Origin of the sequence: Rhodococcus xishaensis (genome assembly GCF_004011825.1) — a bacterium.
GTDB lineage: Bacteria > Actinomycetota > Actinomycetes > Mycobacteriales > Mycobacteriaceae > Prescottella > Prescottella xishaensis.
In genome coordinates this window covers 54,730-111,996 of record NZ_RKLO01000001.1, presented here as the reverse complement: position 1 = coordinate 111,996, position 57,267 = coordinate 54,730, and the positions used below count along the sequence as shown (strand labels likewise).

54 protein-coding genes and 1 pseudogene (1 of these 55 only partly in view) are annotated in these 57,267 nt (G+C 67.0%); 21 read left to right on the top strand and 34 right to left on the bottom strand.

Features of this window, described 5'->3' with window-relative positions; translation table 11 throughout:
- Positions 1-29: 29 nt before the first annotated feature.
- Both EGT50_RS00600 and metX read left to right on the top strand, forming a co-directional pair.
- Positions 30-1,337 (top strand): bifunctional o-acetylhomoserine/o-acetylserine sulfhydrylase, encoded by a 1,308-nt coding sequence (locus EGT50_RS00600; RefSeq protein WP_127950687.1) that lies wholly within the window; start codon positions 30-32, stop codon positions 1,335-1,337.
- Positions 1,334-2,494: a homoserine O-acetyltransferase MetX gene (gene metX, locus EGT50_RS00595; RefSeq protein WP_164873316.1), complete on the top strand. Its 1,161-nt coding sequence runs from the start codon at positions 1,334-1,336 to the stop codon at positions 2,492-2,494. Before EGT50_RS00600 ends, metX begins: the two co-directional genes overlap by 4 nt.
- 24 nt (positions 2,495-2,518) lie before the next feature.
- Here the strand turns inward: metX and EGT50_RS00590 are convergent, their stop codons facing one another.
- From EGT50_RS00590 to EGT50_RS00580, 3 genes are all read right to left on the bottom strand, one after another.
- The gene (locus EGT50_RS00590; protein ID WP_164873340.1) at positions 2,519-2,764 is read right to left on the bottom strand and encodes a DUF3017 domain-containing protein; all 246 of its coding nucleotides are present in this window, start codon (positions 2,762-2,764) and stop codon (positions 2,519-2,521) included.
- 50 nt (positions 2,765-2,814) lie between these two features.
- Positions 2,815-3,684 carry a bifunctional methylenetetrahydrofolate dehydrogenase/methenyltetrahydrofolate cyclohydrolase gene (locus tag EGT50_RS00585; RefSeq protein ID WP_206615724.1) on the bottom strand — a complete coding sequence of 290 codons (870 nt, stop codon included), beginning with the start codon at positions 3,682-3,684 and terminating at the stop codon, positions 2,815-2,817.
- A 101-nt stretch (positions 3,685-3,785) separates the two neighbouring features.
- A complete protein-coding gene (locus tag EGT50_RS00580; protein ID WP_127950685.1) occupies positions 3,786-4,421 on the bottom strand; it encodes a pentapeptide repeat-containing protein in 636 nt (211 codons plus the stop codon).
- Positions 4,422-4,655: 234 nt separating this feature from the next.
- Between EGT50_RS00580 and EGT50_RS00575 the strand changes: the two genes are divergently transcribed.
- Both EGT50_RS00575 and EGT50_RS00570 read left to right on the top strand, forming a co-directional pair.
- Positions 4,656-5,012, top strand: coding sequence for an ArsR/SmtB family transcription factor (locus tag EGT50_RS00575; protein ID WP_127950684.1), 357 nt, complete (start codon positions 4,656-4,658; stop codon positions 5,010-5,012).
- Positions 5,012-5,461, top strand: a complete 450-nt coding sequence (locus tag EGT50_RS00570; RefSeq protein ID WP_127950683.1) for an SRPBCC domain-containing protein — start codon at positions 5,012-5,014, stop codon at positions 5,459-5,461. Before EGT50_RS00575 ends, EGT50_RS00570 begins: the two co-directional genes overlap by 1 nt.
- 127 nt (positions 5,462-5,588) lie before the next feature.
- Here the strand turns inward: EGT50_RS00570 and EGT50_RS00565 are convergent, their stop codons facing one another.
- On the bottom strand, positions 5,589-6,785 hold the full coding sequence (locus EGT50_RS00565; protein ID WP_127950682.1) for an FAD-dependent monooxygenase: 1,197 nt from the start codon (positions 6,783-6,785) through the stop codon (positions 5,589-5,591).
- 127 nt (positions 6,786-6,912) lie between these two features.
- On the opposite strand from EGT50_RS00565, the gene EGT50_RS00560 reads away from it, so the two are divergent.
- Positions 6,913-7,377, top strand: a complete 465-nt coding sequence (locus tag EGT50_RS00560) for a tRNA (cytidine(34)-2'-O)-methyltransferase (protein ID WP_127950681.1) — start codon at positions 6,913-6,915, stop codon at positions 7,375-7,377.
- On the opposite strand, the gene EGT50_RS00555 is transcribed toward EGT50_RS00560, so the two are convergent.
- Positions 7,374-8,267, bottom strand: a complete 894-nt coding sequence (locus tag EGT50_RS00555) for a LysR family transcriptional regulator (RefSeq protein WP_127950680.1) — start codon at positions 8,265-8,267, stop codon at positions 7,374-7,376. The genes EGT50_RS00560 and EGT50_RS00555 overlap by 4 nt on opposite strands.
- A 90-nt stretch (positions 8,268-8,357) precedes the next feature.
- Between EGT50_RS00555 and EGT50_RS00550 the strand changes: the two genes are divergently transcribed.
- On the top strand, positions 8,358-9,422 hold the full coding sequence (locus EGT50_RS00550; RefSeq protein ID WP_127950679.1) for a TDT family transporter: 1,065 nt from the start codon (positions 8,358-8,360) through the stop codon (positions 9,420-9,422).
- Between the two features lie 16 nt (positions 9,423-9,438).
- Here EGT50_RS00550 and EGT50_RS00545 read toward each other — a convergent pair whose 3' ends face one another.
- From EGT50_RS00545 to EGT50_RS00515, 7 genes are all read right to left on the bottom strand, one after another.
- Positions 9,439-9,825, bottom strand: coding sequence for a DUF302 domain-containing protein (locus EGT50_RS00545; protein ID WP_127950678.1), 387 nt, complete (start codon positions 9,823-9,825; stop codon positions 9,439-9,441).
- A 51-nt stretch (positions 9,826-9,876) separates the two neighbouring features.
- Complete coding sequence (locus tag EGT50_RS00540; protein ID WP_127950677.1) at positions 9,877-10,143, bottom strand: metal-sensitive transcriptional regulator; 267 nt, start codon at positions 10,141-10,143, stop codon at positions 9,877-9,879.
- Between the two features lie 89 nt (positions 10,144-10,232).
- On the bottom strand, positions 10,233-12,398 hold the full coding sequence (locus EGT50_RS00535; protein WP_127950676.1) for an MMPL family transporter: 2,166 nt from the start codon (positions 12,396-12,398) through the stop codon (positions 10,233-10,235).
- 103 nt (positions 12,399-12,501) lie between these two features.
- The gene (locus EGT50_RS00530; RefSeq protein ID WP_127950675.1) at positions 12,502-14,148 is read right to left on the bottom strand and encodes an FAD-dependent oxidoreductase; all 1,647 of its coding nucleotides are present in this window, start codon (positions 14,146-14,148) and stop codon (positions 12,502-12,504) included.
- Between the two features lie 66 nt (positions 14,149-14,214).
- Entirely contained in the window at positions 14,215-17,499 is a 3,285-nt protein-coding gene (locus EGT50_RS00525; RefSeq protein WP_127951316.1) for an error-prone DNA polymerase, read from the bottom strand.
- Between the two features lie 143 nt (positions 17,500-17,642).
- Complete coding sequence (locus EGT50_RS00520; RefSeq protein WP_127950674.1) at positions 17,643-18,119, bottom strand: hypothetical protein; 477 nt, start codon at positions 18,117-18,119, stop codon at positions 17,643-17,645.
- Positions 18,120-18,345: 226 nt separating this feature from the next.
- Positions 18,346-18,825: a hypothetical protein gene (locus EGT50_RS00515; protein ID WP_127950673.1), complete on the bottom strand. Its 480-nt coding sequence runs from the start codon at positions 18,823-18,825 to the stop codon at positions 18,346-18,348.
- Between the two features lie 469 nt (positions 18,826-19,294).
- Here EGT50_RS00515 and EGT50_RS00510 point away from each other — a divergent pair, with 469 nt between their 5' ends.
- Entirely contained in the window at positions 19,295-19,498 is a 204-nt protein-coding gene (locus EGT50_RS00510) for a hypothetical protein (protein ID WP_127950672.1), read from the top strand.
- Positions 19,499-19,532: 34 nt separating this feature from the next.
- On the top strand, positions 19,533-21,530 hold the full coding sequence (locus tag EGT50_RS00505; RefSeq protein WP_127950671.1) for an SDR family oxidoreductase: 1,998 nt from the start codon (positions 19,533-19,535) through the stop codon (positions 21,528-21,530).
- Positions 21,531-21,565: 35 nt separating this feature from the next.
- On the opposite strand, the gene EGT50_RS00500 is transcribed toward EGT50_RS00505, so the two are convergent.
- Genes EGT50_RS00500 through EGT50_RS00480 form a run of 5 tightly spaced genes read right to left on the bottom strand, consistent with a single transcriptional unit; the run spans position 21,566 to position 27,716 of the window.
- Entirely contained in the window at positions 21,566-22,483 is a 918-nt protein-coding gene (locus EGT50_RS00500; protein ID WP_235870499.1) for a sucrase ferredoxin, read from the bottom strand.
- Between the two features lie 49 nt (positions 22,484-22,532).
- On the bottom strand, positions 22,533-23,060 hold the full coding sequence (locus EGT50_RS00495; protein ID WP_127950670.1) for a hypothetical protein: 528 nt from the start codon (positions 23,058-23,060) through the stop codon (positions 22,533-22,535).
- Positions 23,061-23,105: 45 nt separating this feature from the next.
- Positions 23,106-25,292, bottom strand: a complete 2,187-nt coding sequence (locus EGT50_RS00490; protein WP_127950669.1) for a heavy metal translocating P-type ATPase — start codon at positions 25,290-25,292, stop codon at positions 23,106-23,108.
- Between the two features lie 46 nt (positions 25,293-25,338).
- A complete protein-coding gene (locus tag EGT50_RS00485) occupies positions 25,339-26,895 on the bottom strand; it encodes a DNA polymerase Y family protein (protein ID WP_127950668.1) in 1,557 nt (518 codons plus the stop codon).
- Positions 26,892-27,716, bottom strand: a complete 825-nt coding sequence (locus EGT50_RS00480; RefSeq protein ID WP_235870498.1) for a hypothetical protein — start codon at positions 27,714-27,716, stop codon at positions 26,892-26,894. Before EGT50_RS00480 ends, EGT50_RS00485 begins: the two co-directional genes overlap by 4 nt.
- A gap of 259 nt (positions 27,717-27,975) precedes the next feature.
- Between EGT50_RS00480 and EGT50_RS00475 the strand changes: the two genes are divergently transcribed.
- Complete coding sequence (locus EGT50_RS00475) at positions 27,976-29,139, top strand: serine/threonine-protein kinase (protein WP_235870548.1); 1,164 nt, start codon at positions 27,976-27,978, stop codon at positions 29,137-29,139.
- A 27-nt stretch (positions 29,140-29,166) separates the two neighbouring features.
- Here the strand turns inward: EGT50_RS00475 and EGT50_RS00470 are convergent, their stop codons facing one another.
- Positions 29,167-29,841, bottom strand: coding sequence for a LuxR C-terminal-related transcriptional regulator (locus EGT50_RS00470; protein WP_127950666.1), 675 nt, complete (start codon positions 29,839-29,841; stop codon positions 29,167-29,169).
- Between the two features lie 9 nt (positions 29,842-29,850).
- On the bottom strand, positions 29,851-31,155 hold the full coding sequence (locus EGT50_RS00465) for an ATP-binding protein (RefSeq protein ID WP_408014593.1): 1,305 nt from the start codon (positions 31,153-31,155) through the stop codon (positions 29,851-29,853).
- Positions 31,156-31,354: 199 nt separating this feature from the next.
- Between EGT50_RS00465 and EGT50_RS00460 the strand changes: the two genes are divergently transcribed.
- Positions 31,355-32,677 (top strand): PspC domain-containing protein, encoded by a 1,323-nt coding sequence (locus tag EGT50_RS00460; protein ID WP_127950665.1) that lies wholly within the window; start codon positions 31,355-31,357, stop codon positions 32,675-32,677.
- Positions 32,670-32,918, top strand: coding sequence for a hypothetical protein (locus EGT50_RS00455; protein ID WP_127950664.1), 249 nt, complete (start codon positions 32,670-32,672; stop codon positions 32,916-32,918). Before EGT50_RS00460 ends, EGT50_RS00455 begins: the two co-directional genes overlap by 8 nt.
- Before the next feature lie 65 nt (positions 32,919-32,983).
- Here the strand turns inward: EGT50_RS00455 and guaA are convergent, their stop codons facing one another.
- The 4 genes from guaA to guaB form a co-directional block, all read right to left on the bottom strand.
- On the bottom strand, positions 32,984-34,555 hold the full coding sequence (guaA, locus tag EGT50_RS00450; RefSeq protein WP_127950663.1) for a glutamine-hydrolyzing GMP synthase: 1,572 nt from the start codon (positions 34,553-34,555) through the stop codon (positions 32,984-32,986).
- Positions 34,556-34,597: 42 nt separating this feature from the next.
- A complete protein-coding gene (locus EGT50_RS00445) occupies positions 34,598-36,418 on the bottom strand; it encodes a GMC family oxidoreductase N-terminal domain-containing protein (protein ID WP_127950662.1) in 1,821 nt (606 codons plus the stop codon).
- Between the two features lie 185 nt (positions 36,419-36,603).
- Positions 36,604-37,743 (bottom strand): GuaB3 family IMP dehydrogenase-related protein, encoded by a 1,140-nt coding sequence (locus EGT50_RS00440; protein ID WP_127950661.1) that lies wholly within the window; start codon positions 37,741-37,743, stop codon positions 36,604-36,606.
- 56 nt (positions 37,744-37,799) lie between these two features.
- Positions 37,800-39,323, bottom strand: coding sequence for an IMP dehydrogenase (gene guaB / locus EGT50_RS00435; protein ID WP_127950660.1), 1,524 nt, complete (start codon positions 39,321-39,323; stop codon positions 37,800-37,802).
- Positions 39,324-39,528: 205 nt separating this feature from the next.
- On the opposite strand from guaB, the gene EGT50_RS00430 reads away from it, so the two are divergent.
- Positions 39,529-39,933 (top strand): DUF5319 domain-containing protein, encoded by a 405-nt coding sequence (locus EGT50_RS00430; protein ID WP_127950659.1) that lies wholly within the window; start codon positions 39,529-39,531, stop codon positions 39,931-39,933.
- Between the two features lie 75 nt (positions 39,934-40,008).
- Here EGT50_RS00430 and EGT50_RS00425 read toward each other — a convergent pair whose 3' ends face one another.
- The 3 genes from EGT50_RS00425 to EGT50_RS00415 all read right to left on the bottom strand — a co-directional run bounded on the left by EGT50_RS00425 (position 40,009) and on the right by EGT50_RS00415 (position 42,517).
- On the bottom strand, positions 40,009-41,013 hold the full coding sequence (locus tag EGT50_RS00425; RefSeq protein ID WP_127950658.1) for an anti-sigma-D factor RsdA: 1,005 nt from the start codon (positions 41,011-41,013) through the stop codon (positions 40,009-40,011).
- Positions 41,006-41,584, bottom strand: coding sequence for a sigma-70 family RNA polymerase sigma factor (locus EGT50_RS00420; RefSeq protein WP_127950657.1), 579 nt, complete (start codon positions 41,582-41,584; stop codon positions 41,006-41,008). The genes EGT50_RS00425 and EGT50_RS00420 overlap by 8 nt, the downstream gene beginning before the upstream one ends.
- Positions 41,585-41,713: 129 nt before the next feature.
- The gene (locus tag EGT50_RS00415) at positions 41,714-42,517 is read right to left on the bottom strand and encodes a hypothetical protein (RefSeq protein WP_127950656.1); all 804 of its coding nucleotides are present in this window, start codon (positions 42,515-42,517) and stop codon (positions 41,714-41,716) included.
- A gap of 474 nt (positions 42,518-42,991) precedes the next feature.
- On the opposite strand from EGT50_RS00415, the gene EGT50_RS00410 reads away from it, so the two are divergent.
- The 4 genes from EGT50_RS00410 to EGT50_RS00395 all read left to right on the top strand — a co-directional run bounded on the left by EGT50_RS00410 (position 42,992) and on the right by EGT50_RS00395 (position 45,563).
- Positions 42,992-43,282 carry a WhiB family transcriptional regulator gene (locus EGT50_RS00410; protein ID WP_127950655.1) on the top strand — a complete coding sequence of 97 codons (291 nt, stop codon included), beginning with the start codon at positions 42,992-42,994 and terminating at the stop codon, positions 43,280-43,282.
- 178 nt (positions 43,283-43,460) lie between these two features.
- Complete coding sequence (locus EGT50_RS00405) at positions 43,461-44,105, top strand: fasciclin domain-containing protein (protein ID WP_127950654.1); 645 nt, start codon at positions 43,461-43,463, stop codon at positions 44,103-44,105.
- A gap of 98 nt (positions 44,106-44,203) precedes the next feature.
- Positions 44,204-44,857 carry a sigma-70 family RNA polymerase sigma factor gene (locus EGT50_RS00400; protein WP_408014592.1) on the top strand — a complete coding sequence of 218 codons (654 nt, stop codon included), beginning with the start codon at positions 44,204-44,206 and terminating at the stop codon, positions 44,855-44,857.
- A 1-nt stretch (position 44,858) separates the two neighbouring features.
- On the top strand, positions 44,859-45,563 hold the full coding sequence (locus EGT50_RS00395; RefSeq protein WP_127950652.1) for an anti-sigma factor: 705 nt from the start codon (positions 44,859-44,861) through the stop codon (positions 45,561-45,563).
- A 63-nt stretch (positions 45,564-45,626) separates the two neighbouring features.
- On the opposite strand, the gene groL is transcribed toward EGT50_RS00395, so the two are convergent.
- Positions 45,627-47,240, bottom strand: a complete 1,614-nt coding sequence (gene groL / locus EGT50_RS00390; protein WP_127950651.1) for a chaperonin GroEL — start codon at positions 47,238-47,240, stop codon at positions 45,627-45,629.
- Positions 47,241-47,358: 118 nt separating this feature from the next.
- A complete protein-coding gene (groES, locus tag EGT50_RS00385) occupies positions 47,359-47,661 on the bottom strand; it encodes a co-chaperone GroES (RefSeq protein WP_127946165.1) in 303 nt (100 codons plus the stop codon).
- 528 nt (positions 47,662-48,189) lie between these two features.
- On the opposite strand from groES, the gene EGT50_RS00380 reads away from it, so the two are divergent.
- Entirely contained in the window at positions 48,190-48,498 is a 309-nt protein-coding gene (locus EGT50_RS00380) for a hypothetical protein (protein ID WP_127950650.1), read from the top strand.
- Between the two features lie 1,087 nt (positions 48,499-49,585).
- Positions 49,586-51,319 (top strand): TIGR03767 family metallophosphoesterase, encoded by a 1,734-nt coding sequence (locus EGT50_RS00375; protein ID WP_127950649.1) that lies wholly within the window; start codon positions 49,586-49,588, stop codon positions 51,317-51,319.
- A 10-nt stretch (positions 51,320-51,329) separates the two neighbouring features.
- Here EGT50_RS00375 and EGT50_RS00370 read toward each other — a convergent pair whose 3' ends face one another.
- Complete coding sequence (locus EGT50_RS00370; protein ID WP_127950648.1) at positions 51,330-51,881, bottom strand: potassium channel family protein; 552 nt, start codon at positions 51,879-51,881, stop codon at positions 51,330-51,332.
- A 223-nt stretch (positions 51,882-52,104) separates the two neighbouring features.
- Between EGT50_RS00370 and EGT50_RS00365 the strand changes: the two genes are divergently transcribed.
- Positions 52,105-53,346 carry an exopolyphosphatase gene (locus EGT50_RS00365; protein WP_127950647.1) on the top strand — a complete coding sequence of 414 codons (1,242 nt, stop codon included), beginning with the start codon at positions 52,105-52,107 and terminating at the stop codon, positions 53,344-53,346.
- On the opposite strand, the gene tsaD is transcribed toward EGT50_RS00365, so the two are convergent.
- Genes tsaD through tsaB form a run of 3 tightly spaced genes read right to left on the bottom strand, consistent with a single transcriptional unit; the run spans position 53,291 to position 55,460 of the window.
- Positions 53,291-54,331 carry a tRNA (adenosine(37)-N6)-threonylcarbamoyltransferase complex transferase subunit TsaD gene (gene tsaD, locus EGT50_RS00360; RefSeq protein ID WP_127950646.1) on the bottom strand — a complete coding sequence of 347 codons (1,041 nt, stop codon included), beginning with the start codon at positions 54,329-54,331 and terminating at the stop codon, positions 53,291-53,293. The genes EGT50_RS00365 and tsaD overlap by 56 nt on opposite strands.
- 5 nt (positions 54,332-54,336) lie before the next feature.
- The gene (gene rimI, locus EGT50_RS00355) at positions 54,337-54,807 is read right to left on the bottom strand and encodes a ribosomal protein S18-alanine N-acetyltransferase (RefSeq protein WP_127950645.1); all 471 of its coding nucleotides are present in this window, start codon (positions 54,805-54,807) and stop codon (positions 54,337-54,339) included.
- Positions 54,804-55,460: a tRNA (adenosine(37)-N6)-threonylcarbamoyltransferase complex dimerization subunit type 1 TsaB gene (tsaB, locus tag EGT50_RS00350; RefSeq protein WP_127950644.1), complete on the bottom strand. Its 657-nt coding sequence runs from the start codon at positions 55,458-55,460 to the stop codon at positions 54,804-54,806. Before tsaB ends, rimI begins: the two co-directional genes overlap by 4 nt.
- A 125-nt stretch (positions 55,461-55,585) precedes the next feature.
- On the opposite strand from tsaB, the gene EGT50_RS00345 reads away from it, so the two are divergent.
- Positions 55,586-56,287, top strand: a complete 702-nt coding sequence (locus tag EGT50_RS00345) for a hypothetical protein (RefSeq protein ID WP_127950643.1) — start codon at positions 55,586-55,588, stop codon at positions 56,285-56,287.
- A gap of 84 nt (positions 56,288-56,371) precedes the next feature.
- On the opposite strand, the pseudogene EGT50_RS00340 reads toward EGT50_RS00345, so the two are convergent.
- Positions 56,372-56,637, bottom strand: a pseudogene (locus EGT50_RS00340) (tRNA (adenosine(37)-N6)-threonylcarbamoyltransferase complex ATPase subunit type 1 TsaE); the annotation flags it as partial.
- A gap of 28 nt (positions 56,638-56,665) precedes the next feature.
- Positions 56,666-56,827 (bottom strand): hypothetical protein, encoded by a 162-nt coding sequence (locus EGT50_RS00335; RefSeq protein ID WP_235870584.1) that lies wholly within the window; start codon positions 56,825-56,827, stop codon positions 56,666-56,668.
- A gap of 169 nt (positions 56,828-56,996) precedes the next feature.
- Between EGT50_RS00335 and EGT50_RS00330 the strand changes: the two genes are divergently transcribed.
- A protein-coding gene (locus EGT50_RS00330; RefSeq protein WP_127950642.1) for a hypothetical protein crosses the window boundary here: on the top strand, positions 56,997-57,267 show its 5' end (the start). The gene runs 401 nt beyond the window's last position; the window shows 271 of its 672 coding nt (coding positions 1-271); it begins with the start codon at positions 56,997-56,999; the stop codon falls past the right edge of the window.

The window sequence follows — 57,267 nt, the reverse complement described above, 5'->3', positions numbered from 1 at the left end:
TCATCTCCCCAACCTGGAGTAGACGACTTATGACTGAAATCACGGATCCATCGGCGAACTGGAGTTTCGAGACCAAGCAGGTCCACGCAGGTCAGCTCCCCGATGGAACCACGAATGCGCGCGCGCTTCCGATCTACCAGACAACGTCGTACACGTTCGACAGCACTGATCACGCCGCCGCACTATTCGGTCTCGCCGAACCCGGCAACATCTACACCCGAATCATGAATCCGACGCAGGACGCCGTCGAGCAGCGGATCGCCGCTCTCGAGGGTGGCGTCGCCGCGCTGCTGCTCGCCTCCGGCCAGGCCGCCGAGACGTTCGCGATCCTCAACCTTGCGGAGGCTGGCGACCACATCGTTTCGAGCCCCCACCTGTATGGCGGCACGTACAACCTGTTCCACTACTCGCTGCCCAAACTGGGCATCGAGGTCTCGTTCGTCGAGGATCCCGACGACATCGAGCAGTGGCGCGCCGCGATCCGCCCGAACACCAAGGCGTTCTACGGCGAGTCGATCTCCAACCCGCACAACGACGTCCTCGACATCCCGGGCATTGCACAGGTCGCGCACGAGAACGGCATCCCGCTGATCGTCGACAACACCGTCGCGACCCCTTACCTGATCCGCCCGCTCGAGCACGGCGCCGACATCGTCGTACATTCGGCCACCAAGTACCTCGGGGGCCACGGCACCGCGGTCGCAGGGGTGATCGTCGACGGCGGCACGTTCGACTGGACGCAGGGTCGGCACACGAACTTCACGACGGCAGACCCGAGCTACCACGGTGTCGTCTACTCCGACTTGGGTGCTCCCGCATTTGCGCTCAAGGCGCGCGTTCAACTGCTGCGTGATCTCGGCTCCGCCGTCTCCCCGTTCAACGCGTTCCTCATCTCGCAGGGCATCGAGACCCTGAGCCTGCGCATGGAGCGCCATGTAGCAAACGCGACGGCCGTCGCCGAGTACCTCGAGGCCCGCAGCGACGTGATCTCGGTGTCGTACGCCGGACTGGAGTCCTCGCCGTGGTACGAGCGCGCGAAGACGCTGGCACCGCGTGGTGCCGGCGCGATCGTGGCGTTCGAGATCGCCGGCGGGGTCGATGCCGGTAAGCGGTTCGTCAACGCGCTCACGCTGCACAGCCACGTAGCCAACATCGGTGACGTGCGTTCGCTGGTGATCCACCCCGCATCGACGACGCACTCGCAGCTGACGCCCGAGGAGCAGCTCGCAGCCGGTGTCACGCCGGGCCTGGTGCGGCTCGCCGTCGGCATCGAGGGCGTCGACGACATCTTGGGTGACCTGGAAGCCGGGTTCGCAGCAGCGGCGGTGACATCTTGACGGTCAGCTCGATCACCAACGCCCCGCCGGCCGGATTTCCCTCGGCGGACGGGCAGCTGGGCTTCGTCCACATCGGCTCCATCCAGCTCGAGAGCGGTGTGGAACTACCCGATGTCACCCTCGCCCTCCAGCGTTGGGGTGAGCTCTCCCCCGCCCGGGACAACGTGGTCCTCATCCAACATGCCCTGACCGGGGATTCGCATGTAGTCGGCCCCGCCGACGACGAACACCCCTCCCCCGGTTGGTGGAACGGCATGATCGGACCCGGGGCACCGATCGACACCAACGAGTGGTGTGTCATCGCCACGAATGTGCTCGGTGGTTGCCGGGGGACGACCGGTCCCGGGTCGCTCGCCGCAGACGGGGCCTTCTGGGGCTCCCGCTTCCCCGAGATCTCCATCCGCGACCAGGTGACCGCCGAGGTCGCACTCGCGGACATACTGGGCATCGAGAGCTTCGCCGCCGTGGTCGGTGGGTCGATGGGCGGCATGCGGGCGCTGGAGTGGATCATCGGGCATCCACACCGCGTCGACGCGGCCCTCGTCCTGGCGGTCAGCGCACGCGCCACCGCTGACCAGATCGGCACCCAAACCACGCAGATCCAGATCATCAAGAACGATCCGGACTGGCAGGACGGCGACTACCACGGCACGGGGAGCCGCCCCACCACCGGGCTGGGGCTCGCCCGCCGGATTGCGCACATGTCCTACCGCTCGGAAATCGAACTGGACTCGCGTTTCGCCAACGACAACCAGACTGGCGAGAACCCTTGGGCCGGTGGACGCTACGCCGTTCAAAGCTACCTCGACTACCAAGCCGACAAGCTTGTCTCCCGATTCGACCCGGGCACCTACGTGCTGCTGACCGAGTCCCTCAACCGGCATGATGTGGGGCGGGGACGCGGTGGTGTCGCGGCCGCTCTCGGGTCGACCGACGTCCCAGTGATCGTCGGTGGCGTCGACTCGGACCGCCTGTACCCACTGCGGCTGCTGCAGGAACTCGCGGACGGACTGCCCGGCTGTGATGGGCTGCGTGTCCTCGAGTCGAAGGACGGCCACGACGGGTTCCTCACCGAGGCCGACGCCGTGGCCGAGCTGTTGAAAGAGACCGCGGAACTGGCACGCGAAGCGCGTCGGAACCGAGTGTCCCGCGGCTGAGGGTCCCTCGACCCGCCGGTCACCTCAGTCGGTGCCGAGCGGGTCGATCGATGCCGCCAGCGCCATGATCGCCGCGCCGACGGCAGTCATGGCGACCACATCGAACCCCTTGTCACGCACAGCGAGCAATCCCACCCGCTCCGGTGACAACACCGCACGCAGGAACGCCGCGAGGAGCATTGCGCCACCGAGGACGAAGGCGCCGCGCCGCCACCGGTCGGCGAGCACAAGCGCGAAGGCGGCCGCCACCACGAGGAGGACGGCCAGCATCGGCAGGTTTCGGCGCGCGAACTGGATCACGGGTTGGGTCACTGGCTGTCCTAGCTGTGAGTGCCGTCCAGGCCGGCTAGCTGCTCGGCCCGCTCGACGACGTTGGTGAGCAGGAACGCCCGGGTCAACGGTCCGACGCCACCGGGGTTCGGCGAGATGAATCCGGCTACCTCACGAACGTCGTCCGCGACGTCACCCGCCAGTCCGTCCTCGGTACGGCTGACGCCCACGTCGAGGACCGCGGCACCGGGCTTGACCATGTCGGCCGTGATCAGTCCGGGGACACCAGCCGCGGCGACGACGATGTCGGCCTGCCGCACCTGCGCGGCGAGATCCCGAGTTCCGGTGTGGCACAACGTGACCGTGGCGTTCTCGGTGCGGCGGGTCAGCAGCAGACCGATCGGGCGACCGACGGTGACCCCCCGTCCGATCACGGCCACGTGCGCCCCCGCGATCGGGACGTCGTATCGGCGCAACAGGTGAACGATGCCACGCGGGGTGCACGGCAGCGGCGCCTCCTTGCCGAGGACGAGGCGGCCCAGATTCACCGGGTGCAGGCCATCTGCGTCCTTGCCGGGGTCGATGCGCTCGAGCGCGGCATTCTCGTCGAGGTGCCCGGGCAGCGGGAGCTGGACGATGTAGCCGGTGCACTCGGGGTTGGAGTTGAGCTCGTCGATCGTTGCCTCGAGTTGGGCCTGAGTGATGTCAGCCGGCAGATCACGGCGGATCGAGGTGATCCCGACCTTGGCGCAGTCGCTGTGCTTGCCACGTACGTACGCCGCGGACCCTGGGTCGTCGCCAACGAGAATGGTGCCCAGACCAGGTGTGGTGCCCTTCCCCTTCAAGGCCGACACCCGGGCCTCGAGGTCCTTGAAAATCTCGTCGCGGGTTGCCTTGCCATCGAGGATCGTCGCAGTCACGGCGACCATTGTTCCAGGCTATGGTCGCCGAGTGACACCGGCTCCGGGTCCGCGGCCCTCGCGTAGTTGTGACCGCAGTCCGACGCCGGCACGGTCGCGTGCTACCGCGCGCTGAGGGTCGCCGCTGGTTCGACGACGAGTCCTCGCGCGGTTGCGTACGCCACCGCCTGAGTTTGTTCGACATGAGCGCCGTCGAGGCTGGCGGCCTTCCAGAGCCCCGGATCTACGTGCGCGCCGCGCAGATCGGCCCCGTCGAGTCGCAGACCCTCGACGCGTGCACCGAACAGATCTACGGACCGTAGGTTCGCGCCGCGCATGTCTGCCTGGACGAGGTTGGCGTCCCGGAGCCGCGAATCGATGAAGTCCACACCCCGCAGGTCGGCACCCACCATCGACACCAGAGTGAGGTCGGCCTCGTCGATCAGCAGCGGCCGAAACTGACAGTCGACGAATACCGACCCGAGCAGACTCGTTCCCCGGAACCGACTGTGTCCCAAGTCTGTCCGGGTGAACATGCAGGACCGGAAAGCGCTCGAGAAGTGGTGCGAATCAACGAGGTCGGCTCCCGTGAAATCGCACCCGCTGAACACCGTGAACTCGGTTCGCAACCCGTGCAGGTCGGCATCCCGGAACGAGCACTCGGTGTAGTGCTGCCGGCTCCAGGTTTGCCGAGGAAGGCCCGCGTCGGAGAAGTCCTCTCCGACGATCTCCAAGAGTTCTCCCGCCATGTTTCCCATCCTGCCCTCGAACAGCGGCAATTTCGACCGGCTGGAGGGCCGACCGCTGGGTAGGGTCCGGATGACGCCCGGCAAGCTGATCGACGGTGTGGCTCGCGGCGATAGACCGCGACGCTCCCCCGTCGTCAGGTGGCGCCAACGACGAGCGTGTTTCGGGCGGTTTCGACGACGTGGGCGGCGAATACTTAAGTGAATGCTTGACCGTCACCGGGTATCTGTGCCTACTGTTGTAGCGTGCCCGATGACATCGATGCAGTCTTCAAAGCGCTGGCGAATCCCGCCCGGCGCGACGTCATCACGCGTCTGTCCTACGGGCCCGCGACCACATCGGCGCTCGCGGGACCGCTTGATATGTCCTTGGCCGCAGTAGTTCAACACCTGCAGCACCTCGAGTCGGCCGATCTGGTCGTATCACGCAAGGTTGGACGGATCAGGGTGCACGAACTTCGCCATGACGGACTTTCGCGCCTCGAGCGGTGGTCGGCAAGCCGGCGAAACCGCTACGAGGCACGTTTGGACCGGCTCGACGAGGTGGTCGCTGCCCTGACGGCCGCCGACTCGACAGATCAGACCAACCAGAAAGGACCCTGATGAGCACTCCCACTCTGAGTCACAGCACAGTGGAGGTCGCCCGCAGTTATCCGGTGTCACCCGACAAGATCTTCGCGGCCTACGCCGACGTGGAGCGCCGTGCTTCCTGGACGGCACCCGAGGGGCATGAGGTGGTGTACGTAAACACCTCGTTCGATGTGGACGGAGTCGATGACTTCCGGTGCGGGCCTGTCGGTCAGGCAGAACTCACTGGCCGAGTCCGCTACCTCGATATCAAAGAGGGTGTTCGAGTGGTCTACAGCGAGACGATATCGCTGGACTCGGAACCACTGGCCATCTCGTTGGTGACCTGGAGCCTCGATCCGAATGACATCGGGACCGAGGTCACCGTGGTCTCGCAGATCTGCTCGTTCGTGGGTGACGACATGATCGCCGGCACTCGGGAAGGACTCTCGATGGCTCTCGACAATCTGGCCACCGCCCTCTGATCTTGCCCGGACTACTGACGGGGGCACTAGGCCCTGTTGTCGGCGGCGCGCAGCTCAGCCGCTGGGAGCCATAACGCCGACCGTATGGCTCTCAAACATCGCTTCCTGTCTCGAAATCCTCTGAGCGTCAGGGTCCCGCGGCGGTCGATTTGCTCCGCTGCAGGGTGGGGATCAGGTCGCTGGGTTTGGCGGCCAGAGCTGCTGCCGCGCTTACCACTCGGTCGATGATGGGCAGCTGCACCGCCCGCAACATCACACGCCGCGCCAGTAGCCATCGCTGTGATCCGGGCACGAAAAAGGCACCCGACCAGCGACCCTCCCGCTGAGTTCGTTCGACCACAGGCCGCCACAGCTTCTCGTAGCCGGACAGCGCCTGGTCGACGGATGGCGTGCGTGACAATCGATCGGCCAGCACGTAGGCGCCGCCCATGGCCATCGACGCGCCCTGGCCGGCGAGCACCGACACCGCGAAGCAGGCATCGCCCACGAGCACGACCCGGCCCTTGCACCAGTTCGGCATCAGAACCTGGGCAACCTGGTCGTAGTAGATCTCCGACGAGGGTGGAAGCTTGCTCAGTATCTTCGGCACCAGCCAGCCCATTCCGCTGTAGGTTTCACGAAGCGCCGCACGGGGATCGTCGGGAACGGTCGGATCCGGGCTGCGGTGGATGACGAAGACGGCAACCCGATTGTCGCGTAACGCGTACAGACCCAGCAGCCGGTCCACGGTGTCGGTCATCCAGAAGCGGCCGGCGAGTGCCTCATTGAGCTCGCCATCATGAAAGGTATACGCCGCTGTGTGAAAACCTAAGTAGCGCAGGTAGTCAGACTCATCGCCGAAGGTCAGCCGCCGCACGGTCGAGTGCAGTCCGTCGGCACCCACGAGAAGGTCGACATCGAACTCCGAGCTGTCGTCCAGGATGACCCGAACCGAACGGCCCCGGTCCTCGACCGCGATCGGGCTGGCGCCAAATCGTAGCTCCACCGAGGGCGGCAACGATTCGCGCAGCACATGCTCGAGGTCGGGCCGCATCACATCAAGCCGCGGGCCCGGGGCCAACAAAGCCATCGGCAGGCTCGCCCGGCGGCGCCCGCGCTCATCGACCATGGTGGCTTCCTCGAGGTAGTACGCCACTTCCCGAACGGCCGGGAGCAGGCCCATCGCCTCGGCCGTGTCGTAGCCAGGCCCCAAGAAATCGATCATGTAGCCCTGTGTCCGCGGCCCCGGCGAGCGCTCCAGCAGCACCACCTCGACGCCTACAACCGAAAGCCGGTGCGCCAGGGTCAGTCCGGCGAGGCCAGCTCCGCAGACCACTGCCTTCATCTACTTCGCCCCCTCCCACCGGGACGGGAAAGTACTAAACCTATACAAAATACCGCGGGCGGAGTGGGGTCTGTTCGTGTTGTAGTCGCAGCGCCAGTCTTCGATACCCGGGTTGTTACAGTTCGTTGTGTTCAAGGTGATGTTCCACGAGCCGCGCATCCCGCCCAACACCGGGAACGCGATCCGGTTGGTCGCGGGCACCGGGTGCGAGCTGCACCTGGTCGGGCCCCTCGGGTTCGACCTGTCCGAACCGAAGCTCCGCCGCGCAGGACTCGACTACCACGACCTGGCATCGGTGACGATCCACGAGAACCTCGACGCGGCGTGGGCGGCGCTGCAACCGGACCGGGTGTTCGCGTTCACGGCACACGGGTCGACGCCGTATGCGGAAATCTCCTACCAGCCTGGGGACGTGCTGCTGTTCGGGCCAGAACCCACCGGCTTGGCGCGGGAGGTGCTCGCCGATCCGCACGTCACCGCGCAGGTGCGGATCCCGATGGTCCCGGGACGACGGTCACTGAACCTGTCGAACGCGGCTGCGGTCGTGACCTACGAAGCGTGGCGGCAGCACGGGTTCGCCGGCGGCGTCTAGCCCGAAGCGCGTGCGATATCGAGGAAGTCGCGCGCCGCGCCCCGTAGTCCCCGGGACTCGTCCCATACCGCGAGCAGCCGACGCGGCATGCACAGCCCCTCGACCTCGACGGATGCGAGCCGGCCGTCGTTCAGATCGGCCTCTACCGCGAGTGACGAGACGACCGCGGGCGCGTTGCCGGCGACCACGGCAGCCTTCACCGCCGTGCACGACCCCAGTTCGAGAATCGGTTCGACGCAGCCGGGCACCGCGTGTTCGAGTGTGATGCGGGTGCCCGATCCGGGTTCACGTTGGATCAGCGGAGTCTCGGCGAGTTCGGTCACCGCGATCGGCGCCCGCTGAATCCACTTGTGGCCGGGCGGCACGATCACGACCAGTTCGTCCCGCGCGACCTCGACCGAGCGCAGCCCGTTCGGCACAACGGGGCCTTCGACGAACCCAAGGTCGGCGTCGCCCGCACGCACCTGGGCGGCAACCTCGGTGGAGTTCGACAGCCGTACCGAGGTCACGACGTTGGGGCACTTGCGGCGCATCGTGACGGTCCACCCGGGAACGAGGTATTCGGCGATCGTCATGCTGGCGGCGACGGTCAGGTTGGCGTCCAGTTCACCACGTATTGCCGCGACGCCAGAGGCCAGTTCCTCGGCGGTGTCGAGGATCGCTGAGGCCCATTCGAGGATCAGCGCTCCCTCGGCGGTGGGCTGGACGCCGCCGGCACCACGGTCGAACACCCGGATCCCGAGCTGACGTTCGGCGGAGCGCACGCGCGCGCTGACCGCCTGCTGGCTCAATCCGTGCTCGCGCCCGGCCGCGCCCATACTTCCGAGCCGACCCACCGCGACCAGCACTTCCAGCGCGGCGAGTTCGGGCACACGGTTCGAAAGCGGCATACCCCAAGGCTAGACCCACAAACCGCGGTTGTACCTCATCCACCCCGAGACCTCTACCGGGACCTGCGAGAGAACACAAGGGTCGTATTCATGCTTACCGCTTCACGTTTGGCTCACCTGACCCCGAATTGGTTCGCCGTGGTGATGGGCACCGGCATCGTCGCCGTCGCCACGGCATCGCTGCCGATGGACCTGCCCGGCCGAGGTGGGGTGGCGTTGACGTTCTGGATCCTTTCCGTGGTGCTGCTGGCGGTGCTCACGACCGCCTTCGCCCTCCATTGGGTCCGGCACACCGAGCACGCCCGCGGGTACGCACGCAGCGTCGCGATGTTCCCGTTCTACGGGGCTGTACCGATGGCGGTTCTGACCGTCGGGGCCGGCACAGCTGCGGTGGGATCGACCGCGATCACCAGTGGTGTCGCCTTCGCGGTCGCGGGGGCACTCTGGACGGCCGGCACCGTCGGGGGCCTGCTGACATGCGCGGTGATGGCGATGCGCCTTCGAGCGGGTGCCGATCGTGGGAACCCCGCCCCGGCGTGGCTGATGCCGGTGGTGCCGCCGATGGTCTCGGCTGCGACCGGCGCCGCGCTGGTGAACGGTCTGCCCGACGGATGGCCGCGGGCCGTGTTGCTCGCCAGCTGCTATGTGCTGTTCACGCTCGCGCTGGTCTTCGCCCTACCTATCGCAGCCATGGTCGGCCGCCGAATCAACGAGCGCGGGCTGCCGCCGCTGCAAGCCCTGCCGACCCTGTGGATCCCCGTCGGCGTCGTCGGTCAGTCGGTCGCTGCCTCGAATCTGCTCGGCACCGCCGCGGCACCTGTAGTCGGCGACCGCGGCGCGCACGCCCTGCACGTCTTCGGCCTCGGCTACGGCCTGGTGATGGGGACGATCATGATCGCCATGCTCACCGCGCTCGGCGTCCTGACTATGCGCGCCTTCCGTCAGGGGCTCACCTTCACGATGAGCTGGTGGAGCTTCACGTTCCCGGTCGGCGCCTGCGCGGTCGGGATGGGGGCATTCGGTACCGCGGGCGACCTCGAGATACCGCGTCTGCTGTCGGCGGGGCTGCTGTGCGCCCTAGTCGTCGCCTGGTGTGTGGTGGCCGTGCACACCGCCCACCGAGTTCGGACTCGGGCGCTACCGGCCCCGACGTGATCCGGATCGGTCGCGATCAGGTCAGCGCGTCGATCGCGGCCTCGAGACGGGTCGTCGCCTCGGCGGCGACGGCGTCGAGCTCGGGCTCCTCGGTCACCTCGACCATGATCGCCGGGTTCATGGCCTCGACGACGACGTCCTCACCGTCGTCGCGAACGACGACGTTGCACGGCAGCAGCAGACCGATCTGCCGGTTCACACCGACCGCCCGATGCGCGAGCTGGGGGTTACAGGCACCGAGGATGACGTAGCGCTCCATGTCGGCGCCGATCTTCTCCTTCAACGTCGCCTGCATGTCGATTTCGGTGAGGACACCGAAACCCTGCTCTTGCAGCGCGGCGCGCGTCTTGGCGATGGCGTCGTCGAATGTGGTGTTCAGGCGGGTTGAGATTCCCAGGTCCATATTGACTCCTTACGGTCGTTCGTTGGGCTGGTCGTCCGTTGGGCCCGGCGGTCAGGCGAGCGCCAGGAACAGCTTCTCCAGTTCGTCCTCGCTCAGTGGCTCAGATGCCTTGCCGTCCCCGGCGACGCACTCGCGCAGTCCCGTCGCGACGATCTTGAATCCGGCCCGATCGAGGGCACGAGAGACAGCCGCCAACTGCGTGACGACGTCCTTGCAATCGCGGCCGTTCTCGATCATCGAGATCACTCCGGCCAACTGTCCCTGCGCACGGCGCAGGCGGTTGAGCACCTGCGTGATGCTCTCTTCGTCCCCGGTCATGTGCTACCTCCTCTTTCCTCCTGAGATTACCCGCAGGGGTATCTGTCCAGGGGCTGCGACCGAGCTCCAGCGGTCACAGCCCGCCCGGATCAGCCGTGCGCGAAACTTATGTTCGGCAGTGCCTTCCGCAGCCAGTTCGGCGACCACCAGGCCGCGTCCCCGGTCAACCGCAGCAACGCCGGTAGCAGCACCAGGCGGACGAGCACCGCATCGAGCAGAACCGCGATGCCGAGCAAGATGCCCATCTCCTTCGGCGGTAGCGGTTCGGCCAGCGCGAAGCTGAAGAACACACCCACCATGACGGCGGCGGCCGCGAAGATGACCCGTCCGGAACGCGCCAGGCCGGCGATCTTGGCGTTGCGCGCGTCGCCGGTCGTCTCGTACTGCTCCTTGACGGTCGAGAGCAAGAACACCGTGTAGTCCATCGCGATCGCGAAGATCATCGCGAAGAAGAACACCGGCCCCCAACCGTCGAGGAATCCCTGCGGGGTGAAGCCGAGCAGATCGGACAGGTGCCCGTCCTGGAAGATCAGCTTGGACGCACCGAACGCGGCGGCAGTCGAGAGCAGGCTCACCACTGTGCCAATCAGCGAGACCAGCGGCGCCTGCAGCGCGACGAGCAGCAACAGGAAGCCGAGCACCAGGATCACGCCGATGACCAGCGGGAGATAGTCGTTCAGCGTCTGCTGCAGGTCCAGGTTCTCCGCCGGCGCGCCACCGACGAGTGCACTGTCGGGCAGTTCGGCCCGCAGGGTGCCGAGAGTGTCACCGAGCGCCGGATCCGACGGGTCGACGGTCGGAATCGCCTGCATCATAACGAGGTTCGAGTCGTCCATGGCCGGCATCGCGGGCGTCACCGCGGCCACGCCGTCGACCGTCGCGGCGGTATCGGCGACGGCCTGCGCATCGGAGGCCGGAACCACGATTTGCAGCGCACCCGGCGCACCGACGCCCATCTGCTCCTGCACCAGTTCGTAGCCCTGACGCACGGAGGCATCCTCGGGCACGACCTGGATCGACGGCATCGCGACCTTCAGCCCCGTGACCGGGATCGCCATGGCGGCGAGGATCGCGACCGCTGCGAGCGCGAACGGCCACGGGTGCCGGTCGAGGAGCTTGCCCCACCGGGTGAACAGCGGTGAACCGCCGGCCTGGTTCTGCTGCCTCTTGGCGTACGGCAACGATCCGGCGTTGACCTTGCGGCCCAGCTTGCCGAGCACCGCGGGCAGCAGGGTCAGCGTCGCGCCGAGCACGAACACGACCGCGAGCATGATGCCGACCGCCATCGTCCGGACCGCGGGCGCGGGCACCAGCAGCACAGCCGACAAGCTCACCAGCACCGTCAGACCGGACAGCAGCACGGCCTTGCCGGCGGTGTCCATCGTCTCGGCGACCGCCAGTCGCGCGTTCACGTTTTCGCGGAGCGCGTCCCGGAAGCGGACGACGAGGAACAGGGCGTAGTCGATACCGAGGGCAAGAGCGAACATCATGGCAAAGTTCATCGCCCACACCGAGATCGGCGTGATCTCGTTGAGTAGTACCAGGCCACCGGCCGATGCCACCAGTCCGGCGAGGGTCAGCAGCAGCGGGAGCCCCGCTGCGACGAGCGAGCCGAACGCGAGCAACATGATGCCGAGCGTGACCGGCCACGACATCATCTCCGCCTTGATCATCGCATCGTGGTTGGCGTAGTTGAAGTCGCTCCACAGCGCCGACGCACCGGTCGGGTAGACCTCGATGCCGTCGCCGGACAGCGCCTCGAGGTCACCGCCGAGATCGTCGACCGCACGCACCATGTCGTCGGTGTTCGCGTTGGCCCCCGCGACGAGGATGCCGGTGTGCCCGTCCGGGCTGATGGTCATCCCGGGCTGCGGCGGGATCACCTCGTCGATGCGCGCATCGGCGCTGAGGATCGCGGTCGCCTCGCCGAGCACCTGCTGGACGGCCGGGTCGTCGAGTGGCTTGGTGTCGGAGTGGACGACGACTTGGATGGCCGACGACGCGTTGCCGCCGAAGTGTTGCTGTGCGAGTTCACGCACCTGGACCGACTCGGAGCCGTTGGCCTGCCAGCCGGCGCCGGCGAGCGAGCCGAACACCGACGGTGCGGCGGCTCCCAGGGCGACGACGAGCACGAGCCACGCGGTGATCACCCAGCGGAAGTTGTCGGCCATTTTCACACCGAGCCGGGCCAGCGGCCCGCCGACCGACTCGGTGGATGGCAGCGATTTCTCTCGCTGCTGTCCGGTGATGGTCATAGAGTTACCTTTCCGTCCAATCGAAAATACGGGTGGGGGTATATAGGAGACCGAAAGAGAACCCCGCCGAGAACCGCTCGGTTTCGACCGAGTTCAGGTGGGATCAGCTACACGCCAAGACAATCGGCACGTTCGCACGCCGCCCTGCGTCCCACGTCTGGTAGCCGCCGTCGAGGTTCGCCGCGGGCCGCCCCAGCTGTCCGAGAAGGCACACCGCGGCGTGGGCACGCTGACCCACCTGGCAGTGCACGATCAGATCCCCGACCGGCAGTTCGCCGACTCGTTCCCTGAGCTCATCGAGCGGGAAGTTGACGGCACCGGGAATGGAGCCGTCCGCGAACTCGTCGGCGGTGCGAACGTCGACGAGCGAAGCACCGCCGGCAAGCAGGGCATCGAGCTCGTGCCACTGGACCGTACGGATGGAATCGGTGCGCAGGTTGTCGGCGATGTAGCCGAGCATGTTCACCGGGTCCTTCGCCGAACCGAACTGCGGCGCGTACGCCAGTTCCAGGTCGGCCAGCTCGGACGCGGTGACCCCTCCGGCCATTGCCGTTGCGATGACGTCGATCCGCTTGTCGACGCCTTCGCCGCCGACGGCCTGGGCGCCGAGGATGACGTCCGTCTCGGGATCGACGAGCAGCTTGATCGACATCTGCTGCGCCCCCGGGTAGTACCCGGCGTGGGACTGGGGATGGGTGTGGATGGCCCGGTGAGGTCGGCCCGACGCGCGCAGCCGCTTCTCGTTCCAGCCGGTCGCCGCGGCGATCAGCCCGAAGACACCGACCACTGCGGTGCCCGACGACGCCTTCACCCGCACCGGCCGGCCGGCGATGACGTCGGCCACCAGGCGCCCCTGCCGGTTGGCGGGGTTGGCGAGCGGGATCAGCGCGGCGTCACCACCGATCGCGTCGCGCTTCTCGATCGCATCACCGACCGCGAAGATATGCGGAACCGAGGTACGCATCTGGTCGTCGACCGCAATACCGCCGCGCTCCCCCGACACCAGGCCGGCCATCTCGGCGAGCACCGTCTCGGGCCGCACACCGATCGCCATGACGACGACGTCCGCCGGAACCGTACGCCCGTCGTCCAGCTCCGCCGTGGTTTCGTCGATGCGGGTCAGCTCGGTGCCGAGTTCGAGGCGTACCCCGTTCTCGCGCAGCCGGTCCGCGACCGGGACCGCCATCTCGGGGTCGAGTGGGGCGAGCACCTGATCGGCGAGTTCGACGACGGTGACGTCGAGTTCGCGGCGCCGCAGGTTCTCGGCCAGTTCGATACCGATGAACCCGGCACCGACGACTACGGCGCTGCGAGCCGACGCCATCTCCGCGACCAGGCGGTCGACGTCCTCGACGTCGCGCAGGCTCAGGGCGCGGTTGGCCCCCGGCAGGGGCGGCACAACGGGGCTCGCGCCGGTGCTCAGGATCAGCTCGTCGTAGCTCTCGACGTAGGGGTCGCCCGTCTCGAAGTCCTCGACCGTGACGGTGCGGGCGTCGGGATCGATCGCCACGACCTCGCTGCGCACGCGGACGTCCAGCCGGAAGCGGGCGCCGAGGCTCTCCGGGCTCTGCAGCAGCAGCTCGTCCCGGTCCTCGATGACCCCGCCGGCGTAGTACGGCAGACCGCAGTTCGCGAACGACACGTGTGCGCCGCGCTCGAACACGATGATCTCCGCTGACTCGTCCAGACGGCGCAGACGGGTGGCGGCGGACATCCCACCGGCGACACCTCCGACGATGACAACCTTCACGAGCTACCTCCTCGACGTTTCGCACAACCATACCCCAGGGGGTATCTGAAGGATGTGAGACTGCTCTCAGCGGAAGTCTCGCGACCTGCTCGACATCCGCAGGTCCATGAGTTGGAGGTGGTCCGCGACAACCGTCACAGCGCCCTCCGCATTCTGTACCCGCCCGCGCACCAGCAGCGCCGGAGCGCCGGTGGCGAGTCTGCGGTACCTCGCCCACAGCCCCACCGAACACACGACGTTGACCATTCCGGTCTCGTCCTCGAGGTTGATGAAGGTCACCCCGGAAGCAGTCGCCGGCCGCTGCCGGTGCGTGACCGCGCCCCCGACCAGCACCCGGTCCCCGTCCGGCACATCCAACAGCCGCGACGCCGGGATCACCCCCAGCGCGTCGAGTTGCGGACGCAGAAACTCCGTGGGGTAGCTGTCCGGCGAGATCCCGGTGGCCCACACGTCGGCGGCGGCGAGTTCGAGAGCGCTCATGCCGGGCAGGGTGGGCGCGTGGGTCGACGCACCCGTCCCCGGCAGCCGGTCCGGACGTTCCCCCGCCGCCGCGCCGGCCGCCCACAACGCCTCACGCCGGGAGAGCCCGAAGCACCCGAGCGCACCGGCCATCGCGAGGGACTCGACCTGCGCGGTGCTCAGTTCGACCCGGCCGGTCAGGTCCAGGATCGACGTGAACGGCCCGTCCCGATCCCGGTCCTCCACAATCCGTTCGGCGAGCGCGGTGCCGATGCCACGCACCTCCCCGAGCCCCAGCCGCACCTCGGTGCCGCACTCCTCGAGCGTCGCGTCCGCGAGGCTCGCGTTCACGTCCGCGCCGTGTACCCGCACCCCGTGCCTGCGGGCGTCGGCGACGAGCGACTGCGGCGAGTAGAAACCCATCGGCTGCGCCCGCAGCAGTCCGGCGCAGAAGGCCGCAGGGTGGTGCAGCTTGAACCATGCCGAGTAGAAGACCAGCGACGCGAAGGACTGCGAATGACTCTCGGGGAAGCCGAAATTCGCGAAGGCGTACAGCTTCTCGTAGATCCGGTCGGCGACCTCACCGGTGATGCCGTGCAACTCTCGCATGCCCTCGTAGAGGCGCCCGCGCAGCCGTTCCATCTTCTCGGGTGATCGCTTGGAGCCCATTGCGCGCCGCAACTGATCGGCCTCGGCGGCGGTGAACCCGGCCGCGTCGACGGCCATCTGCATGAGCTGTTCCTGGAACAACGGCACCCCGAGCGTGCGCTTCAACGCCTTCTCGAGGCACGGGTGGTCGTAGGTGACGGGTTCGCGGCCAGCACGGCGCCGAATGTAGGGGTGCACCGAGCCGCCCTGGATCGGGCCGGGCCGGATCAGCGCGACCTCCACCACCAGGTCGTAGAAGTTGCGAGGCTTCAGGCGCGGGAGCGTCGCCATCTGGGCCCGCGACTCCACCTGGAACACACCCACCGAGTCGGCCCGCTGCAGCATCTCGTAGACCGCCTGCTCGGACAGGTCCAGTTGCGCCAGGTCCACCTCGACGCCCTTGTGCTCGGCAACCAGGTCGATCATGTAGTGCAGGGCCGAGAGCATGCCGAGGCCCAGTAGATCGAACTTCACCAATCCCACTGCGGCACAGTCGTCCTTGTCCCACTGCAGGACGCTGCGATTCTCCATGCGTGCCCACTCGACCGGGCACACGTCGGCGATGGGGCGGTCGCAGATCACCATGCCACCGGAGTGGATGCCCAGATGCCGTGGGAAGCCCTCGATCTGGGCGGCCAACTCCAGGACGGCCGGGGGAATGTCCGTTCCCGTCTCGCCGCCGACGCCCGTCCAGCGGCTGACCTGTTTGCTCCACGCGTCCTGCTGCCCCTGCGAGAACCCGAGCGCCCGCGCCATGTCCCGCACCGACGACTTGCCGCGATAGGTGATGACGTTGGCGACCTGAGCGGCGTACTCACGGCCGTACTTGGTGTAGACGTGCTGGATGGCCTCCTCACGGCGGTCGGATTCGATGTCGACGTCGATGTCGGGAGGGCCGTCCCGCTCGGGTGAGAGGAACCGCTCGAACAGCAGCTCGTTGCGCACGGGGTCGACGTTGGTGATACCGATCGCGTAGCAGACCGCCGAGTTGGCGGCCGATCCCCTTCCCTGGCAGAGGATGTCGTTGTCCTTGCAGAACGAGACGATGTCGTGGACGACGAGGAAGTAGCCGGGGAAGTCCAGGCGTTCGATGATCCCGAGTTCGTGCTCGATCTGCTCGTACGCGGCCGGGTTCTCGGGCGGCGGACCGTAGCGCCGACGCGCCCCCTGCATGGTCAGCTCGCGTAGCCAACTCGCCTCGGTGTGGCCGGGTGGGACGTCGAACGGCGGCAGTTTCGGCGCGATGAGACGCAGGTCGAATGCGCACTCGAGCCCCAACTCGGCCGCCCCCGCGACGGCCTCCGGGTAGCGGGCGAACAGCCGCGCCATCTCAGCCCCGGACCGCAGGTGCGCGCCTCCGGTGGGCGCGAGCCAGCCCGCGGTCTCGTCGAGGCTCTGCCGGGCCCGCACCGCGGCCATCGCCATCGCGAGCCGTCGACGCGACGGACCGGCGAAGTGTGCAGCTGTGGAGGCGACGACGGAAAGACCCTGTCTCGCCGCGAGTTCCGCGAGCCGCGCATTGACCTCATCGTCCGCGGGCAACCCCCGGTGGGTGAGTTCGACGCTCACCCGGTCCGCACCGAACCGGTCGACGAGATCGCGCAGCGCCGCCTCGGCGGCGTCGAGTCCGCCCGCGGCGAGCGCACTACCCACGTGCCCCTTGCGGCAACCGGTGAGCACCTGCCAGTGCCCGCCGGCCGCCTCGGTGAGCGCGTCGTAGTCGTAACGGGGCTTGCCCTTCTCCCCGCCCGCGAGATGCGCGGCCGAGATCTGCCGGGACAGCCTCCGGTACCCCTCCTGTCCACGGGCCAGCACCAGCAGGTGCGTGCCGTCGGGGTCGGGGGCGCCGGTGCGCGGCGCGGCGTCTAGCGACAACTCGGCCCCGAACACCGTCCGCATGCCGAGTTCCTTGGCGGCCTCGGCGAACCGGACCACGCCGTACATTCCGTCGTGGTCGGTGAGGGCAATCGCGTCCAGGCCGAGCCGCACCGCCTCCTCCACCAACTCCTCGGGCGGGCTGGCGCCATCGAGGAAGCTGAAGGCGGAGTGGGTGTGCAGTTCCGCGTACGGGACGGTGGCACCAGCCGGCCGCGACACACCATCGGCCAGGTACGCGCCCCGCTTGCGGGACCAGGCCGGGCTGTCGCCTCCGTCGCCCGGGAACTGTCCCTCCCGTCGATCCGGGCGCCCGGACAGCACCCGCTCCATCTCCGACCACGTCGGCGGACCGTTGCCCCACCCCATCCGCCCCACCCCATCCGCCCCACCCCATCCAACTCTCGCAGCCTGCTTACCTGGGAAGATGCGGAGGGGAAGGCGCATCGTTCGAACTTGTGTTCGATTATGCCATACGGTGGGTCTCGAGCGGGGCTGGACGGCGAGAAGAACTAGAGACGCTGGTTTGCGAACGCCACGGAGATCGGTCCCGGAGCCCCTGGGATGGCGAACGGACCCACGGAAGTCACCTCCGTGCCGGTGCTATCCATGCCGACCATTTGGGCATTCCGTCCGGGGCCAGGGTTTATCCGCGCGAACTTGCTTCCCGTCTTTCCATCGAGGTAGAACGTGTCCGGGAGTGCATCACCCCAGATCACGTACTTCACCGTCGTGGGCTGACCCGCTCGCGCGTTCGGCACACGATCCAGCTTCAGCCATAGGTCCGATGAGGCGTGCGCCCTGGTCCCCACCTCCCAGTTCTCCACCGCGGTGACCTCGTAGACCTGCGCCCCCGTATCGAACAGCGCCTCATACCCCACAGACCCAACAGCCGGCTCCGCCGACGCCGTCGCAGGAACCGCAACAGCCACCCCCATCGCTACCGCAGCAGCAGCCATCCCGCCGGCCGACTTCCTCAACGTACCCACTCGTCCTCCCAAAATCGTCACACGATGGTGTGCCTCGAGACACATCTACCATTTCTCGAAATCGCCGAACTTCGTTACCGGACAGTGCAACACGGTCCGGAGCGGGACCGTCTCTCCGCTCAACTCTTGCGCCACCCGGGGTAGTCCCTCGAAGGAGCTGCCGATGATCCGACGCCCTCCAACCCGCGCGGCAGATAGATCTTCGCAGGCCAGGGAGCGAGAAGAACTACGAGCGGTCGTATGCGAAGGCCACGGCGATCGGTCCTGGAACCCCAGGGATGGCGAACGGACCCACGGAAGTCACCTCCGTGCCAGTGCTGTCCATTCTGGTCATCTGCGGCGTCCGGCCGGGGCCAGGATTGGTCCGGACGCTCGTATCTCCGGCCTTCCCATCGAGGTAGAACGTGTCCGGGAGCGCCTCACCCCAGATCACGTACTTCACGGTCGAGGGCTGACCCGCCCGAGCATCCGGCACCCGATCCAGCTGCAGCCACACGTCCGACATCCTGTGTGCACCGCCGATCGACACCGCCCAGTTCTCCACCGCGCTGACTTCGTAGACCTGCGCCCCCGCATCGAACAGTGCCTCATAGCCCACAGACCCGGTGGCCGGCTCCGCCGACGCCGTGGCAGGAATCCCAACAACCACCCCCACCGCCACCGCAGCACCAGCCATCCCGCTGGCCGACTTCTTCAACGTACGCACTCGTCCTCCCCAAATCGTCACTCGATCCTGTGCCTCACGACCGCGAAGCACACCTACTGCTTCTCAGAATCACCGGAATTCGTTACTGGACAGTGCAACACGGCCTCGCCATCCTGTCGCCCAAGCCATAGGGCAGGTCTCAACCGAGGCCGGGTGGCGAGAAGAACTAGAGGCGCTGGTTCGCGAACGCCACGGAGATCGGTCCCGGAACCCCAGGAATAGCAATCGGACCCACGGAAGTCACCTCCGTGCCGGTGTTATCCATTCTGACGATCTGCGCGTTCCGGCCGGGGCCAGGGTTGGTTCGGGCCCACTTACTTCCGGCCTCCCCATCGAGGTAGAACGTGTCCGGGAGTGCCTCACCCCAGATCGCATACTTCACAGTCGAGGACTGACCCGCCTGAGCATCGGGAACTCGATCCAGCTTCAGCCATACGTCCGATGAGGCGTGTGCCCCGGTCGCCACACCGTGGCAGGAACCCCAACGGCCACCCCCACCGCAACCGCAGCAGCAGCCATCCCGCTGACCGACTTCCTCAACGAACGCACTCGTCCTCCCCAGATCGACGTGCGCCTCGCGACCGCGAAGCACACCTACCACTTCTCGGTATCGCCGTACTTCGTTACCGGACAGTGGCGAAACGGCGATCGAGATCGTGTCCGACCCCTCTAGTAATGCAACTTACTTTCCAGTAAGTTCCGGAGGTATGGCCACTTACATCGTCACGGGCGGCACGGGATTCCTGGGCAGGCACACGATCGAGCGACTGCTCGAGCGCGACCCGTCCGCCCAGGTCCACGTGTTGGTCCGGCCGGGCTCGCTCTCGAAGTTCGAGCGCATGGCGGACCACTGGACGGGCGGCGACCGGGTACACGCCCTCGTCGGCGATCTCACCGAGCCGGACCTGGGGTTAAAGGCTGCACCACCGGCCGCGGAACACGTCGTGCACCTCGGCGCGATCTACGATCTGACCGCCGGTGAGGAGCAGGCGAGAACGAACGTCGACGGGACACGGGCCGTGATCGACCTCGCGTCCCGACTCGGCGCAACCCTGCACCACGTTTCGTCGATCGCGGTGGCGGGCGATCACCGCGGTCGATTCACCGAGGACGACTTCGACCTGGGCCAGCACTTTCCGACGCCGTACCACCGCACCAAGTTCGAGGCCGAGCGCCTGGTTCGCAGGTCGGACGCGCCGTGGCGGATCTACCGCCCCTCGACGGTGGTCGGCAGTTCGATCACCGGCGAGATGGACAAGGTCGACGGACCCTACCTGTTCTTCCCCCTGCTCGCCGCGCTGGCGAAGCTGCCCGCCGTGCTGCCGGTCGCCGTCCCGAAGCTCGGCTACACCAACATCGTTCCGGTGGACTTCGTCGCGGCCGCTCTGGTGGAGTTGATACTGCGTCCCGACTTCGACGCGCAGACTTTTCACCTCGTCTCCCCCGAGCCTCAGCCGGTCCGTCAGATCTTCGCGGCACTCGCGAAGGCCGCCCACGCGCCGACCCCGGTCGCCGATCTGCCGGCGGCGACGGCCCGCCCCCTGCTGTCCCCTCCGGCTCCGGCCCGCAGAATCCGTGACACGGCTCTGCGCAGGATGGGTATCCCGCCGGTGATTCTCGACCACCTCACCGTGCCGTCTCGATTCACCGTCGACCGGACTCGGGAGGCGTTGCAGGACAGTGGAATATCGGTGCCACCGTTCCCGTCGTACGCATCGAAGTTGTGGACGTATTGGTACGAGCACCTGGACCCGGACCGTGCTCGCCGCGACGACCCGGCCGGTCCGCTCGTCAACCGGCACGTAATCATCACTGGGGCCTCGTCCGGCATCGGTCGTTCGGCCGCAATCATGGCGGCCGAGAAGGGCGCCACGGTGCTGCTGCTCGCGCGCCGCGGCGACGAACTCGAGGCCGTCGTATCCCAGATTCGCGAAACCGGCGGATCCGCTTACGCCTACCAGTGCGACATCACCGACACCGAGGCCGTCGACCACACCATCAAATCCATTCTGGCCGAACACGGTCACGTGGACATGCTCGTCAACAACGCTGGTCGGTCCATTCGACGCGGCCTGTACCGATCGACCGACCGCCTACACGACTTCGAACGGACAATGGCGGTCAACTACTTCGGCGCCGTCCGCCTGGTACTGGCGCTGCTGCCACACATGCGTGAGCGCCGCTTCGGCCACATCGTGAACATCAGCACCGCCGGTGTCCAGGCGCGCACGCCGCGCTTCGCGGGATACATCGCGAGCAAGTCTGCCCTCGACGGCTTCGCGGACGTCGCCGCCGCCGAGACCCTCTCCGACGGGATCACCTTCACGACCATCCACATGCCACTCGTGCGCACCCCGATGATCGCGCCGACCGGCCACTACAACACCGGTCCCGCTGCCAGCCCCGACAAGGCGGCCGCGATGGTGATCCGCGCACTGATCGAGAAGCCGAAGCGTATCGACGTCCCGATCGGAACGTTTTTCGAGTTCGGCGCGATCTTCATGCCGCGGATGAAGGACCGTATGTTCTCCGCGTTGTATCACGCGTTCCCCGATTCACCCGCGGCGCGCGGAGAAAGGGCTGCAGCCGAGCCGGAACCAGCTCCCGAGGCACCATCGGTCACGCCGCGGCCGACCGGTCCGACCGAGTCCGCAGCCCGAATCGCCCGCCGTCTCGGCCGACTGATTCCGGGCGCACACTGGTGACCTGGCTGCCGCACCGGTGACGTGAATGCGTGGAATCACGAACTCCCGGTAGGGATTCCGGTAGGGAGTTCGTGCATGTCCACCGCCACTACTGGGTGTACAGGCTTGGCGTCGGCGCCACAGCTGGTGGCCCTGGCATCCAGCTCACGCTGCTGCACGATGACCCGCCAGCGGCGTCCGTCTCGATGGGTTACGACCGGATCGGTGCCCCGGTCGTCGACCGAGAGGTCGTTCACACCGGCACGCACGCTCTGCCGCACGAGCACCTCGGCGGCCTGTCCACGCGGCCCCCAGTAGCTGCGACCGCGCAGCCCCGGCAGGGACACCTCACCGGCCGTCGCCGCCCGCACCGCCAACGCGCTCTCGGCCGGGGTGAGCCGGCCGTACGTCACGCCGCTGGGCAGCAGGATCATCGAGGGCGCGAACCTGTGGCCGCCGGTGTGCGAGCACTCCCACACCGCGTCGCCGAACTCCGCGGCCAGGTCTGCCGCGACCGGGCGTCCGAGCACCGCACAGCACCGGTCACGTTTGCCGTGAGCGCACACCAGCACGACCGGTTCGACGACCGGCTCCCCTAGCCCGGGCGCGGGGCCGGCGACACGCGTCAGGTCGATGTCCAGCAGGTTGGTGATCTCCTCGATCACGAGCCGCTCGCACCACGACTGGTTGGGGTCCGAGTTGGCCAGCAGTACCGTCCGCCCGTCGCGCGTCTGTTCGTCCCGCCCCGGGCGGCGGATGAACATGACGCGCACACCGGCTGCGTCGGACCGCCGGGACAGCTCGGCGGCTAACTCTGCACCCAGTGCCGTCCCGTCGAGCACGTCGCGGCCCCACGCACCCGGGTACTCGATGCACACCCACCCGGCGACATGCACCGCGCTGCCGGGGAGGGGTTCGTCCGCGGACAACACAGAACACTTGACGGGGCCAGCCGGGGGAACGGATTCGCTCACCCCGCCATTGTGTACGGGCGCTCAGTCGTGCAACCTGCCGCCTGCCATGTCAGCGGTCGGCTCTGCCCCACGCTCGGGCGAAACCCCGGGCCAGGTATGCCAGCGAGCCCAGCGCGAGCACCCACTTGGTGGTGCTGATCGCGGTCGTCGCACGGATGGCGCCGTCGGTGATCCGGTCGCGGTGGTCGAGCAGGTACAGGCCGGCGACGTTCTCGATGTAGTCGCCGGCGGCCGAGACGACGGGCGCGGCCAGAAGGGCCCGCTTCGTCGCCGGCGGCAGCGGTGACAGTTCGTCGAGGCGCCGCACGCCGGCCCGCAAGGCCGTCGCATAGATCCCCGGGTGCACGAAGTCCAGGTAGAAGTGGCTCCGATAACGCCCGATCTCGGCTGAGTCCATCCCGTCGAGGACCGCGGCGTACACCCGGGCCGACGGAGCGGTCTGGGTCTTCAGCACCTTCGGTGCGACCGGGCCGAGCAGACGCACAATGTTGGCCTGCGACAGCACGAAGCCAGCCGACCAAGCAACGAGCTTGCCGTTCGCACGAAGAGAACCGCCCCGAAAACCCATGCCGCGCATCCTGCCACGCGGGCTGACACTCCGCCCCGCTAACGCGGCCGTCGGTTATCGGGCGTAATCGTGCTCCCGCTCGCGGACCGGACGGGTCAGTCGCTGTGGTGCCAGATCCAACCGGCGCAGCAGCTGTGCGTTGGCGGCGACCACAACCGTCGATGCCGACATCAGGATCGCGCCCACCTCCATCGGAAGGACGAATCCGACAGAAGCAAGCACACCCGCCGCGAGCGGCACCGAGATCACGTTGTAGCCCGCGGCCCAGACGAGGTTTTGCACCATCTTCCGGTACGTGGCATGCGACAACTCGATCACCGACACCACGGCGCGTGGATCGTCACCGACGAGGACCACACCGGCCGAAGCGATCGCCACGTCGGTACCTGCACCGATCGCGATCCCGACATCGGCCTGGGCGAGGGCGGGCGCGTCATTGACGCCGTCACCCACCATCGCGACCCGGCGTCCCGAAGCCTGCAGTTCCTTGACCTTCGCGCCCTTGTCCTGCGGTAGCACCCCGGCGATCACGTCGTCGATGCCGAGGTCGTCGCCCACGGCCCGCGCCACGGCGTGGGCGTCACCGGTCAGCATCACCACCTGCACACCGCGGGCGTGCAGCGCCGCGATCGCGTCCCGTGATTCGGGGCGGATCTCGTCGGCCAGCGCGAGCGCACCGATTACCTGCCCGTCTCGCAGGACGTGCAGAACGGTCGACCCCTGCGCCGCCCACTCTTCCGACACCGGAAGCGCGGACGCATCGTGGCTGGCGAGCATCCCCGGACCACCGACGCTCACCTGTGCGCCGTCGACGGTCGCAGTGACGCCGACCCCGTTGCGGGCCTGGAACTCGCTCACCTCCGGGATACGCAGTTCCCGCTGCTCGGCCGCCGCGACGATCGCCCGGCCGAGTGGGTGTTCGCTGGCGCGTTCGACGGCCGCGGCCAACGCGACGAGGGTGTTCTCGTCCTCGCCGGGCACGGCGCTGGTCGCGATGACTGCCGGTTCGCCCTTGGTGAGGGTTCCGGTCTTGTCGAACAGCACGGTGTCGACGGTGCGCATCGCTTCGAGCGCGCGCCGGTCGGTGATGAGCACGCCGGCTCGAGCTGCGCGTTCGGTGGCGATCGACACTACGAGCGGGATCGCCAGCCCGAGCGCGTGCGGGCATGCGATGACCAGAACCGTGATGGTGCGAGTGATCGCGTCGTCCGGGGTCCCGAAGATCGACCACACCACCAACGTGATGACGGCCGCACCGAGCGCGAACCAGAACAGCAATGCTGCGGCCTTGTCGGCCAGGACCTGGGCGCGTGACGACGAGTTCTGGGCCTCCGCGACAAGCCGCTGAATGCCGGCGAGCGCGGTGTCGTCGCCGACCGCGGTGATCTCGACACGCAGCGCCGAGTCCGTCGAGACCGTTCCCGCCACGACCGTGTCGCCCAATTCGCGGCGCACCGTGCGCGACTCTCCGGTAATCATCGATTCGTCGAGGTCACCGGCGCCCTCGACGATCCTGCCGTCTGCGGGGATGCGCCCACCCGGGCGGACCATGACGATGTCACCGGTGACCAGTTCTGCGGTCGGCACGGTGGTGATGGTGCCGTCGGTGTCGATGCGTTCGGCCTCGTCGGGCAGCAGCGCTGCGAGCGAGTCCAGCGCGCTCGAGGCCTGCCCGAGTGATCTCATCTCGATCCAGTGCCCGAGCAGCATGATCACAACTAGAAGGGCCAACTCCCACCAGAAGTTGAGCTCGTGGCTGAGCACCCCGAGGCTCGATCCCCACGACGACACGAACGCGACGGTGATCGCCAGCGAGATGAGCAGCATCATGCCTGGCTGCCGCGTCCGGATCTCGCTCACCGCTCCGGTGAGGAATGGACGCCCACCCCATACGAACACGACCGTGCCGAGTAGCGGCGAGATCCACTCCACGGCGGGGTTGTCCGGCAGCGTGTATCCGACGAGGTCGGCGAACATCGTGTTCGCTCCGACCACGGGGATCGACAGGATCAGCATGATCCAGAAGAGGCTGCGGAACTGGGCGACGTGGTCGCCGTGTCCCTGGTGCCCACCGTGTCCCTGGTGCGCAGCATGCTCCTGGTGACCGGCGGCGGCGTGGTCGCCGTGCCCCCCGTGCCCCTGATGGCCGGAATGATCAGAATGGCCGACCGAATGCTCATCGTGGCGATCGAGAGCATCCGTCACGTGGTGATCGTGACCTGCTTCTCCATTTGGGTTCATGCTTCCCAACATATACCCCCCGGGGGTAATCGCAAAATATCTGCGACTACTCGTAGATTCCCTCCACGCCCCACCTTCCTCCCACGCAGATCAGAAGCAATGCCCGCGACTCGGCGAGCAGCACCTGTACTCGCGCGGCGTGCTGTGCTGCTGCGGTGTCCCACCACCGCTCGTCCACCGGCCACGGCCCCGCCCAGCCCTGCACGCCCCATGTCCGACTCCCCCACCGCAATCTTGTGGGCGGCGCGGTGAACTCCCCCCGCTCGGTGACGCCCACCGCGACACCCGAGCCGTCTTCGAGCGACACCACGGGAAGGTTCGGCAGCACGGTCGATGGCGCCGGTTCGGGTAGCCGGCCCGGCCACGGTGCCGCCGGATCGGCAGCCGGAACCAGCTCGTCACCCAACGACACCAGGGTGATTCGCTCGATCGGCCCCCGTCCTCCGCTGTGCACCCCCACCCGGACCGCATCGCCACCGAGCAGTCCCTGAACACGGGTCAGGGCCCGCCTGGCCCGCTCGTCCTCCTCTCCGACGCCCCCCCACAGCCCCAACTGCAGAGCCCCGACCGCCACCACTTCCACCGGCTCGAGGCGCAGCACGGTGATCCCTGCCGTAGGCCGGGGCTCGCTGCGTCCGGTGAGCCAGCCGTCCAACTGCCACCGCACCCGATCCGCGGTGCCCTCGGGAGTCAGCGGCTCCGCGCACCGCCAGACCCGGGTCAGCTGTTCCCCGTTCCCGGTGTTCGCCGACACCTGCAGCCGGGTGCACGCCACTCCCGCACCCGACAATTTCGCGTGCAGCCGCTCGGCCAACCCGCGTCCCGCGAAGGCCGCCGCATCGACCCGCTCGATCGGCGGATCGAACTGCTGCTCCACTTCCAGGTCCGGGGGCAGTGCCCGGGCCGACGGCGGACGTTCCGGCTCGGCGCGGGCGGCCCGGTGCGCGAGGACCGCGTCGGCACCGAACCGCGATGTCACGTCCACCGGCGACAGCGCCGCGAAGTCCCCGATGGTGCGCAGCCCGAGTCGGCGCAGCAGATCGGCCAAGTCTCCGCGATCCGGCGCAGCGAGACTGGGCTCGGCAGCGATCTCGGCAATCGGGAGCGGCGCCAGGAACTGCGCCCCCTCGCCGGCGGGAACCAGCTCGCCGTGGCGGGCCGCGATCACCGCGGTGGACAGTTCGTCGGCAGTTCCGATCTGACACTCCGCACCGGCGGCGGCCACCACATCGACGAGTCGCTCGGCCGCAGCCTCCTCCGATCCGAAGTACCGGCTCGCACCACGTGCTGCCAGTACCAGGAGCCCGGGACGCAGGATCTCCACACCGGGAACCGCCTCGTCGACGGCGGCGACCACGGACTCGAACAGCCGCGCATCGCGCTCCGGATCGGACTGTGCCACATGCAGCTCCGGACACCGCGCCTGCGCCTCCCGGCGCCGCAGTCCACGGCGCACCCCCGCGGCCCGCGCCTGCGTCGAGCACGCGACCACGCGGTTGGCGTGCAGCACCGCTACCGGGCGCGTGGCCGGTAGGTCCGCCGCCACGGCCGCGGCCACGGCCGGCCAGTCCGGGCACCACACCGCCAGCACCCGCGCGTTCATCGGGCCACCGCATCCTGCGTCAATGCATCTGGGGTCAGTGCGTCCGGGGCCAGTGCGTCCGGGGTCAGCGTGACGACCTCGGGCACCCACTCGACCCCACCGTGGGTGGATCGCACATCCAGACACGCAGTCCGCGGCTGGAACGAGCGTCCCTGCGCCCGCACCGCCAACCGGACCGAGCACAGCCGTCCCCGTCCACCGGCCGCGTCGCCACCCACCCCGTCGTACCCACGCACCTGCGCATCCAACCGGACCTCGGCTCCACCCCAGTGCCCGCCGGTCACCACCAGCGTCGACTGCTTGCTCCGAGCCCGCGCGACCACGGCCCGAGCCCGCGACGGCGGCACCGAGATCCCATCCAACCCGAGCACCACGAGATCCATGCCGTCGAGCAGGACCGCCGCGACCTCCACGGGATCCGGCCCCGGGTCCGGGACGAACGCCAACCTCCGCAAATGAGCGCCCATCTCAGTAGCCGCGAGCACCCCGAGCCTCGGATGCCCGATCACCGCCGCATGCCCGCCCGCTGCCGTCACCGTCGCCAACAACCCCAGCAGCAGCGACGTCGCACCGGAGACGGAGACCACCGATCCCCGGACCAGCCCACCGCTCGGCAGGAGCGCGGCCAACGGATCCGGGACGGGAAGCACCTGCGCGGCGCCGGTCTCATCCCGCGGTTCACGCCGGACGGCCGCCTCACCTCGTCCCGGCACCGCCGCGATCCGTCGGCGCAGGTACTCGAGACGCTGTTGCCGAGTCAGCCCGGACAGCGAAGATGCTGGAAGAGCCTGCGCTGTGGGCAGCCGGGCTGGTTCGGTCATATCTGCTCCCCGGAACGCGCACGTGCTGGTTTTCGAGATGTTTGGGTGCGCGGGGAAGGCGCGACACACGGTGTCCGAACGACGTTTCGTGAAGCCCACGGAACATGTTCGAACATATTTTCGAATGTATTTAGTTAAGCCTGTCTCGACCAGTACGTCAAGCAAACCTCGCCGATCCACTAATCTCGGACACGTGACTGAGCAGGAGCGCACCCGCCCGGACCGCCAAAGCCGAGCGGCCATCGGCCCCGACTACCTGATGGCAGGCCGGTATCGGCTGGCTTCCAAGCTCGGCGGCGGCGGTATGGGCGCTGTATGGCTCGCCCAGGACACGCTCCTCGACCGCAAGGTCGCCGTGAAGCAGGTGACCTCCACTGTCGGCATGGACGAAGCCGAGGCCAACGAACTCCGACAACAGGTCCTGCGCGAAGGACGCAACGCCGCGCAGCTGTCCCACGACCACGCGATTGCGATGTACGACGTCGCAGTCGAGTCGGGTGAGCCCTGGCTCGTGATGGAGTACCTGCCGTCCCGGAGCCTCGCGGAGGCCTTGGGCCAAGTTCACACCCTGGCTCCCATCGAGGTCGCACAGATCGGCGCACAGATCGCAGCCGCCCTCACAGAGGCGCACGCGGCCGACATCCTGCACCGCGACATCAAACCGGGCAACATCCTCGTCGCCGACCGTGGCGACGCCCTCGGCGTCGTCAAGATCAGCGACTTCGGCATTGCACGCGCGAAGGGTGACGACGCCGGCAGCAACGCCAGCGTGATCACCGGAACGCCCGCCTACTTCGCACCCGAGGTGGCCCGCGGCAGCGACCCCACCGAGGCCAGCGACGTCTTCTCTCTCGGCGCCACGCTCTACACCGTGGTCGAGGGCCAACCCCCGTTCGGGATCGACAACGACGCGATCGCGCTGCTGCACCGAGTGGCAAAGGCGGAGATCTACCGGCCGAGCCGCAGTGGCGCGCTGACCGACACGCTGCTGCACATGCTCGAACCCGACCCCAAGAGACGTCCCACCATGGCGCAGGCACGTGACGAGCTCGCCGCCGTCGCCCTCGGCTCCGACACCGCGGGAAAGCTTGGCCTCCTTATCGGCGAACCTGTCATGAACGCCGACGGCAACATCCCCAAGTGGGCCTACCGCTCGGCATCGGCAGGGATTCCGCGACGCCGCATCGCCTCCACGACGGCAACGAATCTCCCTGCGGTGCAGCCGAAGACGCCGCTGGGTTCGGTCCCCCGTCCAGCCGGCCGGGCGTGGCTGCGTCAGCTCACCGAGGGGGTGAGCGGCCCGCAGGCTCCGACGGATCTGCGTGACAGGATCGTTGCGGCTGCACCGCTCGCGATGGCCGTCATGGTCGGCATCATCGTGCTGGCGTTCGTCGTCGTGCTGATCGTCGCGCTGGCGCAGTGACCCCAAGGGGTCCGCACCGAGCAGAGTTCATTCGATGCGCCGTCGATGCGCCCACCGCGTGAGCGCATTCCGGTTGGATTGCTGCGTCTTTCGCAGCACGTTCGACGCATGCGTCTCGACGGTCTTGACCGAGATCACCAATTCCTCTGCGATCTCCCGATAGGTGTAGCCGCGGGCGAGCAGTCGCAGCACCTCGCGTTCCCGAGGGGTCAGCGAGTCCAGCTCCGGATCCAGGGGCGGCTCGGGCACGTTCGAGCGCCCAGTGAACGAATCCAGAACGAACCCCGCGAGGCGTGGACTGAACACCGCATCGCCGCCGGCAACCCGTCGCACGCCGTCCGCGAGTTCCGTACCGGAGATCGTCTTCGTCACGTACCCGCGCGCACCGGCCCGGATGACCGCGATGACGTCCTCGGCGGCGTCGGACACACTCAGTGCCAGGCAGACCGGACCCGAGTCGATTCCGTTGAGCACCGCGACACCACCGCCGTCGGGCATGTGGACGTCGAGCAGCACCACCTGCGGACGCAGCGCATTGATCCCGGCGATGGCCTCACCCACGCCACCGGCCTCGCCGATGACATCCATATCGACCTCGCGGCCGAGTTCGGCCCGCACGCCGGCCCTGAACACCGCGTGATCGTCCACGAGGAAGACACGGAACTTGTCGGATGTGGGTTGAGCTGAGGCCGTGGAAGTCACGGCCCCAGCCTAGGACATCTTTTTGGCCTCGTTCCCAACCTCGGCCTCGTTCCCAACGTCCTCGTCGTCGGCACCCTCCGACACCGGTCGCGGCATATGGATCCGCACCTCGGTCCCCTTCCCTGGGGTCGACCGGATCTCGACCCGCCCGCCGCGACGTTCGATCCGGGCGCGGATCGACTTGGCCAGACCCTGCCGGTCCTCCGGCACCGATTCGGGGTCGAACCCGACTCCGCGGTCACGCACGAAGGTGCTCACCTGATCGCGTTCGGTCTCCGCGTACAGGTCGATGTTCGAGATACCGGAGTGCTTGGCGGCGTTGACGAGAGATTCACGGGTGGCGCCGAGCAGCGCGGTGAAACACTCCCGTGAGAGCCCCGAGCCCCCCTTCCCCTCGGTCGCGAGTTCGATGTCCCCGACAGTGACCGGCTGGACCGTGACCCCGTACTGGTCCTCGACCTCACCCGCGATGGTCTGCAGGGCCTCCGACAGACTCGCGTGTGCCGTCTCCCCGCCACCGAACAGCCAGCGACGTAGTTCGCGCTCCTGCCCGCGGGCCAGGCGAGCCACCTCCTGCGGCGAATCCGCTTGCTTCTGGATCAGCGCGAGGGTCTGCAAGACCGAGTCGTGCAGGTGCGACGCAATCTCCTCGCGTTCCTCGTTCCGAATACGCGCGGCCCGTTCCTCACCGAGAGCCCTCCACAGCCTGAGCCACAGCGGCACCGTGAGCAGCCCGGCACCGACGAGTGTCACGACCACGGCCAGTAGGGACGAGCGCAGCGCGTCGATGTCGACCTGCGCGAGGATCACCACTCCGAGGCCGGAGACGATCAGGGTGAGGCCGCCGAGGACCCGCGCCCAGGTGAGCACCGTCGGGTGTTGCGGCAGCCCGAGGACCGAGCGGGACCCGTCTGTGTCGAACTCGCGCCATACCAAAGCGGCGCCGACCGCGACGACGACGAACGGCGCGGCAACCGATGCCGCGGTGCCGTCGATCAACCAACCCAGGGCTGAGGCGACCGCGAGACCAAGCACTGCCAGTCCGAAAGCACGACGGCGTTCGGAGGCGCTAGGTCGCTCGGTGTCGCTGCCGACCGGGGTGAAGACCCACAACAACCCGTAGGCCACGATGCCCACGCCCGCCAGCGACGCCAGCAGAGTGAAGGCCACCCGCACCTTGAACACGTCGACGTCGAGGTGATCGGCGATGCCGCCGGCAACTCCACCGACAATCCGTCCCCCTGCCCTGCGACGGAGTTTCGGGTAGAGGGGCTCGTCCACGGGGGCCGGGACCGGCGACAGCGCCAGGCCCACGGCCGGGCTCACCGCCTGGTTCGGGTCCACCACAGGTTGCACAGAGTCGATCCTGGCACGGCCGCGCCGCGTTCGACATCAGGGCCGGACCCTGAGATTCGACGCCGCGCCCTTGTCTCAGGGTGACGATCAGGGGATCGGGGAAAGATCAGGGTAGTTCCCGATGGTCCGGACGTTGTCGCGTCGCCAGGATGGATCCATGAGCAGCGAAGCGTCTACCGGGAGCTTCTCGGACCAACTCCACGACCTGTGGCGAACCCGTCCGGTACGGCTACCGAAGCAGGGACCCATCGCCGGCGTCGCGGCAGGCATCGGCCACAGGTATCAGGTCGACCCGGTTCTCGTACGGATCGCGTTCGTGATCTCGTCCGTTTTCGGGGGCGCCGGCATCATCCTCTACCTTGCGGGATGGCTGCTGCTCAGCAAGCCCGGCGACCAGGTCTCGCCTGCCGAGTCGCTCCTCGGGCGGGGCCGAACCTCGCAGTCCCGCACCAAGACCGTGGTCCTCGTCGTCGCTCTCGTGATCGCGCTGAGCACCGGCGATCTTGTGTATCAGGGCCCGTTCGGGGTCGGCATGAGCGGTTCGGTCTTCATCAGCTTTGCCCTCATGCTGGGCGGACTGTGGCTGCTCTACCAGCGGCAGCCGGTTCCGCCGCCGCTTCCGGCGAGCGTCACGCAGACCATCGCCGGCTACCCGGTGGCACCACTGCATACCGCTCAGGCCGGCGCGTACCCACCTCCCGCCTACAGTCCTTACACCACACTGCCCGACCACTACGAGCCATCCCCTGACCCTGGCAGCCCGGACAACGCCGGAAGATCGCGCCACAGCCAGGCCGACCCGACACCGCCCGCGTGGGACCCGCTGGGTGTCGCGCCCTTCGCCTGGGATCTGCCCGAACCGGCAGCACCCCCGGAACCGCCTGTCGAACGACCACGGCACCGCGTCCGGTTCACGTCGGTGATCCTCGGCAACGCGGTGCTCGCGGCGGCAGCGGCGGCGGCCGTCTCGTCTGCGGTCGGCTCGGATTACTTGACCCCCGCCCGGATCGGTGCGATCTCCCTGGCCGTGATCGGCGTCGGGCTGGTGCTCGGAGCCTTCCTGCGACGCGGGTACGGACTGCTCGTGGTCACGTTCCCGCTGCTGGGATTCGTCGTCCTTGCCTCGATCGCGGGACCGCTGGACTGGGACGAGTCGAAGTTTGGCGAACACGTGTGGGCCCCGACATCGATGTCCGGGCTCGCGGACGTCTACGAGGGCACAGCAGGCGACTTCACGCTCGACCTCACGCGACTGGATCTCACCGAGAACCGCGAGGTCCGAATCGACGGCAAGTTCGGTAAATACAGTGTGATCGTTCCCGAGAACATGAACGTGCGTTCCGACTGCTCCGTTTCGGTCGGAGAGGCAAGTTGCATCGGCGCCGGTCACGTCGACGGCGGCCGTGATGGCGCCGACGGACCCATTCTGACGGTGAAGATGGACAACAAATTCGGGGAAGTGAGCGTCGAACGTGGCTGAATACGTTGAAAACTCGGAAAGCGGAACCTCGGACACCGATCAGTCCACCCCCAAGCCGCGCCGGCGTCCGTCGGTGGGCCTGCTCCTCGCCGGTGTGGCCGCGCTGCTCGTCAGCGTGTGGGCGCTGGCTGGGCCGTTTTCGCTAGAACCGCTCGCGAACGTCGAGTTCCGCTGGCTATTCGTGGCCTTGGCCGTAGTGATCGGCGCGGTGCTGGTGCTTTCGCCGGGACGACGCCGCTAACCGCACGAACGAGGGCCCCGAGCTCGCGCGGCGGCTTGGGGCCCTCGTGTGCGGTCAGGTGGAAATCACTCCCACTCGATCGTTCCCGGCGGCTTGCTGGTGACGTCGAGCACGACGCGGTTGACGTCTGCGACCTCGTTGGTGATGCGGGTGGAAATCCGCTCGAGCACGTCGTACGGCAGACGCGTCCAGTCGGCGGTCATCGCGTCCTCGCTGGAGACCGGGCGTAGCACGATCGGGTGGCCGTATGTACGGCCATCACCTTGGACGCCGACGCTGCGGACGTCAGCGAGCAGCACGACAGGGCATTGCCAGATCTGACCGTCGAGACCGGCTGCGGTGAGTTCTTCGCGCGCAATCGAATCCGCGTGACGCAAGACCTCGAGGCGCTCTCGAGTGACCTCGCCGATAATGCGAATGCCCAGTCCCGGCCCCGGGAACGGCTGCCGCCCGACGATCTCTTCGGGCAGCCCCAGCTCGCGGCCGACGGCACGCACCTCGTCCTTGAACAGCAAACGCAGCGGCTCGACCAGCTTGAACTGGAGATCCTCGGGCAGACCACCAACATTGTGGTGGCTCTTGATGTTCGCGGTACCCGTGCCGCCGCCGGACTCGACGACATCCGGGTACAGCGTGCCCTGGACGAGGAAATCGATGGTTTCGCCCTGCGAGGCGCTCTCCCCGAGCGCCTCGGACACCGCACCCTCGAAGCTGCGGATGAACTCGCGGCCGATGATCTTGCGCTTGGTCTCCGGGTCGGACACCCCGGCCAACTCCCGCAGAAACGTCTCGGACGCATCGACGGTGACCAGGCGAGCGCCAGTGGCAGCGACGAAGTCCTTCTCGACCTGCCTGCGCTCCCCGGCTCGCATCAAACCGTGGTCCACGAACACACAGGTGAGGCGGTCACCTATCGCGCGCTGCACGAGCGCCGCGGCGACAGCGGAGTCGACGCCACCGGACAGGCCGCAGATCGCCTTGCCGTCGCCGACCTGCTCACGGACCTGCTCGATGAGCGACTCGGCGATGTTCGCGGCCGTCCACGTGCCCGGGATCTCGGCGATCTCATGGAGGAAGCGGCTGAGCACCTGCTGCCCGTACGGGGAGTGCATTACCTCTGGGTGGTACTGGACCCCGGCAAGTTTGCGGGCGCGATCCTCGAATGCGGCGACCGGAGCGCCGGCACTCGACGCGGTCACAGTGAACCCGTCAGGGGCGACTGTGACACCGTCCCCGTGGCTCATCCACACCTGCTGCGTCGTTGGCAGGCCGTCGTGCAAGATGCCGCCCGTGACCGTCATCTCGGTGCGGCCGTATTCACGCGCACCAGTGTGCGCAACGGTACCGCCGAGGGCCCCGGCCATCGCCTGGAAGCCGTAGCAGATTCCGAAGACCGGGACACCCAGGTCGAACAATGTGGCGTCGAGCTGCGGCGCCTCCTCCTCGTAAACACTGGACGGGCCACCGGACAGGACGACCGCAAGCGGTTTCTTCGCCGCGATCTCCGCGACGGTCGCGGTGTGCGGAACCACCTCCGAGTAGACATTCGCCTCACGGACGCGACGAGCGATCAGCTGCGCGTACTGGGCACCGAAGTCGACGACGAGAACCGGCCTGTCCTGCTGGGTATCTGACACCCGGACAGTCTAGTATGCGCAGCTCGGAACACTGTTACGGGACTAGACGACCCCGGACCCCGTCTCCGTGTCCTCTGCGGGCTGGTCGGCAGTGTCGTTGGCGCCGTTCGCTGAGCCGTTCGTTGAGCCCTTTTCGGAACTGTTCTCACGGCCACTGATCACCTCGACGATCGGCAGCGTCAACGCGGCCGGCGCCCCCGCCGGAACCACGGGCTTGTTCGGCGCGACGGCGGCAAGGCGCTCGTACGCCGAACCCTGATCGGGGCGGGCGTCCTGCTCGTCCTTGTTCGGCCACAACGATGCGGCCCGCTCGGCCTGCGCGCAGATCGTCAGCGACGGGTTGACGCCCAGGTTGGCCGACACCGAGGCTCCGTCGACGACGCTGAGGGTCGGGTACCCGTATACGCGCTGGTAGGGGTCGATCACGCCGTGGTCGGCGTCCGCGCCGATCGTGCAGCCACCGAGGAAGTGAGCGGTGAGCGGAATGTTGAACACCTCGCCCCACGTGCTGCCCGCGATGCCGTCGATCTTGTCCGCAACGCGACGGGTCGCATCGTTGCCGACCGGGATCCACGTGGGGTTCGGCTCTCCGTGACCCTGCTTGCTGGTGACCTTGCGCCGACCGAGGATGCCTCGCTTGGTGTATGTGGTGATCGAGTTGTCGAGGTTCTGCATGACCAGCGTGATGATGGTCCGCTCGCTCCAGTTCTTCACCGACAGCATCCGCAGCATCTTGCCGGGGTTCGCGGCGATCACCTTCAGCAGCTTCAGCGGGCGCGGCGTGGTGCCGCCGCCGTCGGTCATGAGGGTCTGCAGCAGGCCCATCGAGTTGGATCCCTTGCCGTAGCGGACCGGCTCGATGTGGGTGTCGGACGTCGGATGGAACGATGACGTGATCGCCACACCCTTCGTGAGGTCCACCGACGGATCGACCTTCGGCTTCGCCGCGCCGAGGATCGCCTCGGAGTTGGTACGGGTGAGTTCACCGAGCCGGTTCGACAACTTGGGTAGAGCGCCCGTGTCCTTCATCTTGTGAAGCAGATGCTGGGTACCCCATGTGCCGGCCGCAAGGACGACGTACCTAGCGGTGTATGTCTTGCGGTTCTTGCGAACCTTCGCGCCGGTGCGGCGGGTCACGACATCCCAGGTACCGTCCGAGGCCTGGTGCAGCGCCTCGACGGTCGTCATCGGCACGATCTCGGCGCCGAACTTCTCGGCGAGCCCGAGGTAGTTCTTCATCAGGGTGTTCTTGGCGCCGTGGCGACAACCCGTCATGCACTCGCCGCACTCGATGCAACCGGTCCGGTCTGGACCGACACCACCGAAGTACGGATCGTCGACAGTCTTACCGGGGTCCCCGAAGAACACACCGACGGGGGTCTGGATGAACGTCTCACCGACACCCATGTCCTCGGCGACCGACTTCATCACCTCGTCTGCCGGGGTCATGTGCGGGTTCTGCACGACGCCGAGCATCTTGCGGGCCTGCTCGTAGTGGGGGGTCAGTTCGGCGTCCCAGTCGGTGATGTCGCGCCACTGCGGGTCCTGGAAGAAGGGGGTCGGCGGCTTGTAGAGGGTGTTGGCGTAGTTGAGCGAGCCCCCACCGACGCCTGCACCGGCGAGGATCATGACATCGCGAAGCATGTGGACGCGCTGGATGCCGTAGCAGCCCAGGGCCGGCGCCCACAGGAACCGCTTGAGATCCCAACTGGTCTTGGCAAAGTCCGAGTCCTCGAACCGGCGGCCCGCCTCGAGCACACCGACCTTGTACCCCTTCTCGACCAACCGGAGAGCGGTGACGCTGCCACCGAATCCAGAGCCGACGATGAGCACGTCGTAGTCGGTTGCGCGCTGCTTACCCATGGGAAACCTCCACCCAAGAACCGGATTTGCTACTCGCCAGTATGCACCGTCGATCGGCGCTCAGAGTACCCTAACTGTAACCGCCAGTCTCACAAACGGCCGGAATCTCCCAAACTGCTCATGGGCGAACATCACACCGGCTCAGTCCAACCGAACGGGCGTTCTACCACCGGGCCACGAGTGGGTCAACTGCGGACGGTCAGGCCGACCTTCTGGAACTCCTTGAGGTCGGAGTAACCCGACTTCGCCATCGAGCGGCGCAAACCGCCGACGAAGTTGAGCGAGCCGTACGGGTCGTCGGACGGCCCGCTGAGCACCCGAGAAAGGCTTGGACGCTCACCGTACGAAACGGGCAGCAGCGAGCCGCGCGGCATCGATGGATGTGCGGCGACCGACGGCCAGAACCAGCCTCCGCCGGGCGCGTCCTGCGCGACCGCGAGCGGTGCACCGAGGACGGCCGCGTCTGCACCGCACGCGATCGATTTCGCGAAATCACCCGACGTCGTGATGTCACCGTCAGCGATGACGTGCACGTAGCGGCCCCCGGTCTCATCGAGGTAGTCCCGCCGGGCCGCGGCCGCGTCCGCGATAGCTGTCGCCATCGGAACGCCGATGCCGAGCACCTCACGAGTGGTGGTGGCACCCTCGGTGGAGCCGTAACCGACAATCACACCGGCCGCGCCGGTCCGCATCAGGTGCAATGCGGTGCGGTGGTCGCTCACGCCGCCCGCGATGACCGGGACGTCGAGTTCGGAGATGAAGGTCTTGAGATTGAGCGGCTCGCTCTCGCCCTGCGCAACGTGCTCGGCCGAAATGATCGTGCCGTGGATGACCAGGAGATCGATACCCGCCTTGACCAGCTCCGGAGTAAGTGCACGAGCGTTCTGCGGGCTGACACGGACGGCGACCGTGATACCGGCGTCCCGAACCTGCGCAACGGCGGCAGCCAACAGACCGGGCTGCAGCGGCGCCGCATGCAACTCCTGCAGGCGCGCGACCGCGGCGTCCGGGTCGACCTCCTTCTCGGCCAACTCCGCCAACTCGGCGAGCTTGTCCTCGACGTCGGGGTGCCGACCCCACAGCCCCTCGCCGTTGATCACACCGAGACCGCCGGCCTTGCCCAGCTCGATCGCGAACGAAGGTGAAACCAGAGCGTCGGTCGGATGCGCCAGCACCGGGATGTCGAAGCGGTACGCATCGATCTGCCAAGCCGTCGACACCTCTTTGGAGGAGCGGGTTCTGCGAGAGGGAACGATGTTGATGTCGTCCAGCTCGTAGGTTCGCCGGGCGGTCCGGCCCATACCGATTTCGACGAGGTCGCGCACGCGCGCCCCTTTCTCGATTGTGTTGTGTGCTTTAGCTGTGTAGCTATGTCGTGTGCTCAGCGGGCAGCGTAGTTGGGTGCTTCGACCGTCATGGTGATGTCGTGCGGATGGCTCTCCTTCAGGCCGGCCGCGGTGATCCGAACGAACTGGGCATGCTGCAGCTGCTCGATGGAGGCCGAGCCGGTGTAGCCCATGGCCGCGCGAAGGCCGCCGGTGAGCTGGTGGATGACCTGCGACAGCGGACCACGGAACGGGACCCGCCCCTCGATGCCCTCCGGAACGAGCTTGTCCTCGGCGAGGACGTCGTCCTGGAAGTAGCGATCCTTGGAGTACGACTTACCCTGACCGCGACCCTGCATCGCGCCGAGCGAACCCATGCCGCGGTAGCTCTTGAACTGCTTGCCGTTCACCAGGATCAGCTCGCCCGGAGACTCGGCAGTACCCGCGAGGAGCGAGCCGAGCATCGCGGTGGACGCCCCGGCGGCAAGCGCCTTGGCAACATCACCGGAGAACTGGAGGCCGCCATCGGCGATGACGGGGACACCGTGGGCGGACGCGGCCGCAGTCGCTTCCAGAATCGCCGTGATCTGCGGGGCCCCGACACCGGCGATGACGCGCGTGGTGCAGATCGAGCCCGGGCCGACACCGACCTTGACGGCATCCGCTCCGGCCTCTACGAGTGCGAGCGCGCCGTCACGAGTCGCGACATTGCCGCCGATCAGCTGGACTCGGTCACTGACTTCACCCTTGAGCTTGGTGATCATTTCGAGCACGCCATGCGAGTGTCCGTGGGCGCTGTCGACGACGAGGACGTCGACGCCGGCGTCGGCCAGCGTCATCGCGCGGGTCCAGGCCTCGTCGCCGACGCCGACGGCGGCGCCGACCAGCAGGCGGCCGTCACGATCCTTGGTGGCGTTCGGGTGCTGCTCGGTCTTGACGAAGTCCTTGACGGTGATGAGACCGGTCAGCTTGCCCTGGCCGTCGACGATCGGCAGCTTCTCGATCTTGTGGCGACGCAGTAGCCCGAGCGCGACCTCCGCGGTGACACCCTCACGGGCGGTGACCAGAGGGGCCTTGGTCATCACCTCGGCGACCTGACGGTTCTGGTCGACCTCGAATCGCATGTCACGGTTGGTGATGATGCCGACAAGTTGGCCGGCGTCGTCGGTGACCGGTAGGCCCGAGATACGGAAGCGGGCACACATCGTGTCGACTTCGGCGAGGGTATTCGTCGGCTTGCAGGTGACCGGGTCGGTCACCATGCCGGCCTCGGACCGCTTGACGGTCTCGACCTGTGCCGCTTGCACCTCGACGGCCGAGTTGCGGTGGAGCACACCCATGCCGCCTGCACGGGCCATGGCGATGGCCATACGCGCTTCGGTCACGGTGTCCATCGCGGAACTCACCAAAGGGACGTTCAGGCGGATCTCACGGGTCAGCTGACTCGAGGTGTCCACCTGATTGGGGACAACGTCCGAGGCCGCCGGTAGAAGCAGCACGTCGTCGAAGGTGAGACCCAGCATCGCAACCTTGTTCGGGTCATCTCCCCCGGTGTGCACGTGCCCTCCGGTACTACTCATGCGGCTCGGGCCCTCCATGAAGCGTCATTCGAAACGAAAAAGAAGGAACTGGGCCGCCAAGAAATCCCCTTGTGAGAGTTCCCATGCACAGACCTTCGGAGACCATGGTATCGGCTCGCTCAGGAGCACACACGCGCGCGCTCCCCGCGACTCACCGGGCGCTATCAGCTAGCGCAGACGGGGCTGACCTGCGTACCGTGGTGGCGTGCGCGATCAACTGCCTCCCGGCCTCCCGCCGGACCCCTTCGCCGGTGACCCCGCCGATCCGTCCGCTGCGCTCGACGCAATCGAGCCGGGCCAGCCTTTGGATCCCCATGAGCGCCTTGCCGTGGAGGAGGATCTCGCGGACTTGGCCGTGTATGAGGGCCTCCTGAGCCACCGCGGAATCCGCGGGCTGGTCGTGTGCTGCGAGGACTGCCAGCAAGACCACTATCACGACTGGGACATGCTGCGCGCGAACCTGCTCCAGCTGCTGGTCGACGGCACAGTCCGCCCGCACGAACCGGCATACGACCCATCGCCTGACGCCTACGTCACATGGGACTACTGCCGTGGGTACGCGGACGCCTCGGTGAACGACGCGCTGCACCGCGACGGTTTCGACCGCTGAAGTTCACCCGCCGCAGAGCAAACGGCGCAAAAGGCCCGGCAGGATCTCCTGCCGGGCCTTTGTGTAGGTACCCGCTCAGCCGGTCGGCGTCGGAGCATCACCCAGCGAACCGGTCGAAACCCCGGTGTCCGATGTCTCGTCCGACGTTTCGTCCGACATCGCCGTCGACATCGTCGTCGACGTCTGTGTATCCGGTGTCGGAGACGGGCTGCTGGGCACCGACGTATCCGATGTCGGAGTGGGCGATGGAGTGTCCGACACCGTGGGCTCGGGGGCGACGGAGGTCGGCGACACCGGCAGTTGCGGGTTCGGTGTGGTCTGCGGGCTAGTCGTCGCCGACGGACCGGTCGGTGTCGGGGAAGTACTCGACGACTGGTCGACCGGCGAAGGCGACGGCGACGGCGACGGGTTGTCGGAAGGCACAGCCGCCGTAGTCGTGGCCCTTTGCAACTCGGTGAGGAGCCGCTCGCGCCATCCGTTCAACTCGTTCCGTGTTCCGGCCTCGTGCACGGCATTCGCCCGTTCTGCGGCCGAGTCGAGCTTGGCCTTGGCGCCATCGGTGTCACCGGTCGCGATGAGGTGCTCGGCCTCCTCCAGATTGGAGGTGGTGTCGATCTTGGCGACGGTCGAGGCGGCCCGTTCCGTGAAGACGACCTGTTTGACACCCCACAATGGATCGCCCGGCTCGGCGTTGTACGAGAAGATCGTCATACCGCCCATGGCGATTGCGACGACCGCCGCTGCCGCCGCTATCGGACGGAGCAGCCGGAGGTGACGGCGGCCCGAACGGGTACGAGTCGCAAGCGATTCCCGGGCCTCGAGTTCATGGTTGACGCGCTCGACGATCTCGTCGAGATCCGGCTCGGCCGGCAAGGGCTGCGCGAGGATCTCGGTGCGCCAGTTCGCAAGCAGCGCGGCGACCTGGTACTCCTCGGGACTGTCGGTCGCGACGGGTTCACCGCTCGCGATCGCGTCGATCAGAGCGTCGTCGCGGCGCACCGCCGACACGTCGACGGGACCGTCGTTCCCGGCGAGATCAGCGTGGGGATCGCCCGGCTCGCCATTGTGGCCCCTAGCCATGTCTCTCACCTGCTCTCGTCACTTCCTTCTTCAACTTGGCGATGGCTCGGTGCTGAGCCACCCGCACGGCACCAGCGGTACTTCCGACCGCTGCCGCCGTCTCCTCTGCGGACAGCCCCACGACGAGCCGGAGGACGAGGATCTCGCGGTGCTTCTCCGGAAGCGTTTCCAGCAGCGCGTTCACCTGTCGGCCCGTCTCCGAACTCAGCGCCCGGGCTTCGGGACCGTCCTCGGAGGAAACGACATCTGGTACTTCTGCAACTGGATCGGATTTGTTACGCGCCGAGTTGCGGTGTGCGTCCGCAACCTTGTGCGCAGCGATCCCGTACACGAAAGCCATGAACGGGCGGCCTTGATCCTTGTAGCGCGGAAGCGCGGTCATCACGGCCAGGCACACCTCCTGCGCCACGTCGTCCGCGGACAGGTTCCCCCGCTCCGAGGCTCCTACCCTCGCTCGGCAATACCGTACGACCAAAGGTCGAATACTCTGCAGGACTTGGGCCAGAGCATTCCGGTCGCCCTGCGCAGCGGCAGGGACGATGGAGTTCAACTCCTCACCCGTGTTAAACATCGTCAGAGCGAATCCTGGCGTTACAGTGGCACGTCCCCCCAGCCGGGTGTGCTTCCGCCGCGTGGCGGAACGTCTGTAAGACTAACGACACAGTCCGGCGAGGCGACGCCCCGCCCGAAATTCCAGCGGTCATGTCACGAACCTCCCGCCCCGACGGGCCAACACGGCTGCACAGTCGTCTCGCACGGCCCGCGCAGCTGCAGTCGGCTTTACACCGTTCACGAGCATTGCAGCCGCCCATCGCAGCGGCACCAGCCCATGTGTGTCGCTGTCGGCGAGTACCTGCTCAGCCGCCTGCAGAGCGCGATCAGATTCTGGCAATCCGGTCGCGGCCGCCGCGAACAGCAGGGCCGACTTGATGCGATGACGGACCGACGGGCAGTCCGCGGAAAGCGCAACGGCCGCCGCCGAGTGTGTCGCCGCGGTCTCGAAGTCGCCCTTTGCGAGTGCGATCTCAGTCGTCACCCAGTCCAGGCGGATGTGCTGACGCCAGAGAGTGTCCGGATCCCCGACCTCGTCCAGATACTCTCGGCAACGCGCGAGCAGTCGCCGCCCCAAGGCGAGCCGCCCGCAGCCGAGGGCATCGGCCGCGAGCCCAGTCAGCGCGTCGCATCGCGCCTCGTCAATCAGGGGCGCACCCTCGCGATCGCGCGAGCGACTCGCACCGACCAGAGCGAGAGCCTCACCGTCGTACCCGGAGGCACGAGCATGCGATCCCAGTTGCCGAAGAAGCGACGCCTGGCTACTCGCGGCCAGCGACAGGACCGCCGGCTGAGCGGTCGAGCGCCGCAGGGTCTCGAGCTCGGCACGAGCCTGGGCGTAGCGGCCCTGCCCGCCGAGCGCCACGCCGCGAAGCCAACGCCCGACGGCATCGCCGGGCACCGGCAGCGGGTATCGCCCAGGATCCGGGCCGAACGCGACGTCGCGGAGCATCCGACGAGTATCCCATCACCGACAGCCCGCCTTGGCTGATGCCGGTCGCAGTCCACAAATCGGACATCGCGGCCCCGGACGGAAGCAGTCGAACTCGCATCCGCCCCGACGAATGCACCACCTACCGTCTGCCAATTTTAAGAATTTGTGCCAACGGGGTTAACGAGAATTACCAAGCCGCACTCTCGGGCGACCCGAGTGACGAAATCACTCCAGAAGATTGCCCAGCTGGACACCCCATCTACCTGCACGGACTCGAGCACTTCGGGGCGTCGACATAAATGAGGTAAATGAACAACCCGTTAACTCTTCGCTCCGCAGATATGTGAATCACCACTGGCCAAGGGTGTTGACGCGATTTCATACCGCCCATTACGGTTACGTGTGCGTGGCCATTTTCATTGGTCCCGTCATCCCCGGGGGGTGGCGGGCTGCTTGCAGCATCATCGCGAGCCTGCCTACAGAGGAGTCCTGATGCCTGTTCCGAATCGTCTACCCGGACCGAACGCCGACATCTGGGACTGGCAGATGCGCGGGCTGTGTCGTGGGATGGATTCCTCTGTCTTCTTCCATCCGGACGGCGAACGTGGTCGTGCCCGGGCACAGCGGGAAAGCCGGGCCAAGGAGACATGCCGGCGTTGCCCGGTCATCAACCAGTGCCGCAACCATGCCCTGTCGGTGTGCGAGCCGTACGGGATCTGGGGTGGGTTGTCGGAGTCGGAGCGGGGGGCGCTCGCCCAGCAGACCCGCCGCCGGATCGCCTGAGGGTCCCTTCGCCGCCCACTGGGCATCGTCGTGCGCGGGGCTATCAACCACCGCGATGCTCTCAGATCGTTCGCGAAGTTCTGAGACGATGCCGCCCATCCGGACTGCCGCTCGCTCCGAAGTCCCTATCGACAGTTTCAATCGATACTGCTCGGAGCAACTGCCGGAGGGCAGACCCATGATCACGAAGACCCGCACTTTCGCCGTCGCCGCCACAGCCTCGGCCGCGCTCCTCGTTCTTAGTGCGTGCGCGACCGACGACGACTCGAATGGCACGACGACAACCCCGAGTCCGACGATGGAGAGCCCGATGAACGGCACGGCTGAGCCGGCCGCGAATCTGGTGGGGCCCGGTTGTGCCGACTACGCGGAGATGGTTCCCGAAGGCCCCGGCTCGGTGAGCGGCATGGCCCAGGATCCTGTAACCGTCGCGGCCTCCAACAACCCGATGCTGACGACCCTGACTGCCGCTGTATCCGGGCAGCTCAACCCGGACGTCAATCTGGTCGACACACTCGACGGCGGCGAGTTCACTGTGTTCGCACCGACCGACGAAGCGTTCGCGAAAGTCGATCCCGCGACCATCGAGCAGTTGAGGACCGACGATGCCCTGCTGACCGACATCCTCACCTACCACGTGGTTCCCGGAGAACTTGCGCCGGACCAGGTCGACGGGACACACACCACCGTCGAGGGCTCGGACGTGACGGTCACCGGGTCGGGCGACGACCTGAAGGTCGACGAGGCCGGTGTCGTGTGCGGCGGCGTGCAGACCGCGAACGCCACTGTGTACCTCATCGATTCGGTCCTGATGCCAAGCTAGGGTGCCGAGCTGGATTCGAGGCTGGACCGGTGGAGCCAAACACCGGCGCCACCCGAAGGGCCCACCAATCCCGGAAGATCCGGTCCGCGGACGCTACGGTGATCCTCGATGCCTTCGAACGAGGACACGTGAACGCGGCCGGATCCGCCGGCGGCGATGACGTCTGCCCGGCCGACAGCCGACGCGTCGTCGATGTGCGCGCCGACGAGGCGGCGGATCTGAGGATGTTGCTACAGCGCATCGCTTCCGCCGATACCGAAGCGTTCGCAGACTTCTACGACCGCACCGGTTCCCGCGTCTACGGTCTGATCCTGCGGATCCTTCGCGATCCGGGGTACAGCGAGGAGACGGCGCAGGAGGTCTTCATCCAGGTGTGGAAGTCCGCGGCCACGTTCGATCCGCGACGCGGTTCGCCGCTGTCGTGGCTGATGATGCTGGCGCACCGACGGGCCGTGGACCGGGTCCGTTCGGAGCAGTCGCATACCGATCGCGAGTTCGTCTACGAGACCACCAACCGCACCGACGATTTCGACGAGGTCACGGAGGAAGTCTCGCGGCGGGCGGAGCGCCAGGCGGTTCTCGACTGCATGCAGACGCTGACGGACATCCAGAGGCAGTCGGTAACCCTCGCGTACTACGGCGGTCGGACGTACCGCGAGGTAGCGGCGGAACTCGGAGTCGCAGTGCCGACGGTGAAGTCCCGGATCAGGGACGGATTGGTAAGACTCCGTGGATGTCTGGGGGTGAGGTGAGATGGACGACGACCTGATCGAGTGGGCGCACCTTCTCGCCCTCAACGCCCTCGACGATGATGACCGGAGCAAGCTGGAAGCACGCCTCGCCGGTGCGGACGAGACGACACGGGCTGAGTTCGACACCGCGGTGCGGTTGGCCCACGAGACGATGGCGGCCGCCAGTTCACTCGTCGCTGCCACGCCACCATCGTCGCTGCGCAACGACCTGCTGCGTCGGGTCTCCGGCGACGAGGTCTCGAAACGTCGAGCCGACAAGCGACGGTGGCGGATCGCGGTTGCCTCGGTGGCTGCCGCCGCGGCGCTGCTTGCCGGCGGCGTCGTCATCGGGAGTCAGTTCACGCAGACTCCACCGGCGACGTCGGTCACCGCGCAGATCCTCGATGCCCCCGACATGCAGTCGTCGTCGGCGGAGATCCCGGGCGGTGGTACCGCGACCGCGATGTATTCGAGGGAAGCGAACGCCGCGATGCTCGTGATGAACGGGGTCACTCCACCCAGGCCGGACACGGTCTATCAGATGTGGCTCGTACACGGAGACCAGCAGGTGTCGGTGGGAACGATGGGTCCCGGACAGGTGGCGCCCACTACCACCGCAGTGCTCGAGGACATCGATGGCGCGACGCAACTCGGCTTCACCGTGGAACCGCCCGGGGGATCGACGCAACCGACGGGCGACATGTTCGCATCTCTCCCGCTCATCTGACCCGAAAGCTGAAGGCCCCCGAACGAATTCGTCCGGGGGCCTTCGTCTCAACTGTTACCGAGGTCAGTGGGCGTGGCCGTGACCGGTATCGTCAGCTTCCTCAGCGGGCTTGTCGACCACGGCGCTCTCGGTGGTGAGCACCATACGAGCGACGGAGGCGGCGTTGACGACCGCGGAGCGAGTCACCTTGACCGGATCGACGACACCGTCGGCGAGGAGGTCGCTGTAGGTGAGGGTCGCGGCATTGAAGCCGTGGCCCTTGGCAGCCTCAGTCACTTTGCTGACGACGACAGAGCCGTCGTGGCCTGCGTTGGTCGCGATCCAGTACAAGGGGGCCTCGAGCGCGGTTCGCACCACCTCGACACCGGTGGCTTCGTCACCCGAGAGCGACGCGGCAAGATCGGAGAGGAGCTGACCCGCCTGGACGATGGCCGAGCCACCACCGGGGACGATGCCCTCCTCGACCGCGGCCTTGGCAGCGTTGACCGCGTCCTCGACACGGAACTTGCGCTCCTTGAGATCGGTCTCGGTGGCTGCACCGACCTTGATGACCGCCACGCCGCCGGCCAGCTTCGCGAGACGCTCCTCGAGCTTCTCACGGTCCCAGTCGGAGTCGGTGGTCTCGATCTCGCGCTTGAGCTGCGCGACGCGGGTGGCGATGTCCGCCTCCGTGCCGGCACCGTCGACGATCGTGGTCTCGTCCTTGGTAACGACGACACGACGCGCGGTACCCAGCAACTCCAGGCCGGCTTCCTTGAGCGAGAGGCCCATGTCGGCGGTGATGACGGTGCCCGCGGTAACGACGGCCAGATCCTCGAGGAACGCCTTGCGACGGTCGCCGAAGAACGGCGCCTTGACGGCAACGACCTTGAGTGTCTTACGGATCGAGTTCACGACGAGGGTCGACAGAACCTCACCCTCGACGTCCTCGGCAATGATCAGGACCGGCTTGCCGGATTCGGCGATCTTCTCGAGCAGCGGCAGGAATTCGGGCAGCGAGCTGATCTTCTCACGGTAGAGCAAGATCTGCGCGTCCTCGAGGACGGCCTGCTGCGTCTCCACGTCGGTGATGAAATACGGCGACAAGAAGCCCTTGTCGAACTGGACGCCCTCGGTGATGACGAGCTCGGTGTTGAGAGTCGAGGACTCCTCGACCGTGACAACCCCGTCGACACCGACACGAGTCATGGCCTCGCCGACGAAGTCGCCGATCTCCTCGTCACGCGACGAGACGGTGGCGACCTGGGCGATCGACTCCCTACCCTCGACCGGGGTCGCGGCGGCGAGCAGCGCCTCGGACACGGCATCGGCCGCCTTGCCGATCCCGACGCCGAGCGCGATGGGATTCGCCCCTGCCGCAACGTTCTTCATGCCGGCCTTGACCAGCGCCTGAGCGATCACGGTGGCGGTGGTGGTGCCGTCACCCGCAACATCGTTGGTCTTGGTGGCGACGCTCTTGACGAGCTGCGCTCCGAGATTCTCGAACGGGTCCTCGAGCTCGATCTCGCGGGCGATGCTCACACCGTCGTTGGTGACCGTGGGGCCACCGAAAGCCTTGGCGAGCACGACGTGCCGACCACGTGGACCGATGGTGACCTTGACGGCATCAGCGAGCTGGTCGACGCCACGCTCGAGGGCGCGTCGAGCCGTCTCATTGAACTCAATTTGCTTGGACATTGATTCAGGTTCTCCTGGGGCTCAGGGTCTTAGTCCCGAAGCGGGTTTCAGGGTTTCGGCCGGAAAACGCACTCCGCCCCGGGTCCGATGCGGAACTCCGGGGCGAGAGGCGTGAGGCTTACTTGGCGACGACAGCCAGCACGTCGCGAGCCGACAGGATCAGGTACTCCTCGCCGGCGTACTTGATCTCGGTTCCGCCGTACTTGCTGTAGATGACGGTGTCGCCTTCCTGGACGTCCAGCGGAATGCGCTTCTCGCCGTCCTCGTCCCAGCGGCCGGGGCCAACGGCGACGACGGTGCCCTCTTGGGGCTTCTCCTTCGCCGTGTCGGGGATGACCAGGCCGGAGGCAGTCGTCGTCTCGGCCTCGTTGGCCTGGACGAGGATCTTGTCCTCGAGCGGCTTGATGTTCACGCTCGCCACGATGAGCCCTCCACTTTCAGGGGTTCGTTGGGTCCGAGGCGGTTCCTCGGACCACGATCAGTTCAGTCACCACAATGACTCCTCACGAGCCCCGTCGTCGCGGGTGCCGGAGCTCGCTCAGCGTCGACTAGCACTCTATACACGAGAGTGCCAGCACTCAAGGGCGGCACTACCCGAGTGAGCCCGCTGCAGGCTCACTCGAACATCCCGCCCTTCGTCGCCGGCGCGGGCGCGGCGATCGCACTCGCAAGGCCGATGAAAGTGCGATCGAGTCCGCTGACGATTCCCCACATCCGGACGAAAGTCCCTGTCGCGGAGGCGGTCTAGTCGGTTGGTACTTCCTGTACCAGCCAACCAGTTCGGAGGGAACAGCCTCGGCATTGGATGCTGCCCCGCAGCGGACACATCCGGTGCAGGCGGCCTGCCGGCATTCCTGCCCGAAGCAACCGACAGCGCGCTATCCTCCCCATCGCGAAAGCTGATCCCTGAATAGCGATCGGATGATGCCACTTCAGCACCGGGAAGTAGATGATGTTCACCTCCAGCCTGAACGAGAAGCACTACAAAGAGCTCCGCGGCGTATTCTTTGGAATGTGCGGCTTGGCCATTGCTTCAGGTACAGCCCTCTTTGTCAGCGCCTTGTTCGAATACGCCAAGGGCGTCAATGGGGCTGCTGTTCTGATGTTTGCCTGGTCTGCGGGCATTGTAAGCTCCGGAATCATGGAGAAGGCTTCGCGTAAGAACCGTGGCACTGGTTTGCCAGTCGCGGTCCTGATCGCGAATTTTGCTTTGACGGCAGTGGGCGTATGGCTGTTGACGGGATTGATCCCGCACTGAATGACTCTCGAGGCTGTATTCGGGATCTAGCTACTACTTGAAGCTTCGCGAGCTAGCTCGCACAAGCGTCAGCGCCTCTTTGAGTCCCAGATTCGGGAACTTCTCTCTGACGGCCTTCACGGCCGCTACCTCGCTGTTCGCGTTGGCTACAGCAGTTTCTATCTCGGAAGCGGGTATGGCCGCCGGCCCATCCTCTTGTTCATTTGAACCTGCCCCTCGGCGCGATCGCGAGCGGTCGCTTCGGTAGGTTGCAAGGAGGACGATTCCGGAGACGGTAAATAGTCCAGCGGTCCACCAATCGTGCTCCGCCAAATCATCGATGATCAATAGTGCGAAGGCCGCGGCCATGAGCGCAACTAGCCAAGGCTCAAGCCGCTCGGTGCTGACCTTTCGCATTCTTGCCCCTGCATTCTCGAGTTGGATCCGACAGTCAATCGAACACCCGGCCGTGCAGTGCGCGAACCCAACGGAACTTGCACACTCGCTGCTGCCCGCAGCCAGCGAAGTCTAACAGTTCTCGGCGACCGCTGTGATTCCCGGGAATTCGGCAGCAAGCACGGCACTAATCCCGAGAGTCGTTGGGAGTCTCAGATAGCCGGCCCGGTTTTCGCATGCTCACTTCTCCGTCGCATCCGAGACCGGCGGAGGCGGATAGGCTGCGACGTCTGCTCGCCGAGGTCTGGGGTCCCGCTCATGTTGGTACCGCGAGCGTCATTCCCGCGCGGACCATGATCAGACGATCGACCGCGCCGGAGCGGAGGTTCGTTGCAGACCTGATGGCTCACTGTCGTTCGACTCCATGACTCCCGGGGTCCTGACGAGCGCGGAGCAGCCGCAGGGACGGCAGAGAATTACACGCAGAGAATTCTGAACTATCAGGAGATGAAACTGAACGTTCGGACAGGAGGAAAAACCGTGGACCGTCCGGTTTGCGTTATTCATGCTACTTGTCCGGGTTCGTACCGGCGGCGACAAAATTCGTAGCGAAACGGGCACACGAATCGGCCGAAGGAGGAGCTTTAGATGAAGTTTTCACCTACACTGGCCCGCCGTAGGTAAACCTCGGATGAACGGTCGGCATCAAAAGATGAACGATATGAATCGACGCAAGTTTCTCGGCGCTGCTGGAGTCGGGGCACTGGGAGTCGCAGGGCTCCCACTCATCGGCAACCGGTCGTGGAATCCGCTCGTCGGGCGGGCACTCGCCGCGCCCTTACCGGCGTCGATCGCCGGCACCACGCTCGAGTCCGTCGCCGTACCCATCGGCTCGAGCGGCTACCGTCGACTCACCGCCGGACCCGGCTGGCCGCTCGTGGTCCGGAACGACCTAGCCGAGGCCCAGTCCGGCCGTGAGGACCGCCGCACCGCGCTCGCGTCGCTGGTCCAGCTCACCGACGTCCACGTGCTCGACGCCCAGTCGCCCGTTCGGTTCGAATACGTTCACCCGTTCCAACCCTCCGCATACCGGCCGCAGGAGACCATGACCGCGCAGGGCCTAATTTCCTTGGTCAACCGGGTCAACTCCCTTCGGATGGGACCGCACACCCAGCGCGATTTCGACGCGGTCGTCACTACCGGCGACAACACCGACAACAAAGAGTTCATCGAACTCGACTGGTTCCTCGCTGCCCTGAACGGCGGCGACATCACTCCCAACAGCGGCGATCCGGCGCAGTACGAGGGAGTGCAGAACTCCGGCGCCGACCTGTACTGGAATCCTGAGTCGTCGATCCGGGACATCTACAAGGAGGCCGGCTTCCCGGAGATTCCCGGTCTGCTGGGCGCGGCTCTCCAGCCGGTCGTCAGCCCGGGTCTCAACACCAAGTGGTATTGCGTCTTCGGTAACCACGACGACGCCGTCCAGGGGACCCTTCCGAACGGGATTTCGTTCTTCGAGGACATGTACACGGGTAGCAAGAAGTTCGAGGTGCCCGACTCTGCCAACCAGTCGGCACAAATGTCGAGTGCCATGAGCTCCGACCCGACCGATCTGCTCAACTTGCTGTCGGCAATCACCACCCGCCCGCGCACGGTCACTCCCGACGAGCGCCGCAAGCCGTTCACTCCCCGCGAGTTCATCGCCGCCCACCTCGATCCCGCCAACACCGGGCCCGGCCCAGTCGGACACGGTTTCGCACCCGAGGCGGCCGAGTCCGGGATCGGGTACTACAGCTTCGAGATCGCGCCCGGCGTGATCGGAATCAGCATGGACTCGACCAACCGTGCCGGCTTCGTCGACGGCTCTCTCGGCGAAGAACAGTTCGAGTGGATCGAGCAGACGCTGCTCGCTGGCAGCAGCAAGTACTACGAGACCGACGGCTCCCTGGTCACACAGGATCGCACTGACACCTACTTCGTCCTGTTCAGCCATCACACCAGCACGTCGATGGCGAACACACGCCCCGATCCCGAGCGCCCGCAGGAACCCCGGATCAAGGGCGCTCAGTTGGTGGACCTGCTGCACCGCTTCCCGAACGTCCTCGCGTGGGTCAACGGCCACACTCACGAGAACCGGATCACGCCACAGGTCGGACAGACGCCGGAGCAGAGCTTCTGGGAGATCAACACGGCTTCGCACATCGACTTCCCACAGCAGGGCCGCATCATCGAGGTCGTCGACAACGAGGACGGAACCGTGTCGTTGCTGACGACGCTGTTCGAGGCCGACAGCCCGTACCAAGTCGACTACGACGACTTCAGTCCCTTGGGCCTGGCGTCGATGTACCGCGAGTTCTCGTTCAACGACATCCACGCTGACCCGGCTCTGCTCGGCGAGTCACCGGATCACAACGTCGAACTGGTTCTGGCGACACTGCGCTGACCGGTGCCTCTCAGTCGGATTCGGCGCTCTCGCGGCGGGCTTCGCCCCACTTCGCCGCCACCGTGAGCAGTTTGACCCCCACCGCAAGCATCACGAGGTTCCCGACGATCATCATGGTGACGACGGCCCGGGCAGCCTGTTCGACCGCTGCGATGTCGCCGAACCCGACCGTGGCGAAGACGGTCAGCGTGAAGTAGAGCGCGTCCATGCGGGTCAGCGGTTCACTGAAGGCCGTCGGGTCCATCTGCGCCAGCAGAAAGATCGTGGTAGCAGAACCCAACAGGTAGACCGGCACGGTAACCACCAGGGCCTCGGCTGACCGGAGTGCCGGTGTCGGCGAGTGCACGATCCGCCACACCTGCCAGACGCACAGCACCGTGACGAAAACCAGTCCGCCGCCGAGGAGCAGCACCGCGCCGACGCTGGACAGCTGACTCATCGGTAAGACGAAGTACGCAACGGTGAGGAGCAGGACGGTCGCGAGCGGGCGCAGCAACGCCAGCGACAGGAGGCGCCGCCGCTGACGGCGGTCCAGGTCCTGAAGTTGCCGGGGGTCGGACATTCGCCCTCGCTTCCGCAGTGCCGGTACCGCAATCGTTAGGCCCGTTCTACCGCCAATACCCTCGGCGACCTGCGTCGACACACCGTAGCGAGCGTCACGAACAGATATTCAGTAACGTTAATGTAACGATGCCGATACGGTGAGTATGGGTAACGCGCGATTCTGCGCGGGACGCGACCGACGAACGGAAGAAATTCCGGAACCCGAGAACAGGAGGTGGACGATGCGCAGTGCACTCGGGGTCTCCGCTGGGGCGGCCGGTGTGTGTGGCGCACTCCTCACCACCGACGACGCCGGCAACTCGTCGGTCGAGTACCGGACGATCCCAGCGGACCTGGGCGCCCTCACTGATCTCGGGGATCTTGCGCTGTCGGCGATCGGTTTGATGACGACTCAGGTCCCCAACCAACGGATCGAACCCGATGCGATCGCCGTCGCGTACCGCACCCAGTGGCAGGCTGCCGCGCTCCGGTCCGCCGCCAAGAACCAGAGACGTCCGATCCGCCTCGTCCCCGAGATCGTCGCGACGCTCACCTACCTCCAGAGCACCGGACTGGTCGAGCAGTACGATTCCGTCGCCGTCGCCGATCTCGGCGCATCCGGTCTCACCGTCACCGTCCTCGACCCGGCCAGCGGCGCGGTCGAGGTCCGTGACCGAACGTCCGCCGTGAACGGTGACGTCACATCCGGCGAACCCGCCGACCGGATCGGTGCCCGGGTCGCCGACTTCGTCGTCGCCGCGGCCGGGCGCGCCCGCAACAAGCCCGAAGCAGTCGTCCTCGTGGGTGGCGGAGGAAACGTCCCCGAGGTGGGTGCCGCGCTCGAAGCCCAGTTCGACGGCGCGACCATCGTCATCGACGAACCCCAGGCCGCGACCGCCAAAGGTGCAGCACTGCTGGCTGGCTCCGACTCGCGGCAGGAGTTCCCGGTTGTAGCCGGGTCCGGTAGGCGAGTCTCCGCTGCGGTTGTCGGTGCGTTCGTAGTGGGCACCCTGATACTCGGCTACGGCGTCAAGGAGATGATCCCGGAGAGCGCGGACGACTATTACTCTCCTGCCGGCAACCTTGTCGAAACGATTGACCCGACGACGGATCAACCGGCCGCGAGCCCGGTGGAAGGCACGCCGTCGCCCGGCCCGGCATCGCCACCAACGCTCCCGGTCCCGGTGAACCAGGTGCCGACATACACGGACCCGACGCCGTCCCCCACGACGTCGCAACCGGTTCCGCCGGCGACACCTGAGCCGACCTCCCCGGCTGCGCCGACGACAACGACGCTGCCGTGGATTCCGCCCCAGTGGCCCGAACTCCCCACCTGGCTTCCCGGTCTCGTCCCGGACACGAGGCTCGCGAACGACGACCAGCGAGCCCAGCAGACAGAACTCGCGCCACCGGCCGTAGGTTCTGCCGTCAGTCTCGAACCTGGCTCACCGAAACCGGAAGTCCCGGATCCGTTGCCGAGGTGAGCCGCGACGGTTGGGCACCACCCGCAATGAGGTGCGCCCCGAGCGCGGCGATCATCACCCCGTTGTCCGTGCACAGCCGTGGGCTCGGCACGCGGAGGGTGAGGCCTGCGGCCCCGCACCGCTCTTCCGCGAGCGAACGGATTCGCGAGTTGGCGGTCGCGCCGCCACCCAGAACGAGGGTGCCGACACCGACGTCCTGAGCCGCACGTACGGCCTTCATCGTCAGCACGTCGGCGACCGACTCCTGAAATCCCGCCGCGATGTCGGCGACCGGGATCGGCTCTCCCGCAGCCTGCTTCGCCTCGACGAAGCGGGCCACCGCGGTCTTGAGACCCGAGAACGAGAAGTCGTGGCGCGCATCCCGCGGGCCGGTCATGCCACGCGGGAACACGATTGCGTCGCGCTCACCCCGCTGCGCGAGGCGATCGAGCGCGGGCCCACCCGGGAACCCGAGATCGAGTAGCCGGGCCACCTTGTCGAAAGCTTCGCCGGCAGCATCGTCCACCGTGGTGCCCAACTCCACGATCGGCTTGCGACCCAACCCCTCGACGTGCAACAGGTGCGTGTGTCCACCCGAGACGAGCAGAGCAACGCACGGCGGCATCGGGCCGTGCTCGATCGTGTCCACGGCGACGTGGCCGCCGAGGTGGTTGATCGCGTAGAACGGCACGCCCCACGCGGCCGCGTACGCCTTGGCGGCGGCAACCCCGACGAGGAGGGCACCGGCAAGGCCGGGACCGATGGTGACTGCGATGGCATCGGGCTTGTCGATTCCGGCGGCCGTCAGCGCCCTCGTCATCGTCGGCACCATGGCCTCGAGGTGCGCGCGCGACGCGATCTCCGGCACAACGCCGCCGTAGCGCGCGTGCTGGTCGACGCTCGAGGCCACCTCGTCGGCGAGCAACTCGCACCGGCCGTCACCGAGCCAGCGGACGATCCCGACACCGGTCTCGTCGCACGAACTCTCGATACCCATCACGATCATGGCCGTCACTCCTTGCCCTGCGGGGGACGGCGCATCGTGAACGCGTCCGCGCCGCTCGGCTGGTAGTACCGATTCCTGGTTCCTACGATTTCGAAGCCCTCGCGCTTGTACAGCGCGATCGCCGGTTCGTTGTCGGTGCGGACCTCGAGGAACACCGGGCCGCCCCACTTGTCGGCGACCCGCAGCAGCTCCGACAGCAGCGCACTGCCGACGCCACCTCGCTGTACCTTCGGATCGACGCCGATCGTGTGGACCTCGCCCTCGGGAATCACACTCGTGCCGAGCAGTGCCACCCCGGCGTACCCGATCAGCACGTCGGCCTCGTCGCGTGCCGCGAAGTAGTGGTTGTGACGGCGCGCCAGCTCCGACCGGAACGCCTTCGCGCTCCACGGATCGTCTCCGGGGAAGAGCACCTGCTCCAACTCCGCGCAACGGTCGGCGTCGGCGTCGGTCATCGGCACGATGCGGAAGTTCATCTGCGACGGGCCGCCAATTCCACCGCGTCCGGCCGACGCAGATACAGCGGAACCAACGGCTCCGGCTCTACCCCGACACGCAATGCCTGCGCTGCGACCGCCACCAGACCGGTCGGTGACGGTGTCTCCACCGGCGCTACCGGGAGGTCGAACATGTCCACGTGCGAGGCCGATCCGGCGATCGCCTCGGACGGCGCCGCGGCGAGCTCGGACGGTTTGATCACCTCGGGGCCCTCGACCCGTCGCCCACCCGAGTAGCGCGCCCAGTACACCTCGCGGCGACGAGCATCCGTCACCACCAACAGGTCCCGATCATCACCGACATCAGCGGCAATCGCGTCGAGGCTGCACACCCCGTGCACGGGAACGCCGAGCGCATCTCCGAAAGCCGCCGCGGTCACCATGCCGACGCGCAGTCCCGTGAACGGACCCGGCCCTACCCCGACGACGACGGCGTCGAGATCCGAAGGGTTGCAGCCGGATTCGGCGAGGCACTCGAGGATCTGCGGGGTGAGGACCTCCGCGTGTGCTCGGGCGTCGACGGTCAGTCGCGTCGCCAACGCCCGCGCAGCACCGGCGTCGGACTCAGGGTCGAATTGCACGACGCCCGCGGTAACCGCCGGAGTGGAGGTGTCGATGGCAAGCACAAGCACGATGTACCAGGTTACCCTCGCCGCACGCGGCTTCCGGGACCGGCTGACCTTTACCTTTCCGTCGCTACCGAAAGCGTTCGTACCGCCCTCTGCGGTATCCATCGAGATGGGCGACAATCGTCGATGTGACTGAATCGGACGAATCGCCCTCGCGTTTCAGGGCTCAACGCTCCGATCGGGACGCTGCTCCAGTCGACTTCTGGTCGAATGAGCAGACCGCACTCGCCCGACTACTCGTCGGGCATCTGGTCTTGTGGACCTCTGTTCTGATCACGTTCCTGTTGCCCACCCGCTCGACGGTCGACCTCGGGTGGCTCGGTGTCTACACCCAAATCCTGGTCATATCGGTCGGACTGGCGCTCGCCGTGTCCGTGGCTGCCCGCAGTCGTGTGAGGGCGGGAATCGGTGCTGCACTCGCACTGTCGGTGCTGGTAGTCAGACCACTGGTCGCGGGCATACTCCACGTCTTCGCCGGCGAGGTCGGCTACTACGAGTTCTGGGCGATCCTGATCGCACCTGCTGTCGCTGGCGTCACGGCCGCGACCGCAGGGTGGCTGGTCGCGCGGCGGACGCGACGGGCGTGCCTGCGCGTGCTGCCACTGGCTGCGGTCCTCACCTTGGCCATGTATCTACTCATCGTATTCATCGACTCCGGCGCATTCGGCTACGCCATCTTCCATACCTTCAACCCGATCTTCTCGAACTGGTTGGGCCAGACGACCTTCGTGATACCCGCAGTGATCACCGCATGGATCGCAGTCGCGCTCGACCGTCGGTTCGGCCAGGCGGCCGCCAAGGCGCCCCCAGATCCACCGGCTCAGGCTTGAAGTCCCGTTCTAGGGCGCTCCGCAGGGGTCAGCGCGCCCCTGGGCCGGTCACCCACTCCCACGTCGCGGTGCGAACGTCCCTCCTCCAGCCTCACCCAACCGGTAGGCATCGACATGGACCAGGGCGACCAGGGGCGCCGCCGTCGGGTCGGGCGCCCGGAGGGTGCTCACGGGCGATGATGAAGGTCGGTGACATCACGCGCCCCTCCACACCGAGCCCCGCCGCGATCCCCCGGGTCAGCGCGGTCTTCCCAGCCCCGATCGGCCCGTCGAGCACGACGAGATCCCCCGCGACGAGGTCGCGGGCCAGTTGTTCGTCCCAGCGCCTCGGTGGTCGGTGGCGTCGAGATCCGAAGGGTTGTAGCCGGATTCGGCGATTCACTCGTGGATCTGCAGGGTGAGGACCTCCGCGTGTGCTCGGGCGTCGACGGTCTGTCGCGTCGCGAACGCCCGCGCAGCACCGGCGTCGGACTCAGAGTCGAATTGCACGACGCCTGCGGTAACCGCGGGAGTGGAGGTGTCGATGGCAAGCACAAGCACGATGTACCTGGTTACCCTCGCCGCACGCGGCTTCCGGGACCGGCTGACCGTCGCCATTCCGTCGCTACCGAAGCCGAAGCCTCACGCTCGACCGCTGAGTACTCGACCACCGAGTAATAGCGTTCGTACCCCCTTGCGGCATCCATCGCGGTGGCTCACAATCGTCGCCATGACCGAACTGGATGAATCGACCTCGCGTCCTGGAGCCCAGCGCTCCGATCGGGACACTGCTGCAGTCGACTTCTGGTCGGACGAGCGGACCGAACTGGCCCGACTGTTCGTCGGGCATGTGGTCTTGTGGACCTCTGTTCTGATCGCGTTCCTGTTTTCCACCCGCTCGAGCGTCGACCTCGAGTGGCCCGGTCTCTACGCCCAATTCCTGCTCATACCGGTCGCGCTGGCGTTCGCAGTGTCCGTGGCTGCCCGCAGTCGTGTGAGGG

What these genes read in the sequence shown, in the direction of transcription:
- EGT50_RS00565 (WP_127950682.1), bottom strand. Translation starts at nt 6,785, where the DNA reads ATGAAGGCAGTGGTCTGCGGAGCTGGCCTCGCCGGACTGACCCTGGCG.
- EGT50_RS00445 (WP_127950662.1), bottom strand. Translation starts at nt 36,418, where the DNA reads ATGGGTAAGCAGCGCGCAACCGACTACGACGTGCTCATCGTCGGCTCT.
- EGT50_RS00370 (WP_127950648.1), bottom strand. Translation starts at nt 51,881, where the DNA reads ATGTCCGACCCCCGGCAACTTCAGGACCTGGACCGCCGTCAGCGGCGG.
- EGT50_RS00375 (WP_127950649.1), top strand. Translation starts at nt 49,586, where the DNA reads ATGAACGATATGAATCGACGCAAGTTTCTCGGCGCTGCTGGAGTCGGG.
- EGT50_RS00580 (WP_127950685.1), bottom strand. Translation starts at nt 4,421, where the DNA reads ATGGGAAACATGGCGGGAGAACTCTTGGAGATCGTCGGAGAGGACTTC.
- groL (WP_127950651.1), bottom strand. Translation starts at nt 47,240, where the DNA reads ATGTCCAAGCAAATTGAGTTCAATGAGACGGCTCGACGCGCCCTCGAG.
- EGT50_RS00380 (WP_127950650.1), top strand. Translation starts at nt 48,190, where the DNA reads ATGATGTTCACCTCCAGCCTGAACGAGAAGCACTACAAAGAGCTCCGC.
- EGT50_RS00420 (WP_127950657.1), bottom strand. Translation starts at nt 41,584, where the DNA reads ATGTTTAACACGGGTGAGGAGTTGAACTCCATCGTCCCTGCCGCTGCG.
- EGT50_RS00480 (WP_235870498.1), bottom strand. Translation starts at nt 27,716, where the DNA reads ATGACCGAACCAGCCCGGCTGCCCACAGCGCAGGCTCTTCCAGCATCT.
- EGT50_RS00535 (WP_127950676.1), bottom strand. Translation starts at nt 12,398, where the DNA reads ATGACCATCACCGGACAGCAGCGAGAGAAATCGCTGCCATCCACCGAG.
- EGT50_RS00525 (WP_127951316.1), bottom strand. Translation starts at nt 17,499, where the DNA reads ATGGGGTGGGGCAACGGTCCGCCGACGTGGTCGGAGATGGAGCGGGTG.
- EGT50_RS00425 (WP_127950658.1), bottom strand. Translation starts at nt 41,013, where the DNA reads ATGGCTAGGGGCCACAATGGCGAGCCGGGCGATCCCCACGCTGATCTC.
- EGT50_RS00570 (WP_127950683.1), top strand. Translation starts at nt 5,012, where the DNA reads ATGAGCACTCCCACTCTGAGTCACAGCACAGTGGAGGTCGCCCGCAGT.
- EGT50_RS00495 (WP_127950670.1), bottom strand. Translation starts at nt 23,060, where the DNA reads ATGCGCGGCATGGGTTTTCGGGGCGGTTCTCTTCGTGCGAACGGCAAG.
- EGT50_RS00460 (WP_127950665.1), top strand. Translation starts at nt 31,355, where the DNA reads ATGAGCAGCGAAGCGTCTACCGGGAGCTTCTCGGACCAACTCCACGAC.
- rimI (WP_127950645.1), bottom strand. Translation starts at nt 54,807, where the DNA reads ATGAACTTCCGCATCGTGCCGATGACCGACGCCGACGCCGACCGTTGC.
- EGT50_RS00415 (WP_127950656.1), bottom strand. Translation starts at nt 42,517, where the DNA reads ATGCTCCGCGACGTCGCGTTCGGCCCGGATCCTGGGCGATACCCGCTG.
- EGT50_RS00365 (WP_127950647.1), top strand. Translation starts at nt 52,105, where the DNA reads ATGCGCAGTGCACTCGGGGTCTCCGCTGGGGCGGCCGGTGTGTGTGGC.
- EGT50_RS00405 (WP_127950654.1), top strand. Translation starts at nt 43,461, where the DNA reads ATGATCACGAAGACCCGCACTTTCGCCGTCGCCGCCACAGCCTCGGCC.
- guaB (WP_127950660.1), bottom strand. Translation starts at nt 39,323, where the DNA reads ATGAGTAGTACCGGAGGGCACGTGCACACCGGGGGAGATGACCCGAAC.
- EGT50_RS00600 (WP_127950687.1), top strand. Translation starts at nt 30, where the DNA reads ATGACTGAAATCACGGATCCATCGGCGAACTGGAGTTTCGAGACCAAG.
- EGT50_RS00555 (WP_127950680.1), bottom strand. Translation starts at nt 8,267, where the DNA reads ATGCCGCTTTCGAACCGTGTGCCCGAACTCGCCGCGCTGGAAGTGCTG.
- EGT50_RS00485 (WP_127950668.1), bottom strand. Translation starts at nt 26,895, where the DNA reads ATGAACGCGCGGGTGCTGGCGGTGTGGTGCCCGGACTGGCCGGCCGTG.
- EGT50_RS00410 (WP_127950655.1), top strand. Translation starts at nt 42,992, where the DNA reads ATGCCTGTTCCGAATCGTCTACCCGGACCGAACGCCGACATCTGGGAC.
- EGT50_RS00475 (WP_235870548.1), top strand. Translation starts at nt 27,976, where the DNA reads ATGGCAGGCCGGTATCGGCTGGCTTCCAAGCTCGGCGGCGGCGGTATG.
- EGT50_RS00490 (WP_127950669.1), bottom strand. Translation starts at nt 25,292, where the DNA reads ATGAACCCAAATGGAGAAGCAGGTCACGATCACCACGTGACGGATGCT.
- EGT50_RS00590 (WP_164873340.1), bottom strand. Translation starts at nt 2,764, where the DNA reads ATGCTGGCCGTCCTCCTCGTGGTGGCGGCCGCCTTCGCGCTTGTGCTC.
- EGT50_RS00550 (WP_127950679.1), top strand. Translation starts at nt 8,358, where the DNA reads ATGCTTACCGCTTCACGTTTGGCTCACCTGACCCCGAATTGGTTCGCC.
- EGT50_RS00545 (WP_127950678.1), bottom strand. Translation starts at nt 9,825, where the DNA reads ATGGACCTGGGAATCTCAACCCGCCTGAACACCACATTCGACGACGCC.
- tsaD (WP_127950646.1), bottom strand. Translation starts at nt 54,331, where the DNA reads ATGATCGTGATGGGTATCGAGAGTTCGTGCGACGAGACCGGTGTCGGG.
- EGT50_RS00540 (WP_127950677.1), bottom strand. Translation starts at nt 10,143, where the DNA reads ATGACCGGGGACGAAGAGAGCATCACGCAGGTGCTCAACCGCCTGCGC.
- EGT50_RS00395 (WP_127950652.1), top strand. Translation starts at nt 44,859, where the DNA reads ATGGACGACGACCTGATCGAGTGGGCGCACCTTCTCGCCCTCAACGCC.
- EGT50_RS00505 (WP_127950671.1), top strand. Translation starts at nt 19,533, where the DNA reads ATGGCCACTTACATCGTCACGGGCGGCACGGGATTCCTGGGCAGGCAC.